At 66.1% G+C, this 56401-nt stretch carries 56 protein-coding genes and 1 riboswitch (1 of these 57 cut by a window edge); of the genes, 31 read left to right on the forward strand and 25 right to left on the reverse strand.

All coding sequences use genetic code 11. The features are described 5' to 3' along the window. The 5 genes from RCH15_RS11925 to RCH15_RS11945 all read right to left on the reverse strand — a co-directional run. On the reverse strand, nt 1-482 hold a 482-nt coding region (locus RCH15_RS11925; RefSeq protein WP_326960879.1), incomplete at its 3' end, for a DUF222 domain-containing protein. An 89-nt stretch (nt 483-571) separates the two neighbouring features. Then, the gene (locus tag RCH15_RS11930; protein ID WP_326960880.1) at nt 572-1450 is read right to left on the reverse strand and encodes an SDR family NAD(P)-dependent oxidoreductase; all 879 of its coding nucleotides are present in this window, start codon (nt 1448-1450) and stop codon (nt 572-574) included. Nucleotides 1451-1723: 273 nt separating this feature from the next. Then, nucleotides 1724-2254, reverse strand: a complete 531-nt coding sequence (locus tag RCH15_RS11935; protein WP_326960954.1) for a DUF2231 domain-containing protein — start codon at nt 2252-2254, stop codon at nt 1724-1726. Nucleotides 2255-2316: 62 nt separating this feature from the next. Further along, complete coding sequence (locus RCH15_RS11940; RefSeq protein ID WP_326960881.1) at nt 2317-2775, reverse strand: DUF2975 domain-containing protein; 459 nt, start codon at nt 2773-2775, stop codon at nt 2317-2319. Beyond that, nucleotides 2765-3751 carry a methyltransferase family protein gene (locus RCH15_RS11945; protein WP_326960955.1) on the reverse strand — a complete coding sequence of 329 codons (987 nt, stop codon included), beginning with the start codon at nt 3749-3751 and terminating at the stop codon, nt 2765-2767. Before RCH15_RS11945 ends, RCH15_RS11940 begins: the two co-directional genes overlap by 11 nt. 185 nt (nt 3752-3936) lie before the next feature. Between RCH15_RS11945 and RCH15_RS11950 the strand changes: the two genes are divergently transcribed. Then, on the forward strand, nt 3937-4278 hold the full coding sequence (locus RCH15_RS11950; RefSeq protein WP_326960882.1) for a hypothetical protein: 342 nt from the start codon (nt 3937-3939) through the stop codon (nt 4276-4278). 44 nt (nt 4279-4322) lie between these two features. Here the strand turns inward: RCH15_RS11950 and RCH15_RS11955 are convergent, their stop codons facing one another. Beyond that, on the reverse strand, nt 4323-6476 hold the full coding sequence (locus tag RCH15_RS11955; protein WP_326960883.1) for a transglycosylase domain-containing protein: 2154 nt from the start codon (nt 6474-6476) through the stop codon (nt 4323-4325). Between the two features lie 236 nt (nt 6477-6712). Here RCH15_RS11955 and ggt point away from each other — a divergent pair, with 236 nt between their 5' ends. The 4 genes from ggt (at nt 6713) to RCH15_RS11975 (ending at nt 10410) form a co-directional block, all read left to right on the forward strand. Beyond that, nucleotides 6713-8542: a gamma-glutamyltransferase gene (gene ggt / locus RCH15_RS11960; protein ID WP_326960884.1), complete on the forward strand. Its 1830-nt coding sequence runs from the start codon at nt 6713-6715 to the stop codon at nt 8540-8542. 70 nt (nt 8543-8612) lie between these two features. Next, entirely contained in the window at nt 8613-9125 is a 513-nt protein-coding gene (locus RCH15_RS11965) for a mycothiol transferase (protein ID WP_326960885.1), read from the forward strand. Nucleotides 9126-9251: 126 nt separating this feature from the next. Beyond that, nucleotides 9252-9710 carry a universal stress protein gene (locus RCH15_RS11970; protein ID WP_326960886.1) on the forward strand — a complete coding sequence of 153 codons (459 nt, stop codon included), beginning with the start codon at nt 9252-9254 and terminating at the stop codon, nt 9708-9710. Nucleotides 9711-9762: 52 nt separating this feature from the next. After that, nucleotides 9763-10410 (forward strand): DNA alkylation repair protein, encoded by a 648-nt coding sequence (locus RCH15_RS11975; protein ID WP_326960887.1) that lies wholly within the window; start codon nt 9763-9765, stop codon nt 10408-10410. A gap of 19 nt (nt 10411-10429) precedes the next feature. Here RCH15_RS11975 and RCH15_RS11980 read toward each other — a convergent pair whose 3' ends face one another. Beyond that, nucleotides 10430-10699 carry a hypothetical protein gene (locus RCH15_RS11980; RefSeq protein WP_326960888.1) on the reverse strand — a complete coding sequence of 90 codons (270 nt, stop codon included), beginning with the start codon at nt 10697-10699 and terminating at the stop codon, nt 10430-10432. A gap of 166 nt (nt 10700-10865) precedes the next feature. Next, a riboswitch (cyclic di-AMP (ydaO/yuaA leader) is annotated at nt 10866-11067 on the forward strand. 4 nt (nt 11068-11071) lie between these two features. On the opposite strand from RCH15_RS11980, the gene RCH15_RS11985 reads away from it, so the two are divergent. Then, a complete protein-coding gene (locus RCH15_RS11985; protein WP_326960889.1) occupies nt 11072-11839 on the forward strand; it encodes a hypothetical protein in 768 nt (255 codons plus the stop codon). Nucleotides 11840-11899: 60 nt separating this feature from the next. Here the strand turns inward: RCH15_RS11985 and RCH15_RS11990 are convergent, their stop codons facing one another. Continuing rightward, complete coding sequence (locus RCH15_RS11990) at nt 11900-12487, reverse strand: dihydrofolate reductase family protein (protein ID WP_326960890.1); 588 nt, start codon at nt 12485-12487, stop codon at nt 11900-11902. Nucleotides 12488-12772: 285 nt separating this feature from the next. Here RCH15_RS11990 and RCH15_RS11995 point away from each other — a divergent pair, with 285 nt between their 5' ends. After that, nucleotides 12773-13783 (forward strand): serine hydrolase, encoded by a 1011-nt coding sequence (locus tag RCH15_RS11995; protein WP_326960891.1) that lies wholly within the window; start codon nt 12773-12775, stop codon nt 13781-13783. Nucleotides 13784-13857: 74 nt separating this feature from the next. Here the strand turns inward: RCH15_RS11995 and RCH15_RS12000 are convergent, their stop codons facing one another. Next, nucleotides 13858-15315 carry a DUF5129 domain-containing protein gene (locus RCH15_RS12000; protein ID WP_326960892.1) on the reverse strand — a complete coding sequence of 486 codons (1458 nt, stop codon included), beginning with the start codon at nt 15313-15315 and terminating at the stop codon, nt 13858-13860. On the opposite strand from RCH15_RS12000, the gene RCH15_RS12005 reads away from it, so the two are divergent. Continuing rightward, nucleotides 15316-15957 carry a pentapeptide repeat-containing protein gene (locus tag RCH15_RS12005; protein WP_326960893.1) on the forward strand — a complete coding sequence of 214 codons (642 nt, stop codon included), beginning with the start codon at nt 15316-15318 and terminating at the stop codon, nt 15955-15957. A 103-nt stretch (nt 15958-16060) separates the two neighbouring features. Here RCH15_RS12005 and RCH15_RS12010 read toward each other — a convergent pair whose 3' ends face one another. Both RCH15_RS12010 and RCH15_RS12015 read right to left on the reverse strand, forming a co-directional pair. Then, nucleotides 16061-16399 (reverse strand): YnfA family protein, encoded by a 339-nt coding sequence (locus RCH15_RS12010; protein ID WP_326960894.1) that lies wholly within the window; start codon nt 16397-16399, stop codon nt 16061-16063. A gap of 116 nt (nt 16400-16515) precedes the next feature. Beyond that, nucleotides 16516-17220 (reverse strand): endonuclease/exonuclease/phosphatase family protein, encoded by a 705-nt coding sequence (locus RCH15_RS12015; protein ID WP_326960956.1) that lies wholly within the window; start codon nt 17218-17220, stop codon nt 16516-16518. A gap of 200 nt (nt 17221-17420) precedes the next feature. Here RCH15_RS12015 and RCH15_RS12020 point away from each other — a divergent pair, with 200 nt between their 5' ends. Further along, nucleotides 17421-17705, forward strand: coding sequence for a DUF427 domain-containing protein (locus RCH15_RS12020; protein ID WP_326960895.1), 285 nt, complete (start codon nt 17421-17423; stop codon nt 17703-17705). A 138-nt stretch (nt 17706-17843) separates the two neighbouring features. Continuing rightward, nucleotides 17844-18647 carry a thioesterase family protein gene (locus RCH15_RS12025; protein WP_326960896.1) on the forward strand — a complete coding sequence of 268 codons (804 nt, stop codon included), beginning with the start codon at nt 17844-17846 and terminating at the stop codon, nt 18645-18647. Between the two features lie 69 nt (nt 18648-18716). On the opposite strand, the gene RCH15_RS12030 is transcribed toward RCH15_RS12025, so the two are convergent. Continuing rightward, nucleotides 18717-19100 (reverse strand): DUF2177 family protein, encoded by a 384-nt coding sequence (locus tag RCH15_RS12030; RefSeq protein ID WP_326960897.1) that lies wholly within the window; start codon nt 19098-19100, stop codon nt 18717-18719. Between the two features lie 16 nt (nt 19101-19116). Between RCH15_RS12030 and RCH15_RS12035 the strand changes: the two genes are divergently transcribed. Further along, nucleotides 19117-19866 (forward strand): lipoate--protein ligase family protein, encoded by a 750-nt coding sequence (locus RCH15_RS12035; protein WP_326960957.1) that lies wholly within the window; start codon nt 19117-19119, stop codon nt 19864-19866. Nucleotides 19867-19956: 90 nt separating this feature from the next. Here the strand turns inward: RCH15_RS12035 and RCH15_RS12040 are convergent, their stop codons facing one another. The 3 genes from RCH15_RS12040 to RCH15_RS12050 all read right to left on the reverse strand — a co-directional run bounded on the left by RCH15_RS12040 (nt 19957) and on the right by RCH15_RS12050 (nt 22097). Further along, entirely contained in the window at nt 19957-20604 is a 648-nt protein-coding gene (locus RCH15_RS12040) for an MBL fold metallo-hydrolase (protein ID WP_326960898.1), read from the reverse strand. Further along, the gene (locus RCH15_RS12045) at nt 20601-21686 is read right to left on the reverse strand and encodes an S-(hydroxymethyl)mycothiol dehydrogenase (RefSeq protein ID WP_326960899.1); all 1086 of its coding nucleotides are present in this window, start codon (nt 21684-21686) and stop codon (nt 20601-20603) included. The genes RCH15_RS12040 and RCH15_RS12045 overlap by 4 nt, the downstream gene beginning before the upstream one ends. Before the next feature lie 153 nt (nt 21687-21839). After that, a complete protein-coding gene (locus RCH15_RS12050) occupies nt 21840-22097 on the reverse strand; it encodes a mycoredoxin (RefSeq protein ID WP_024367105.1) in 258 nt (85 codons plus the stop codon). Nucleotides 22098-22232: 135 nt separating this feature from the next. Between RCH15_RS12050 and RCH15_RS12055 the strand changes: the two genes are divergently transcribed. Both RCH15_RS12055 and RCH15_RS12060 read left to right on the forward strand, forming a co-directional pair. Then, nucleotides 22233-22979, forward strand: a complete 747-nt coding sequence (locus RCH15_RS12055) for an SOS response-associated peptidase (RefSeq protein WP_326960900.1) — start codon at nt 22233-22235, stop codon at nt 22977-22979. 116 nt (nt 22980-23095) lie between these two features. Beyond that, nucleotides 23096-23416, forward strand: coding sequence for a chorismate mutase (locus tag RCH15_RS12060; protein ID WP_326960901.1), 321 nt, complete (start codon nt 23096-23098; stop codon nt 23414-23416). On the opposite strand, the gene RCH15_RS12065 is transcribed toward RCH15_RS12060, so the two are convergent. After that, entirely contained in the window at nt 23413-23799 is a 387-nt protein-coding gene (locus RCH15_RS12065; RefSeq protein WP_326960902.1) for a hypothetical protein, read from the reverse strand. The genes RCH15_RS12060 and RCH15_RS12065 overlap by 4 nt on opposite strands. A 154-nt stretch (nt 23800-23953) precedes the next feature. Between RCH15_RS12065 and RCH15_RS12070 the strand changes: the two genes are divergently transcribed. From RCH15_RS12070 to pdxS, 6 genes are all read left to right on the forward strand, one after another. Continuing rightward, entirely contained in the window at nt 23954-24286 is a 333-nt protein-coding gene (locus RCH15_RS12070) for a DUF6504 family protein (RefSeq protein WP_326960903.1), read from the forward strand. Continuing rightward, on the forward strand, nt 24283-27783 hold the full coding sequence (locus RCH15_RS12075; RefSeq protein WP_326960904.1) for a DNA polymerase III subunit alpha: 3501 nt from the start codon (nt 24283-24285) through the stop codon (nt 27781-27783). Before RCH15_RS12070 ends, RCH15_RS12075 begins: the two co-directional genes overlap by 4 nt. Nucleotides 27784-27890: 107 nt before the next feature. Continuing rightward, complete coding sequence (gene thrS, locus RCH15_RS12080; protein WP_326960905.1) at nt 27891-29897, forward strand: threonine--tRNA ligase; 2007 nt, start codon at nt 27891-27893, stop codon at nt 29895-29897. Nucleotides 29898-29917: 20 nt separating this feature from the next. Further along, complete coding sequence (locus RCH15_RS12085) at nt 29918-30538, forward strand: HIT family protein (protein ID WP_326960906.1); 621 nt, start codon at nt 29918-29920, stop codon at nt 30536-30538. Beyond that, nucleotides 30528-31166 (forward strand): phosphatidylinositol phosphate synthase, encoded by a 639-nt coding sequence (gene pgsA, locus RCH15_RS12090; RefSeq protein ID WP_326960907.1) that lies wholly within the window; start codon nt 30528-30530, stop codon nt 31164-31166. Before RCH15_RS12085 ends, pgsA begins: the two co-directional genes overlap by 11 nt. Before the next feature lie 171 nt (nt 31167-31337). Further along, on the forward strand, nt 31338-32264 hold the full coding sequence (pdxS, locus tag RCH15_RS12095) for a pyridoxal 5'-phosphate synthase lyase subunit PdxS (RefSeq protein WP_326960908.1): 927 nt from the start codon (nt 31338-31340) through the stop codon (nt 32262-32264). 204 nt (nt 32265-32468) lie between these two features. Here pdxS and RCH15_RS12100 read toward each other — a convergent pair whose 3' ends face one another. Beyond that, nucleotides 32469-34481, reverse strand: coding sequence for a M3 family metallopeptidase (locus RCH15_RS12100; RefSeq protein WP_326960909.1), 2013 nt, complete (start codon nt 34479-34481; stop codon nt 32469-32471). Nucleotides 34482-34563: 82 nt separating this feature from the next. On the opposite strand from RCH15_RS12100, the gene RCH15_RS12105 reads away from it, so the two are divergent. Together RCH15_RS12105 and RCH15_RS12110 are read left to right on the forward strand one after the other, a co-directional pair. Further along, nucleotides 34564-35889, forward strand: coding sequence for a CapA family protein (locus RCH15_RS12105; protein WP_326960910.1), 1326 nt, complete (start codon nt 34564-34566; stop codon nt 35887-35889). Between the two features lie 29 nt (nt 35890-35918). Continuing rightward, nucleotides 35919-36755, forward strand: a complete 837-nt coding sequence (locus RCH15_RS12110; protein WP_326960911.1) for an alpha/beta fold hydrolase — start codon at nt 35919-35921, stop codon at nt 36753-36755. 12 nt (nt 36756-36767) lie between these two features. On the opposite strand, the gene RCH15_RS12115 is transcribed toward RCH15_RS12110, so the two are convergent. From RCH15_RS12115 to RCH15_RS12130, 4 genes are all read right to left on the reverse strand, one after another. After that, nucleotides 36768-37604, reverse strand: coding sequence for a class I SAM-dependent methyltransferase (locus RCH15_RS12115; protein ID WP_326960912.1), 837 nt, complete (start codon nt 37602-37604; stop codon nt 36768-36770). Continuing rightward, a complete protein-coding gene (locus RCH15_RS12120) occupies nt 37601-38701 on the reverse strand; it encodes a glycosyltransferase family 4 protein (protein ID WP_326960913.1) in 1101 nt (366 codons plus the stop codon). Before RCH15_RS12120 ends, RCH15_RS12115 begins: the two co-directional genes overlap by 4 nt. Before the next feature lie 96 nt (nt 38702-38797). Next, complete coding sequence (locus RCH15_RS12125) at nt 38798-39505, reverse strand: type 1 glutamine amidotransferase (RefSeq protein WP_326960958.1); 708 nt, start codon at nt 39503-39505, stop codon at nt 38798-38800. A gap of 86 nt (nt 39506-39591) precedes the next feature. Then, a complete protein-coding gene (locus RCH15_RS12130) occupies nt 39592-40911 on the reverse strand; it encodes a Mur ligase family protein (RefSeq protein WP_326960914.1) in 1320 nt (439 codons plus the stop codon). An 82-nt stretch (nt 40912-40993) separates the two neighbouring features. On the opposite strand from RCH15_RS12130, the gene pdxT reads away from it, so the two are divergent. From pdxT to RCH15_RS12175, 9 genes are all read left to right on the forward strand, one after another. Then, the gene (pdxT, locus tag RCH15_RS12135) at nt 40994-41695 is read left to right on the forward strand and encodes a pyridoxal 5'-phosphate synthase glutaminase subunit PdxT (protein WP_326960915.1); all 702 of its coding nucleotides are present in this window, start codon (nt 40994-40996) and stop codon (nt 41693-41695) included. Nucleotides 41696-41698: 3 nt separating this feature from the next. Beyond that, a complete protein-coding gene (locus tag RCH15_RS12140; RefSeq protein ID WP_326960916.1) occupies nt 41699-42454 on the forward strand; it encodes a YebC/PmpR family DNA-binding transcriptional regulator in 756 nt (251 codons plus the stop codon). Further along, nucleotides 42451-43029 carry a crossover junction endodeoxyribonuclease RuvC gene (gene ruvC, locus RCH15_RS12145; RefSeq protein WP_326960917.1) on the forward strand — a complete coding sequence of 193 codons (579 nt, stop codon included), beginning with the start codon at nt 42451-42453 and terminating at the stop codon, nt 43027-43029. The genes RCH15_RS12140 and ruvC overlap by 4 nt, the downstream gene beginning before the upstream one ends. A 106-nt stretch (nt 43030-43135) precedes the next feature. Further along, a complete protein-coding gene (gene ruvA / locus RCH15_RS12150) occupies nt 43136-43783 on the forward strand; it encodes a Holliday junction branch migration protein RuvA (protein ID WP_326960918.1) in 648 nt (215 codons plus the stop codon). Then, a complete protein-coding gene (gene ruvB, locus RCH15_RS12155; RefSeq protein ID WP_326960919.1) occupies nt 43776-44885 on the forward strand; it encodes a Holliday junction branch migration DNA helicase RuvB in 1110 nt (369 codons plus the stop codon). The genes ruvA and ruvB overlap by 8 nt, the downstream gene beginning before the upstream one ends. A 236-nt stretch (nt 44886-45121) precedes the next feature. Continuing rightward, nucleotides 45122-45529: a preprotein translocase subunit YajC gene (gene yajC, locus RCH15_RS12160; protein WP_326960959.1), complete on the forward strand. Its 408-nt coding sequence runs from the start codon at nt 45122-45124 to the stop codon at nt 45527-45529. Between the two features lie 106 nt (nt 45530-45635). Continuing rightward, entirely contained in the window at nt 45636-47411 is a 1776-nt protein-coding gene (secD, locus tag RCH15_RS12165) for a protein translocase subunit SecD (protein ID WP_326960920.1), read from the forward strand. Continuing rightward, the gene (gene secF, locus RCH15_RS12170; RefSeq protein WP_326960921.1) at nt 47412-48434 is read left to right on the forward strand and encodes a protein translocase subunit SecF; all 1023 of its coding nucleotides are present in this window, start codon (nt 47412-47414) and stop codon (nt 48432-48434) included. Nucleotides 48435-48608: 174 nt separating this feature from the next. Beyond that, a complete protein-coding gene (locus tag RCH15_RS12175; RefSeq protein ID WP_442784515.1) occupies nt 48609-51002 on the forward strand; it encodes a RelA/SpoT family protein in 2394 nt (797 codons plus the stop codon). Here the strand turns inward: RCH15_RS12175 and RCH15_RS12180 are convergent. The 3 genes from RCH15_RS12180 to RCH15_RS12190 form a co-directional block, all read right to left on the reverse strand. Next, nucleotides 50999-51625 carry a hypothetical protein gene (locus RCH15_RS12180; RefSeq protein ID WP_326960922.1) on the reverse strand — a complete coding sequence of 209 codons (627 nt, stop codon included), beginning with the start codon at nt 51623-51625 and terminating at the stop codon, nt 50999-51001. The genes RCH15_RS12175 and RCH15_RS12180 overlap by 4 nt on opposite strands. 108 nt (nt 51626-51733) lie before the next feature. Further along, nucleotides 51734-53386 (reverse strand): DUF349 domain-containing protein, encoded by a 1653-nt coding sequence (locus RCH15_RS12185; protein ID WP_326960923.1) that lies wholly within the window; start codon nt 53384-53386, stop codon nt 51734-51736. Nucleotides 53387-53447: 61 nt separating this feature from the next. Continuing rightward, a complete protein-coding gene (locus RCH15_RS12190; RefSeq protein ID WP_326960924.1) occupies nt 53448-54248 on the reverse strand; it encodes a peptidylprolyl isomerase in 801 nt (266 codons plus the stop codon). Between the two features lie 254 nt (nt 54249-54502). On the opposite strand from RCH15_RS12190, the gene hisS reads away from it, so the two are divergent. After that, nucleotides 54503-55849 carry a histidine--tRNA ligase gene (gene hisS / locus RCH15_RS12195; protein WP_326960925.1) on the forward strand — a complete coding sequence of 449 codons (1347 nt, stop codon included), beginning with the start codon at nt 54503-54505 and terminating at the stop codon, nt 55847-55849. Here the strand turns inward: hisS and RCH15_RS12200 are convergent. Continuing rightward, on the reverse strand, nt 55846-56401 hold the 3' end of the coding sequence (locus tag RCH15_RS12200) for an APC family permease (RefSeq protein ID WP_326960926.1). 737 nt of this gene lie beyond the right edge of the window; 556 of the gene's 1293 nt are visible here — the last part of the coding sequence; its start codon lies off the right edge, out of view; its stop codon occupies nt 55846-55848. The genes hisS and RCH15_RS12200 overlap by 4 nt on opposite strands.

A 56401-nucleotide genomic window follows, 5' to 3' on the forward strand; every position in this document is an offset into this window, starting at 1 on the left:
ACGATCCGGGCGTGCTGCCAGGAGATCGTGCCGGCCTGCAGCGCGGCCAGGGTCCGCGGCAGCGCCGTCGTCAACGCCTGCGATTCGGAGACCAGCGCCGCGGCGGTCCCTTCACTGACCGTCAGGGCGCACGCGATCTCGGCGATAACGGCCATCGCCTGGGCGCTGCGCTCCTGAGCGGACCGCCCCGGGGGCGCCAAGGCCCCGGCCGCATGCACGAACCCAGCAGTCAGCAGGACCTTCAACGCCGCGGCCCGGGCCTCAAACCGCGCCACCTCCGTCAGGGCGTCCAGGCACACATCGGCCACCTCAAACAACGGATCGGTGCTACCCGAAGGATCCGTGCTACCCGAAGGATCCGGGCCAAGCGGATTCCCATGCTCCGCTGCGGCGGCCACGGAGACAGCAAACGCAGCCGCGGACTCGGCCAGCGCTGCCAAAGAATCCCTGCTCTCCGCACTCCAAGCTGTTCTGCTTGTCATACGGAAAGCCTAGGGGCAGGCACCGACAATAAGACGAACAGCCTGCTGCCGACTGGGCTGCACTGCGGGGTAACGAAGGGGGAGCGCAGTCATTCCATGTGGTGATCTTTTATGCCGGGATCTTCCATGCTGTGATCGGCCAGGACCGTGATGTCCAGGGGCATGCGGTTGGCGCGGCGGAGGCGTCCGGCCAGGACGTTGCGGACCCCCCGCGTCACCATGGTCCTCTTGGTCAGGTACCGGAATGCAGCGGTGTCGGAAGTTACGAGGTCCAGCAAGGGGCGCGCGGCAGCATCAGGGCCCTGCCCCCACAGTCCAACGACAATCTGCAGTGCGCCCAGTCCGTGCTCGTATCCGGGCTGGGACGTGATGTGCCCCAACATGTCGGTCGTCACCAGGCCCGGGTTCATGCCATGCACCCGGACACCGGTGCTCCGGGTTTCCAGCCGCAGCGTCTCCGTGAACTGGCGGACCCACCGCTTGCTCGACGCATACGCATTTTGCAACGCGACCGGACCCTGATCGCCCTGGCCGTAAACGTTGACGAGATCGCCATGGCCTTGATCGAGGAACACCGGCAGCGCAACCCTGGACCCATGGAACGTGCCGAGAATGTTCGTGCGGACCACCCGGGTGAAGTCGTCCACCGGTGTTGACGCCGTAGGCCCGAAGACACCGGAGGTTCCGGCGTTGTTGACCCAGATGTCGAGCGTCCCAAGGCGCAGGGCCTCGTCGCGCAGAACTTCGACGTCGGCCAGCTCACCGGTGTCACACCGCCGTCCGGACGCCGTGATCCCGTCCGCGCGCAGCCGTTCGACGGCGGCCGCGACGTCGTCGTCGGACCTGGACGCCAGCAACACCGTCGCTCCCGCGTGCCCCAGCACCCGGGCCATGGCGAACCCCAGGCCCCGGCTGGAGCCGGTCACCACAGCCACACGCCCGCGGAGGACGCCATCTTGCGCAGTCATCCTTCTCTCATACGCGCCGCAGCCACATTGAGCAAGAGCCGGAGGGGAAGCAGGGGAGCCGGTGAGCAGGGGAGCAGGTGAGTAGGTGACCATGACGGCGGCCTCCGTTGAGAGCCCGCGTCCTGGTGCCCTTCCACATCTGGACGGAACGGGAGAGCTTCGACAACGCCAATCGAGGACGGCGCACCGGAAGCCAGCCAGCACCTGTGGCTGGACAGAATCGAGACTAAGCGTGGCCAGTTTGCTGGGCATGGCATCACGATAGCCGGGGAGCTAATCAGGAATAACGGCTCTCTTGGCGGTTCCGCGGTTAAGTGCCAAATGCCCGCCCAGGAAGCCCGCCCCTGCCGCGACGGCGTTTCCGGTGAGGCCCAGCCCCGTGCCCAGGGCATATCGGCCGCGTTTGCGTGCGATCAGGGAGCCGAGGAAAAGAAACACGGCGGCATCGGTTCCCAGCGCGTGAACGGCGCCGATCCGGCGATCGGCGCCCGTCATTCCGGCCCAGTCACTGGCACCTGCGAGCGCCGTTGGCCCGGCTGCCGCCAGTCCGGCTCCGACCAGGAGTGTGGCGCTGCGGCGCGCTTGGGATCCTCCCGCCACATCCAGGATGGTCGCGCTGATCCAGCATCCGAGTGTTAGGTCGGTGAGAACCGGATGCACGGAGTGGCCCAGGACGGCGGTGTGGAACGGGCTGCGCCCCGCCCAGCCGAGGATCGGCCCATACACAAGTTCTTGGGCGGCGGCCACCTGGTCCGCGAGGGAACTCCCGGCCACGATCTGCGCCCATCGCTGCGGAGGAGGCATGTTGCTCACGTTCATTTACGGTACGCCGACGCGGTGCGGCTGTATAGGCGCCGGGCTCCCGGTTAATGGTGCGGCATCCGCAGGACTGCGGGCCGGTCCCCAAGGACGAGAACAAGGCCGCCCGCCGCGATCAGCGCCACAAGCCCTCCAGCGATGAGTCCAAACATCACACCCGGGGTCGCGTACCCCAAGCCACTCAATGCAGCAACTGCGGACACGACCAACGCAATAAAAGCGAGCAGGCAACCAACGGCCACCCGGAGCCAGTCGTAGGACAACTTATCGAATCCGTGGTGGCGGGCACGGAGGACAAGCCACACGCCGATGCCGGCGGGTACCTGCCAGCAAGCGATCGCCAGGATTCCCCAGGCGATTGCGGGCACCGCCAGCGGTTTGACTTCCGGAAAGACGGCAACCACGCGCGCAACCGCGGCGGGAAGAACCCACGCCTGCGTGAGGGCGCCGCCGAGCAGCAACGCGACGAGTGCGGCCGTGATCAGCAACAAGGTTTTACGGCTCAACGCGTTCGCCCGCCGCCGCACAGTTGCCGGACATTGCCCGGGTGGTCCGCCGGGACGCCGGCAGCCGCGGTAGCCAGCAGCGCACCGTGCCGCGGTAGTGCTTGAATTCCACGCCGAACCGACCCTCAAGGTCGGTTTCCTCCAGCGGCCTGACGGCGTAGTTCCATACCAGCGAACCTGCCACAGCATAGGCGGCGACCAGCCGCGACTGCAGGATAAGGCCGACGGCGGCGCCCTGGGCGATGCCTGCAACCGCCATCGTATTGCGGATCCAGTGACACGGACCTGCGATGACCAGGTGGTTGGGCATTGCCGCCGGCAGGGGAGTGCCAGCTCCCAGCGTTGACATTACAACTGCCGACCAGATCCCGAGAGCGCTGGCGAGTACCAGAACCGCGCCCCCGATGGGGCCCGTCCATGATGGAAAGGGAAGCTCCACCGCCCAGCGCTGTTCCAGGACCGCTATGACGGCGGGCAGGACCACCAGGAAAAACCCCCAGAACAGGACGATCTGCCCCAAGGTCGAAGCCACGTTGGTCGCGGCAGTCCGGCGGTTGCCGGCTGGGCGGAAGGCGAACGGACCGCGAATGAGCCACTCGGTCGGTACCCGCCCCAGCAGGACCAGGCACAGCGCGATCAGCGATCCTGCCGTGGCCGCGGCCATACTCAGGACTCCCCAGCCCGCCTCGGCAGTGATCGTGGCGTAGACGGCGAGCGCGACGGCGACCCCGCCGGTCCATCCGGTGGTCACTACCGCCGCCGCCCTGACGCTTGACGCTGCCACGGCTGATGCCAGCACGAACAGGGGAATGTCAAAGACTGCCACCGTGGCCGGGTCGAGAGTGCCGAGGGTCGCCGCGCGCGTCTCCGGTGATACGAAAACCGCCAACCACCACAAAAATCCCCCGACGGCCTGAAAAGCGTAGTAAGCCAGACCCCACTGACGCCACCGCGTCGCCGGCCCTGAGCGAATCATCAATGACGGCACCCGCGTGCTCGGGACACCGGCGGTCCTTGTGCCATAAACATTCCGTACCCCCTCCTCGAAGCTGGCCCCATCCTAGCCCGCGGCCACACACGCTCGAAAAGCGCGATTCGGTGCCTTGGCCGCCGTAGGCTGTGACGCAACCACCACGAACATCACATAAAACAGGGGAACCCATGTCGAGCAGCCCGTACGAACCGGACGCCTTTCAAGATCAGGATCTGCAGCCAGTCACGAGGGGGCAGCTCGGCTGGTTCATGGAGGGCATGCGGCACGCACGGCTGGCCACAGTGTTCGGCCTGCTGTCGATCTTCAGCCTGGGCATCCTCTTCGGGCCACTGGCCATCGCCCAGGCCAAGAAAGCCCAGGCTTTCGGGGTGCCCGCATCGGAGGGGAAAGTGCTCGGCTGGGTGGGGATTGGTTTGTTCATCCTGTGGGTGGTGTTCGCCCTCATTTACGTGGCCTTGATCATCACCCTGATTGGGAACCTCCCGGACTCGGCCCGGACAGCCGCCTGACCGGACGGAGTATTTCCGTAATTCCTCTTTCCCGCCGCCGCCCGTCAATCACCGCGATCCGGCTTCTTAGTCATGGACTCGGGCGGCGGCGGAAATTCATTGGTGGGATAAAGCCCGGCCACCTCGAGCATGTAGTTTGCCCACTGCGGCCCGGCAAGCATGTAACCGTCGATGGCCTTGTAAAACTTGCCGTTGACGGTGATGTTCTGGCCGGGACGCTTTTGACCCTCCAAAGCGTCTCCAAAGAACGAGGCAGTGGAGACCCCGGAGGTGTACCCCACCACCCAGGTGGCGCCGTTGGTGTTCGACGTTCCGGTCTTGGCTGCGACAGGGAAACTGCCCTGAACTTTGGGCTTGATATAAACACCGGAGCCCTTTTTTAGGACGTCCTGCAGGACGGAGTTCACCCCGCGGGCAACGGTGGGCTTGATGGCGTCGCGGCAGGACGTCGTCTCGGCAGGAAATTTCTTTCCCGCCGCATCGCTCACCTCGACAATGGCAACCGGCGCGCAATACGTACCGTCATTGGCGAACGTTGCAAACGCGTTGGCCAGCACCAGAGGCGCAACACCAATCGCCCCTAGCAGGTTCCCCAGCTGATGCATATTCACTTGCGCGTTATCCAGGCCGCTGTGGATCCCCACCGCGTCCACTGTCTTCTGGATGCCGCAGAAGTCCAGCTGGGCGGCCTCCGCGAACGTGGCCGTGTTGATCGAGTTGTACAGTCCGTAGTCGACGGGCATGGAACGGTAGTACCCGGCGTCGTTGTTCTGCAGGTCATCTGCCGCGCCGCGGTTCCGCTCCTTCGTGTTGTAGGCGCCGAGAACCTTCCCGCAGCTGGATTTCCACTTGAAGTCGAGCGGATATGTCCGGCGGGAGGCATCCACCTTCTCCGCCATCGACTTGCCCTCCTTGAGCCATTCCGCGAAGGTGAAAGGCTTCATAGTGGACCCGGGCTGGAACCCGCCGGCGCCATTGAGGTCGTTGCCTTCGGCGTCCCTGGAATCGACGTTCAAGTTCAGCTGGGTATCGAACTTGCCCGGCTCGGGTAGGAACACGGTGTTCTGGGCCATGGCCAGGATCTTTCCCGTTCCTGGCCCGATTGAGACCAGCGAAGCGCCCCACTTATCCGGGTTGGCCCCGGCCGTGGCATCGACCTGTTGCTGGGCCGCCGCCTGCAGCCTGCTGTCCAGCGTGGTGGTGATGGTCAGCCCGCCGCGGTACAGCTTCTTCACGCGAGCGGGGAGGTCGACGCCATAGGCCGGGTTGTTGAGGATGAGGTGCGAGACGTAGTCACAGAAGTAAGGCGCCATCTCCGCGCCTGCGCAGCCCTGCTTCCCTGCAGTGATGTGCAGTTCCACCCCGGTGGCGACGGCGGCGTCGTAGTCGGCCTGGGAAATCCTGCCGAGGGTGAGCATGGCGTCGAGGACCTGGTTGCGCCGCTGCATGGCGTTGTCGGGGTAAACCTCGGGATTGTAGAAACTGGGGCTCTTCACCAGGCCGGCGAGGAGGGCGGCCTGCGGCAGGGTCAGATCTTTGGCGCCGGTGCTGAAGAAGTGGCGCGACGCCGCTTCGATGCCGTAGGCATCCCGGCTGAAGAACACAATGTTCAGGTAACCCGCCAGGATCTGGTCCTTGGTGTATTTCTTCTCCAACTCAATCGCGAGCCGCATTTCACGGAGTTTGTCGCCGATGGACTTCTGCCCGTTCAGGACAATCCGATCTCCCTTGTCCGCCGACATTAAAGACTCGTTGAGGACGTTGGTAACGTACTGCTGGGTGAGGGTGGAGGCGCCTTGCCGGCCGCCCTTGGTCAGGTTGGAGGCCAACGCCCGCAAAATGCCTTGTCCGTCAACACCGCCGTGCTCATAGAAGCGCCGGTCCTCGATGGCGACAATAGCGTCCTTCATGAACGGCGATATTTGGTCTAAACCGACGCGTACCCGGTTCTCCGCATAGAACGTGGCGATCGTCCTTCCGTCCGCCGTGAGGACTTTGGTGGACTGCGATGGCGTATCCACCGTCAATTCCGCCGGCAGATTGTTGAAAAAGATGATCGATTGCCTGGCAGCAATGCCGGCACTCGCGACGGCGGGCACCAGGAGGCTGGCGGCAAGCACGCCGCACGTCGCGCTCACGACGAAGTATCCGAAGATCCTCCAGAGGCCAGCGGCAAACTGGGAACCAGTCCGTGCCATGTGCTGACTGTAGCGGGGGACACGGTCCGCGCACTACCCAAGTGAATCGGCGCGAGTGAATCGGCGCGAGTGAATCGGCGCGGCTGGATCGGCTCCAAGTGAATCGGCGCGGCTGAATCGGTGCGGCTGCCACGCGGAGGTTTGTACGAGTCACCGCCGGACGTTGAGTGTCGGAGTCAGGAGGCGTAGCGTGACAATAGTTGTCAACACAACTGTGACGAAGCAGGCGAGAGATCATGGGACTTCTGACGCGGAGGCTGGCGGCCCTCACGGCGGCCGCGGCCCTGAGCGTGACAGGCGGCGCCGTCGCCGCCCCCGCCAACGCCGATCAGCGCGAGACGGTCAAAACCGCGACGGCCACCGGCTATGGGGGTGCTGTGAGCACCGTGGACCCGGAGGCATCCGCCGCGGCGATCGACGTCCTCCGCGACGGCGGCAACGCCGTTGACGCGGCCGTCGCAGCGGCCGCCACCCTTGGCGTGACCGAACCTTACAGCGCAGGGATTGGGGGCGGCGGCTACTTCGTCTTTTACGACGCGAAGACCGGCAAAGTGGGCACCATCGACGGCCGCGAGACGGCACCGGCGGGCATGCCGCGCGATGCGTTCATTGACCCCGCCACGGGTCAGCCGTACCGCTTCACGCCCGAGCTGGTCACCAGCGGCGTCTCCGTCGGTGTCCCCGGCACGCCGGCCACCTGGCAGCGCGCGCTCGACAGGTGGGGGACCGTCAGCCTTGCTGCGGCCCTCAAGCCCGCCATTGATGTGGCGGCCCGTGGCTTCCTGGTAGACGATACTTTCCGGCAGCAAACCCTGGATAACAAGCTTCGGTTCGAAGCATTTGCCTCGACGAGTACCCTCTTCCTCCCGGGTGGTGACGCGCCCGCCGTCGGAAGTGTCCTCCGGAACCCGGACCTCGCCGCGACCTACCGGCTCCTTGCACGTAACGGCACAGACAGCTTTTATGGCGGCCCGCTCGCGGCCGAAATTGCCGCGACCGTCCAGTCGCCGCCCAAGACGGCCACCACCACATTGCCCGTCCCTGCCGGCCATCTGACGACGTCGGATCTTGCCGCCTATCGGTCCCTGGACCAGGCGCCCACGCACGTGAACTACCGCGGTTTGGACGTGTACGGCATGGCGCCGTCCAGCAGCGGCGGCACCACGGTGGGGGAAGCGCTGAACATCCTGGGCCCGTCCAACCTCGCGGAGCAGCCAGCGGCCGGTGCCTTGCATCAATACCTTGAGGCGAGCGCGCTCGCCTTCGCGGACCGCGGTAAGTACGTGGGCGATCCGGCGTTCGGCGACGTCCCCACCGCCGCGCTCACCGATCCGCTGTTCGGCAAGGAGCGCGCCTGCCGGATCGATCCGCTCCAGGCCGCCGTGAAGCCCGTCGCCCCGGGGGATCTCTCAGCGTACGACGGCGTGTGCCCGGCGGCCGCCGCCGCGTCCGCCAACGAGCTGGATACCGAAAACATTTCGACGACCAACATGACCGTCGCGGATAAGTGGGGAAACGTTGTCGAGTACACGCTGACGATCGAACAGACCGGCGGATCCGGCATGGTGGTCCCCGGCCGCGGTTTCCTGCTCAACAACGAGCTCACAGATTTCTCCACCGTGTACGACGAGGTAGACCCGAACCGGATCGAGCCGGGCAAGCGCCCGCGCTCGTCCATGGCGCCGACCATCATCCTCGAGGAAGGCAAACCGTTCCTCGCGCTCGGTTCCCCCGGTGGATCGACGATCATCACCACCGTCCTGCAAACGATCCTGAACCGGGTGGACCTGGGCATGACCGTCTCTGAGGCCATTGCTGCGCCGCGCGCCTCGCAGCGGAACACGGCCAAGGTCACGGCCGAGCCGGAGTTCATTACGGCGTACGGAGACCTGTTGACGCCATACGGCCATCAGTTCACCCCGTCGGGCGACGCCTTCACCTCGGCTGCGGAAATCGGCGCCGCGACTGCCATCGAGTTCAGGCCCGACGGCGGCATGGTGGCGGCCGCCGAGCCTGTGCGGCGCGGGGGCGGATCCGCGATGGTCCTCTGCCCGTCGTCGGGATAGTGCCCTATCCGGCGGTGCGCTCTCCGTGTAAGCATGAGGATTCAGCGACGACGCACGGTGAGGGGACACGATGAAATCCAAGGAACTGCTGCTGGACGCCTTCGGCCGGATCCGCGAAGCAGTGGCCGCCACCCTCGACGGGGTGGACGGGGACGCCCTGCTCCGCCGGCCCGCCGGCAACGGCAATTCCCTGGCGTGGCTGGTCTGGCATCTCAGCCGGGTCGAGGACGCACAGATCGCCGGCGCCTCCGGCCTTGAACAGGTGTGGACCGCGCAGGGGTTCGTTGGCCGCTTCGATCTGCCCCTGCCCGAGCGCGACACCGGCTACGGCCATTCGTCCGAGGAGGTGGACGCCGTCAAGGTCCCGGCGGAGCTCCTGCTGGAATACTACGACGCCGTGCACCGCCAGACCGTGGCGTTCCTCGAATCCCTCGGCGACGAGGATATGGATCGGGTCATCGATACGCGCTGGAACCCGCCCGTCACCCTCGCAGTGCGGCTGGTCAGCACCATCGCCGACTGCCTCCAGCACGCGGGGCAGGCAGCCTACGCGAAGGGCTTGGATCCGGCCCGCACCCTCTAGGAGGCGCCCGCTGCGCCACCCGGGTGGGAGCGGTGAAATTGGGTCGTGCGCACCTTGACACTGACTTTCGCGCCCGCAGACACTGAAGAGTCCACGCTGCTCACGAGATGCAAGGGAACGGAACACATGACCAGCACAGGTTCGTTCGTGATTGTTGTCGGGTTTGACGGTTCCGGGAATTCCCACAATGCCCTCAGGTGGGCCGTTGACGAAGCAAAACAGCGGAACGGCGAAATCCGTCTTCTCACAGCCTGGGCGAAGTCCCCGCTCGCCTGGTACCCGGCGCTGCTGGAAACGGCCGCGGGCGAGGTCGTAACGCAAGATTCCCCCCACCAAGCAGCAGAGACCATGCAGGCTGCTGCCCTGACGTTCGTTGAGAAAGCGGGGGTGTCCGCCACCGGCCTGGTCGTCCAGAATGATTCGGCGGCCTCTGCACTCCTGGAAGCCGCCCACGACGCTGATCTGGTGGTGGTTGGCTCCCGGGGGCACGGCGGCTTTTCCGGCCTGCATGTGGGGTCGGTGGCAACACAAATCATCAATCATGCACCGTGCCCTGTCCTGGTGGTCCGGCCCAAGACTTCCTGAGGGCGACCGCCGGTGCACCGGATCCGGATCCGGGGTGCGGAAGAATGTCCCCATGAGCGAAGCCGGCGATTTCATTGACAGGGCGCTTCAACGCGAGTCATCGTGGAGCCGTGCCGAGGAAGCGGAAGGACGGTTCGGCAGCGGTCACCGATACTACGGCTCGTCCGTCGGAGCTGTGCGTGGGACGGTCCGCGACACCCTGCGCCGGCATCAGGATCTGACGCACGATGACATCACCGCGTTGAGCTCCGAGTTGTGGGAGGTGCCCGTCTTCGAACGCCGCCTCGCCGCCGTCGTGCTCCTGCAGTCAAAGGTCCGCGTGCTGACCAACACCGACCTGACCCGGATCGAGGGCTTCGTGCGCACGGCCCGGGTGGACGCGCTGGTGGATCCGCTGGCGCTCGACGTCGTCGGACCGCTGGTCGGCGGACTCGACGTCGTAGGGAGGGTCCGCGCCGACAGCGTCCTGGACCGCTGGGTGCGGGACCCCGATGCCTGGCTTCGCCGCGCGGCTGTGCTGTCTCCGCTGCCGGAGTTGCGCGCCGGTGCGGGAGACTGGTCCCGGTTCGTCCGACACGCCCGCTCGGTGCTGACGGAGCCACCGGAACGGCGGGACGGCGACGCGGATGCCGCGGGGGCCGTCACCCTGGTGCTCGCCGAGATGGCCAAGCACCGGCCGGAGCTGAATTTCCAGGAGTAAACTCCGCCCCGGCGTTTTCTTAGCCTGCCGGGCGGCGCTCCACCACCGCGTAGGCCTTTTCGTCCAGGAACACCCAATCGGTGACCACCATGAATCCGAGGGCGTCCACGCGGTCATTCAGCACGTGGATGTCGAAGCCCCCATCGCGTGGTTCCGCATCCCAGGTCGAGACGTGGACCTCCCCGTTCTCCAGGACCAGCAGCTCGGTGTTGACGTTGAAATCTTCAGCTGGCTGCGTGCTGAGCTGGCAAATCGCCACACTGTGTCGTGGGACGTTGATGGTGTTCATAGTGGGCCCTCCGCGTCGAGGATACGGTGATGGCATCACCTTACGCCCCGGGCTGAAACGGGAGCCACGCTGCTGGACGGACCATCCCCGCGGCCACCTCGATGTGACAGGCTGTGATCGTTCCGTTACCGTTGATGGGTGCCTGTTGTTTCCGAGACGGGCTCTCCCCAGCCGATTGCCTAACTCTGTCGCGGCCCGGGGACAACTCGCAGCAACGTCCGGCAGAGACGGGGAAACCACATTTTGACCCGCTTTTTTCAGGGGTCTTGGGGTGAAGCCGCACAGCCCGTTACGATCGGGCCCGCGTGCGGCCGGGTGACTCCCATCCGAATCCGACAGCTCACCTCGCAGGCATTGGGAGAGGCTCCTTTAATGACTTTTAGCAATACCCGTGCGCCCAAACGCGTTTCCGCCGGCACCATCGGCCGCCAGGCCGCAGTTCTCGTCGCCACATCAGGGATGGTGCTCAGCGGCGCCATGGCCGCAAATGCAGCCGAGGCTCCCGCCCAGCGCGACTCCGCACCGGCGTCGTCCGTTGACGTCCAGGGCGCGGTGTCCGCGCCGGTTATGGCCGACTCCGCAGTACAGATCACCTTCGAGCGTCCGGCCGTAGTGACCACCCCGGCTCCGGTCGTTGAGGCGCCCAAGCCCGTTGAGGCGCCCAAGCCTGTGGCAGCTCCGAAGGCGGCTGTCGCAGCAGCGGCGCCGGTCCGTGCCGCGTCAGTGGCCCCGGCCGCGGCACCCGCCGCAGCCAAGGCCACCGTCAAGGTTCAGGCTGCCCCCGCCCCGGCCGCGGCACCCGCTCCGGCCGCGGCAGCAGGCGGCGTCAACGCCACGCTGCTGGCCGTAGCCTACGGCCAGATCGGCATCACCCAGGACTGCACCGCCATGGTGGAGAAGGCCCTGAACGCTGCCGGCATCCCGGTCGGTGACATCGGACCGCGGGCTTTCCTGAACTACGGCACGGTCGTCGGCACCCCTCAGCCCGGCGACATCATTGTCCAGTCCGGCCACGTTGCCATCTACGCCGGCAACGGCCAGGCTATCAGCGGCGGCATGAACGGCGTCAACGCCACGATGGCCCACCCGCTGTCCTGGCTGACCGCCACGGGCCCCGTAACGTTCGTCCGCGCCGGCTAGCACCACCGCTTAGCTCTGCGTACAGCAGGCCGGTTGATCGGTTGCCTTGGGGGCAGCTGATCACCGGCCTTCTGCGTCCCCGGCGCCGGGGTCAACGTCGTACCGCAGCAGCACCACGCCGTTGCCGAAGGCACGGGTGTCCAGCAGCTGCAGCGAGGTTGTGTCATCGGCAGCCTGGAACAGCGGCTTGCCCCGTCCCACGAGAACCGGGTGGACGTAGACCCGGTACTCATCAATCAGGCCCAAGTGACGGAAAGTCGCCGCGAGGTCCGAACCGCTTAAGGCGAGGTCACCGCCGGGCTGCTCCTTGAGCGTCATCACCTCATCCACGACGACGTCGCGCACCACCCGGGCGTTCCACTCGGCTTTATCCAGGGTCCTGGAGTAGACAATCTTGGGCATGTCCCGCCAGATCTGTGCGAACTCGACCATCGGGGGAGTGCTTAACGGGTCCTGGTCCGCCGTCGGCCAGAAAGCGGCCATCAGCTCATACATGACACGCCCGTCCAGGAAAGCGCCCATGCTCCGGAGCTCGCTGTTGAAGTGCCGGTGCAGCTCATCATCCACCCGATGCCAGCCCAGGTCCCGCTCCGGACCCTCGATGAAGCCATCGAGGGATACCTGCATCATCAATACCACCTTGCGCATGGCGTTCTCCTTTGCGGCGCTGCGGACTCTTGGCGGACGGGGAGTTTCAGCGTACTCCGGGAACCCCTGCCGGGGCAGGGGAGCATGGAGCGGCCTTCAGCACTGATGGACGGGTCCAAGATTTCTACAAGGTCCGGGCTTGCATTGACGCACGGTTGGGAGAAAGATGTGGGGAAGTTTGGACCATCCACGGACCTACGTTTTCGGAGGTAGAGCATGCCTGCGAGCCCGCCCGTGGCAGTAGACACCGGCTCACACCCGACCCTGTTCCGGGGATGAGAACCTATGCAGTCATGGGGTCCCGGCCGGCACTTCAGCAGCGGCCGACACACGTCCACGTCGGCCCGCCGGACCGGCCGGCGCCTGCCCGGAACTCCTGACCGGTTCCGCCCGCACCTCCTGGTGGTACTGGTGGCCGTCCTCGCCTTAATCTCGGCCGCCACCATTTACGCCACCATCCAGGCCCGGGATCCCGTTTTCGCCGAACCGCCGGCTCCCGCCGCAACGTCAGCGACTGCCGCCGGCGCCGCCCCGACCGTGCCGTCGCCCCCGCCCCCGGCGCCGGTCCCGACGCCGTCCGCCACCGCCGTCGTTCCTCCCACGCCCGCGATTGGTCCGGCGCTGGATGAGGAGATCAACAACGTCATCCAATCCAACAGCGCCTACCGGGTGGGCGTGGCCCTCGTGGATGTGGCGGACGGAGCAGTCCACGAGTATGGGGCGAAGAACAAGTTCGTTGCTGCCAGTACCGCTAAAATTCTGGCCGCGGCGTCGTATTACCATCTGGTGGAAACCGGCAAAGCCTCTTTGGGGGCACGGATGGGCGCGTCCACCTCCGGACAGCAGATCCGGCAAATGGTCCAGCAAAGCAACAACGATTCGTGGGCCTTGATCATGGCCGCGATTGGTGCCCGCGCCCTGACGAACTATGCCGCCACCCTGGACATCCCCTACGACCGGTCGGTCAACAGCCTCACGCCCGCGGAGATGGCGAAAACTCTGACCGAGCTGTACAGCGGCAGGCTGCTCAACGCCGAGAACACCCGGCAGCTGCTGTCCTACATGCAGAAAACCAACTTCGAAACCCTGATTCCGGCCGCCGTGCCCCCTGGGGTCACCGTGTTCCACAAATACGGCCTGCTGAACGGATACCTGCACGACTCGAGCATTCTCGTGAGGGGGGACAAGGCTTACGTCTTTGTGGTGTACACCCAGGGCAGGGGCCTATCGGACATGGCTGCCCGGACGCGAATTATCCACCAGCTCACCACGACGGTCGCCGCCGGGCTCTTCTGACGAAAAAATCCCCGTCCCGGACACCGCCGTGGCTCCCTGACGGCGGGTCCGCCGTCGAACGCTGGAGAGGCGCGCTAGAAGCTCGACGAACTTCCCGACCCGGAGAAGCTGCCGCCGCTGCCGCCGTAGCCGGTGGTGCTGCCGCCGCCGCCGCGGGCACTGCCGACACTGCTCACCCCGGTGTTGAAACCGGAGTTGAAGGTGGGCACCGAGAAGAAGTAGTACGCGGGGTATACGGTGCCCAAAATACTGGGCTCGTAGGTGCGCCCGTATTTGGCCTTGCTGCCGGCCTGTGCGCTCTCCATGTCATCGCGCATGAGGCTGGCCTCCTTCTCGTTCTTGGCAAAAGCTGCAATGACGGTGTCGGAGTGGTTTTTGAGCAGCTCGGACAGATGGGTGCGGGCATCGCGCAGCCGGTCGAGGGCAGTCTCCGGAGTGATGATGCCCTCCGCGAGTTCAGAGGTCCACCGTTCGAGTTCGCGGTGGCTTTCATCCCGGAAGGAACGCAGCGCTGCCGCGGTTGCGGAGTCGGATTGGGCGTGGCGCTTGCTGAGCATCTGTTCGATGGCCGCCAGATCCGCGCGGAAAGGGGCCAGTTGCCGGTCCCAGGCCGGCGCCCACGCGGACCCGCGGTTGAGCAGGGCGTTGGTGTCCGCGATGACGTCGTCGAGGGCATCCAGTTCAGCGGCGGCATCGGCATAGCTGCGGATCAGCTTCAAGTTGGGGCGTTTACCCAGGTCCCGGGACGACATGGCGTGGACCTGGTTCGAGAGGCCGGTGGCCGTGTTGTATTTTGCGAGGAAGGTCCTGTGTTTTTCCAGAACGGTGCTGCCGTAGCGGGACGCTTCCGGGATGGTCTCAGCGTTAAGTTCGGTGACCTGCAGGTCCATGCTGACGTTGGAATAGCTGGCGTCGCCGCGGGCCAGTTCCTTCCGGCTGCCGACCCTGGTCCGCCACCGCACCATCAGCCATGTCCCCGCGCCGGCGACGGCGGCTGCCACGGTGGTCCAGGCGGTGACGAGGAAGGCAGTGGACCGGTACCACGGCTGGTTAATCAGCTCCGCGCCGCGGGTGATCCCGGCGATGGTGCCGTCCGTCCACTGGGCATCGCGATAGAGGTCCTTTGAGGCGTTCTGAATGTCGTCCCGCTGGTCCAGCGAGACTTTGCGGTCCTCGCCCATGTACGTCCCAACATGCCGGCCCACCGGGTCCAGGGCGAAGATGAAAAGCCCGTTCGCCCACTTCTGCCCGTCCTCGCTGATCCACTCCGGATGCTCGGCACGGGCAAACCGCAGGACTTCCTCGTTCAGGTTGTCCGCCGAGGATCCGTTGTACGTATAGATGGCCACTTTGGTGGGCTGGTAGAAATCAATCGCCCGCACCGCCGGCAGTAGGGTGTTCTGGTCCAGCACCCCCGCCTGGTCGGCCACGACGACGTCGACCGGTGTGACGGCCACCGCCGCCGGCCCCGCACTGGTCAGCCCGATCAGAACGAGAGCGAGGACGCCCATGATTTTCCGCACGATTCCCATTTGCCGAGCGTAGTGCCTGCCAGCGGCGGCGTCGATCTCACCGGCGTCGATCTCTCCGGCGTCGATCTCTCCGGCGTCGATCTCTCCGGCGTCGCGGCCGCGCCGGTGGGACGGCGGAGTGAACTAAACGGGTGCCCGGCGCTCTGGCGGCGGCCCTCCGGTGAACCTAGGCTTTTTGTATCGAACAACCAGCACTTGAAAGGGTTCCCAATGAGACTGAGTCACCTCCCCTTGCGCTTGACCACCGGGGCGTTCATTTTGAATTCAGGGCTGAACAAGCGCCGCTTGGACGCAGAGGGTGCTGCCGGTTTGCAGGCCATGGCGGCGAGGGTTTATCCACCAGCCAGCAGCATGAAACCGGAGCTGTTTGGGAAGATGCTCAGCTACGCCGAAATGTCCCTGGGGGCCGCACTTCTTGCGCCGTTCGTGCCCAGCCGCCTCGCCGGGGTAGGGCTCGCGTTCTTCTCGGGGTCGCTGTTCACCATATATCTGAAGACCCCGGGGATGACCTTGGCCGACGGAATCCGCCCCAGCCAGCAAGGCACGGTCCTGGCCAAGGATGTCTGGATGCTGGGCATCGCCGGCGCACTCATCCTGGACCGGAAGGGTGCCGTCAAACGTTCCGGCGGCGCGCCTTCCTGACGTCAGGAACCCCGTCGATGCCGGATATCGGCTGCACCCGACCCACCCCCTTTTAGCCGGCAGTGCGCTCTAGCCGGCAATGCGCTCTAGCCGGCAATGCGCTCTAGCCGGCAGTGCGGGGGGCGAACATGATGATGGAAACGCCAACAAGGCAGATGATGGAGCCAACCACGTCCCAGCGGTCCGGGCGGAAGCCGTCAAAGACCATGCCCCAGGCCAGGGACCCCGCAACGAAGACTCCGCCGTAGGCTGCGAGAATCCGCCCGAAGGTGGCATCGGGCTGCAGGGTCGCAATGAACCCGTAGATCCCCAGCGCGACGACGCCCAGACCGGCCCACCACCACTCGCGGCCCTCGCGGATCGCCTGCCACACCAGCCAGGCGCCGCCGATTTCGGCCGCGGCGGCCAGGACAAAAAGCAATACCGACTTTGCGATGTTCATGGGGTGGCCCTACCGGTCAGGCGTCGGACCCAGAGGTTCATGCCGTGGCTTTCCCGCGCGGATGCCTTGGCGCGAGGACAGCCGGCGCTACGTCGGTCCGGGTCAGTAGTCCTGGACTATGCCGCAGGTGACGCGGCACTGTCGGGGGCGTCCTGGCCGTACTCCGCCGAGATGAGGATGGGGAGATGGTCGGAGGCCCCGTGGGGGAGTGTTTCCACGCTTTCGATATTAAGGCCCTGTGATGTGGCGAAATCAAAGTGGCCCTTAAAGACCTTGTAGCGCGTATAAGTGCGGCGGTCGCTGAGGGTCAGGTCGTAGCCGGCCCCCTTCATTTCCTCCGTGAGGTACTTCGTGAAGAACGGGTAATTGAAGTCCCCCACCATCAGGGACATGAGGCCGCCGCCCATGCTGAGCAACTCCGCGTGCGCCGCGTGGATCTGGTTTCGACGCAGCGAGTTCGACGCCGTGAGGGGAGCCGCGTGGAAGGAGGCGAGGACGAGGTCGTGATCCGTTTCGTTGTCGACCATCCGGGTGCCGATAAGCCGTTCGTGCGCGGGTGACAGCACGCGGTCATGCAGCGACTTCTTCAGGGCAAAAGCCTTGGTTTCGTAGGCCTTGAACCGGTCCCTGCGGTAGTAGATTGCCAGGCCCAGCCGGTTGCCCTTGGTGGAATCCGCCAGGTGCAGGTCCCCGATGGTGTCCGGGAGGTCGTTGGTATCGCATTCCTGGAGGCACAGGGCATCGATCTCAAAAGTGCGGGCCAGATCAACCAGCTCACCGATCGCATGGTGCTTACGCAGGTTGTAGCTGATGACTCGAATCAGGGGAGCACCTCTTCGGTGGATAGTCGCGGAAAATCTCCTTTCGAGTCTACCCAGTCCAACGGACCGGGGCAGATTTCAGTGCGCGATCCTGCGGGCGGACGGAATCAATCCATGGCGCCGGTCGTTGAGCGAGTGGCGGGCGGACACTGGAACGTCCCGGTCAGAGCAGTTCACGGCTACGAGCAGGAGACCCCATCATGGCAAAGGCGATCTGGAACGACGCGGTCATCGCAGAGAGTGACAACACGGTCATGGTGGAGGGAAACCATTACTTCCCGTTGACCGCCGTGAAGTCCGAATACCTCGAAGACAGCAACTACAGCACCGTCTGCCCCTGGAAAGGCACGGCCAGCTATTACAGCCTGGTGGTCGATGGCCAGAAGAACCAGGATGCCGCGTGGTACTACGGCGACCCGAAGTCCGGCGCCCGGCAGATCAAGGACCATGTGGCCTTCTGGCGGGGTGTGCGGGTAGAAGCCTAGATGTCTTGACCCGGGAGGTTGGTGACACGCGGGTTAGTACACCTGGACCTCCGCGACCCGGCGCTCTGCGTGCGCCACGGCACCGGCAGACAGGCGATAGTGTGTTCTGGGATTACCAGCCACGCGAAAGGTTCCACCTTGTCTGTTGAACTACCGGTGCTTGCCGACGGCGACTTCTACTACGAGGCCCTGGGCGGCGGGCGGTACCGTTCCACCATCCACGCCCAGGGAGCCTGGAATGTGCACGAACAGCACATGGCCCCCGCCTCCGGCATCATGGCCGATTGCTTGGCCCGGCACGAGCCGCGCGAGGACATGCGGATGGCCCGGCTGAGCTACGAAATCCTGGGCCTGATTCCCGGCGGTGAGTTCGAGGTGGTGACCACCACGCTTCGCCCGGGCCGGACCATTGAACTGCTGCAGGCCGAGCTGACCGCCGGCGGCCGTACCGCGATCCGCGCCACTGCCTGGCGGATGATCACGTCCGACACCTCGTCGATCGCGGCCTTCGAAGATCCCAGGATCCCCGCGCCGGAGGACTGCGCACCGTACGATGCCGCCACCGTCTGGCCGGGCGGCTACATCGCATCGCTGCAGATGCGGATTGCCGACGGGCACCGGGCCGGATCAGGGACCGTCTGGCTCCGCACCCAACACCCGCTCACCGACAAAAAGGACAGCAGCGACCTCGCCCGGCTGATCGGCCTGGTCGATACTGCCAACGGGATTGCTGCCCGCGTTCCCCCGGGCAAGGGCAGCTACGCCTTCCCCAACCTGGATCTGCAGATCCATATGTACCGGGGGCCGGAAGGTGAGTGGCTGGGACTGGACAACGAAGTCACGTTCGGCACGGACGGCATCGGCCTGACCTCCACGGTGCTGCATGACCTTCAGGGCCCCTTTGGCCGCGCCGAGCAGATCCTGACGCTGCGGAAGTCCTAGGACTTCCGCAGGCCCGGCGGTCTGGCAGACGCGAGGGGCGGGGCTGGCTGCCCGGGCAGGGGAACAGCCTCAGTGGAAGAACAGCCAGCCAACCACCGTCGCCAGACCGGTCAGGACGGCGCCCCAGGCAATGTCAGCCACCACGATGACGAGCGGCCAGTTCTTCAGGGTCGCGGCGTTGGTGAGGTCATAGGTGGCGTAGGCGAAGGTTCCCAGTGCGGCGCCGTACCCCAGCGCTGAGAGCCAACTGCCGCCGTCGAGCGCGGGCTGAAGCGCGAAGAAAACGATCCCGGCGATGTACAGGACGTAGAAGACAACGGCGTACCCTAGATGGGGTTTGTCAGCCATGAGGTGCCCCAGGTGGCCCCGGTAGAACCTGCTCATCGACTTGAGCCAGACGGAGTCGATGAGGGCGAACGCGGCGGCTACGACGAGGAACTGCAAAATGAGCATAAGGGAGCATAACAAGATGCCGGAGGCCTCAGGTGCAGCGCGGGCGCTGACCATTTTCCGGCAGGAACACTCCCTTGGCGCCGCCGCTGACCTGGACCTCGCCCTGGAGCTGCTGGGCCGGGTTAAGACCGGCGCGGCGGGCCCCATGCTCCGCCTGTACCGGCCGGCGCCCACCGTGGCGTTCGGGCAGCGGGATACGCACCTGCCCGGCTTCGACGCCGCGGCGCAGGCCTGCCGTGAGCTGGGCTTCGAGCCGCTGATCCGGAAAGCCGGGGGACGCGCCGCTGCGTACCACCAGGGGACGCTGGTAATTGATCATTTGGAGCCGGCCGCAGATGCGATCGCCGGGGCCAAGGGGCGCTTTTCGTTCTTCGGGGAACTGCTGGCCTCCGCGCTGCGGAGCGCCGGCGTCGACGCTGCGGTGGGGGAAATCCCCGGCGAGTACTGCCCGGGCGAATTCAGCGTCCACGGACAGGATCCGCAGTGTCCGCAGCACCAGCTCAAACTCATCGGTACTGCCCAGCGGGTGGTGGCCGGCGGCTGGCTGTTCAGCTCAGTCATCGTGGTGGAGAACTCCGCCCCGATCCGTGCGGTGCTGGAGGCCAGTTACTCAGCCCTCGGACTGGACTGGGATCCGGCCACAGCCGGCGCCGTCAATGACCTCGTTCCGCATCTGGATGTCGACGCCATCGAGGCCGCCGTGATCGAAACGTACGCCCGCTACGCGGCCCTGGACGAGGGCGACTTCAGCGCACTGCTGCGCTGATCCCGTCCCGCGCTTCACCGCGGCACGCAACGGACCTCGCAGCAGGGGCCGTTTTCGTCGCTCACCACGGCCCCTGCTGCGTCTGGAGCCCTAGTGGCCCCGGGTGATCCATTCCCCGAGGTGCGGCGCCTCGGCGCCAACCGTCGTCGGATCCCCGTGCCCGGTCCGCACCACGGTGTCCGCCGGCAGAGTCAGCAGCCGGCCCTTGATGGACTCGATGATGGTGGGGAAGTCGCTATAGGACCTGCCGGTGGCCCCCGGCCCGCCCTGAAAGAGGGTGTCGCCGCTAAAGACGGTGCCCTCGCTCTCCAGCAGGAAGCACATGGACCCGGGGGAATGGCCGGGTGTGTGCAAAGCCACGAGCCGCACGCCTGCCACGTCGAAGCTGTCACCGTCCCCGATTGCATGGTCCGGTTCGGTTCCGGGGAACACGGCCTCCCAAAGCATCCAGTCCGCCCGGTTGAGGTACACCGGGGCGTTGACGCGGCCGCGGAACCCGCCGACGGCGGCGATGTGGTCATCGTGGCCGTGGGTCAGCAGGATCGCGGTGACCTTTCGGCCCGAGACGGCGGTCTCGACGGCGGCGGCGTCGTGCGCCGGGTCGATCACGATGCACTCCGCATCGTCGCCCACGATCCAGACGTTGTTCTCGACGTCCCACGTGCCGCCGTCGAGCGAGAAGGTGCCCGAGGTGACCAGCCGGTCGATCCGGAGCCCGCCGGCAGAGCCGGCGCTCACAGTTCCACCACGGAACGGAGTACCGAACCGGAGTGCATCTTCTCGAACGCTTCCTCGATCTGGTCGATGGTGATCCGTTCCGTCACGAACGCATCCAGGTTCAGCTTGCCCTGCTGGTACAGGTCGATCAGCATGGGGAAGTCGCGCGAGGGCAGGCAGTCGCCGTACCAGGAGGACTTCAGCGAACCGCCCCGGCCAAAGATGTCCAGCAGCGGCAGTTCCAGGGTCATCTCGGGGCTGGGCACGCCCACGAGGACCACGGTGCCGGCGAGGTCGCGGGCGTAGAACGCCTGCTTGTAGGTCTCCGGACGTCCGACGGCGTCAATCACTACATCGGCGCCGAAACCGCCGGTCAGGTCGCGGATTGCCTCGACGGGGTCGACGCCGGAGGAATCCACGGTGTGGGTGGCGCCGAGTTCTTTGGCACGATCGAGCTTCTTCGGGTCGATGTCGACGGCGATCACGGTGGTGGCCCCGGCGAGCGCGGCGCCGGCAACGGCGGCCACGCCGACACCACCGCAGCCGATGACGGCAACGGTGTCGCCGCGCTGGACGTTTCCGGTGTTGATTGCCGCGCCGATTCCTGCCATGACGCCGCAGCCGAGCAGCCCGATGGCGGCCGGGTCGGCTTCGGGGTCCACCTTGGTGCACTGACCGGCTGCGACGAGGGTCTTTTCGGCGAACGCGCCGATACCCAGCGCAGCGGTGAGCTCGGTGCCGTCTTCTAGGGTCATCTTCTGGGTGGCGTTGTGGGTGTTGAAGCAATACTGCGGCTCGCCGCGGCGGCAGGCCCGGCATTCTCCGCAGACGGCGCGCCAGTTGAGCACCACCCGGTCGCCGGGGGCAACCTCAGTGACGTCGGGACCCACGGCGCTGACGACGCCGGTGGCCTCATGGCCGAGCAGGAACGGGAAGTCGTCGTTGATCGCCCCCTGCTTGTAATGCAGGTCGGTGTGGCAAACGCCGCAGGTCAGGATGTCGACGAGGGCCTCGCCCGGTCCGGGATCCGGGACCAGGATGGTCTCCAGAGTGACGGGGGCCCCCTTGGAACGGGCTATGACGCCTTTGACTTTATGGACCATGGAATAGCTCCTCTGCTTGTACTGCGGGTGTAGTCGCAAGCCCATTGTCGCAAGGCTTTGGCCGCGCAACGAGTGTGGCGCAACACGAGACGGCGCGGCCTTGGAGGCCACGCCGTCGTTGTTATCGGTTTATCCGGGTGGAAGGGACGGCCTTCAGGCCGCCAGGCGGCTCTTGACTTCGGCCGCGGAGGGGTTCGTGGCGGCGGTGCCGTCCGGGAACAGCACGGTGGGGACGGTCCGGTTGCCTCCGTTGAGCTTCTCCACGAGGTCCGCCGTGCCTTCGACTTCTTCGATGTTGATCTCGGTGTAGCCGATGCCCTGGGCGTCCAATTGCTTCTTCAGGCGGTTGCAGTAACCGCACCAAGTGGTCGAAAACATGGTGATGGTGCCGGATTCGGGGGTGAAGTCCACGAAGTTCTCCTCAAAGCTGGTTGACGGCGCTGGGTGGCAGCGCCCGTAGCCGACGTAAGTCGGGCGCCACCGTCAATAACCGTAACCCTCAGCCCGCTATTCCCGCGCAGCGTCGCACGGTGGCATGCTGGTGCCATGTGTGGACGCTACGTGATGGCCCGGGCCGTCGGAGACCTGCTGGCCGAGTTCGACGCCGGAGTAGAGGACGAGGTGGCCCTACCGCCGTCGTGGAACGTAGCCCCGACGGCAGACGTTCCGATTCTGCTCGAACGCCTGGTGGACGGCGAACCGGTCCGGCAGCTGCACGTTGCGCGCTGGGGGCTCGTGCCGTCCTGGGCCAAGGACCCCAGGATCGGGTCGAAAATGATCAACGCGCGCAGCGAGAGCGTGCTGGAGAAGCCGGCCTTCCGGAAAGCCACCCGCGCCCGGCGCTGCGCCGTTCCGGCTGACGGGTACTACGAATGGAAGGGCGAGGGCCGCGGCAAACAGCCCTACTATGTGCACCCGAAGGACGGCCATCCGATTGCCTTTGCCGGGCTTTATGAATGGTGGAAGGACCCCTCCAAGACCGAGGATGACCCGGAGCGCTGGCTACTCTCGACCTCGATCATCACCACCGACTCCCCGCCGGAGGGCTACGCCGGCGGAATGCTGGCTGAGCTCACCGCCTTGCACGACCGCGTACCGCTGCCGATGGACCGGGAAACCCTGCAGGCGTGGCTGGACCCCCAGGCCGAGGACGCGGCCGGACTGGTCGACCTGGTCCGCGCCGGCGCCCACGACGTCGCGGAGGGCTGGCGAATCGACGCGGTGGGCACCGCCGTCGGGAATGTGAAAAATGATTCCCCGGAACTGATCAGGCCGGTAGGGAGCCTCTTCTAGCGGAGCACTGCGTTCGTTCCCGCGGAGCACCGCGCCGTGGAAGCCCCCGACGCTGCTGCAGACATCCAAAGAAAATAAGTCGACTCGCAGCTCTTTCTTTGGATACTGTCGTGGACATGCCCACAAATCACCAGGACGACAAAGCTGCCAAGGCCGACCGGGAGCAGCTCGCCGCCGTGCGTGTGGCGGTTGACGAGGTGGACGAGCAAATTGTGTCCCTGATTGGCCGCCGCGAGCGCTTGATCAGGATCGCCGGAACGCTCAAGTCCGACAGCGCAGAGGTTCGGGCCCCCGGCCGGGTGGAGCGGGTTATCGAGCACGTCCGCGCCACCGCGGAGAAGAAGGACATCGACGTCGACCTCGTGGAGAAGACCTACCGGGCCATGGTCGATGCCTTCATCACCCTTGAATTGGAAGTGTACAAAGCCAGTTCCTAGAGAGCTTCCTTCACCGGGACGTTTGCCTGGAAATCGCGGCCGTCACAGTCGCTGAATGCGGTCATGAGGTGGCCCTTGCCCAGGCCCATGACAGTGCTGAGGGGAAAATACCCGGTAATGGTGTTTCCGGAGTGCTCCACGCCTTTGAGGTCAAAGTTCTCCTCCGTTCCGTCGTGGCTGAAGCAGTAGAAGGACACCGCCTCCCCGTTCATGAACTCGATTCCCATGCGTCGCTGGTGGGAATGGTCAGGGGTTGCTGCCACCAACCCCACCACGTAGGCGCCCTGGCCGGGGATGTTCCCCTCGATATCGAACGTCGCCACCAAGGACGAGTCCTCGGCGGCGATGCTTACGTGCTTCAGGAGTGCGTTGTGGGAGCTCATGGCTCAATCCTGCTACCTGGCCTTGCGTCCGTCCACCCCTGATCTAGGTTTTGCGGCGGCACCGTCGTAGACTGACGTTGTTCGAATATATATTCGAATATTGCCGCTTACTTAGATGCAGCTGGCTTTTCAAGGGTGTGGTCCGGGAGGCGCGATGGGCATGTTCAGTGAGTCGGTGGACGTTGCCTGCACCCCCGCAGGCCAGCCCCTGCGGCTCGCCTGGAACGGCAGGGACTACACCGTCTGCGCCGAACCGGTCCGCTGGTATGAGCGCCGCCAATGGTGGGCGGAAGAACAGCGCGCACCCCTGGGAAGCGGGCCGGGACTGGTTGACCATGAGATCTGGCGGGTGCAGGTACGCCCTGCCGCTTCAAGGGACACGGAAAGCCTCACCCTTGACCTGTCCCGGCATGTGGGCAGCGGACGCTGGCGCCTGGTGCGGATCCATGACGCCCTGCTTTCCTTCCGGAAGCCCGAATCGGCGTGAGCTTCACCCATCTTCATGTTTCCACCGCCTTCAGCGCCCACTACGGAGTGTCGTGGCCCGAGGAGCTGGCAGCCGCCGCCGCGGCGGACGGGGCGACAGCACTTGCCTGCACGGACCGGGACGGTCTCTACGGAACCATCAAGCACCTGAAGGCCTGCATGGCAGCGGGTCTGGACCCGATTGTCGGGGTGGACCTGGCAGTCTTTGACGACGACGGCGACCACCGCACCCAGGTGGGCGGGCGCGTCGTGGTGCTGGCCCATGGGCACAACAACGGCGCCGGCTACCGGGCACTGTGCCGGCTGATCTCCGACGCGCATGCCCGCACCACGGGTAAAGCCGGGGGAGCCGTGCCCGTGGCCGTGACACGCGCCGAACTGGCTTCCCGCACCCTGCACCCGGAATCCCTCCAGCCGGTGCTGACGGTGCTGATCGGCCCCGACTCCGACGTCGGGCGCTCCATGGGCGGCAGGCGCTACCTGCGCCCCCGCACCCTTTTCAAACGCTGGCTCGATGCCATGCCGCCGGGAACGATTTCCGCGGAGGTGGTCAGCCAGCTCAGCCCGCCGGGGGAGCCGCTCAGCACCGCCCATGCGGTACGGATGCTTAAACTCGCCGCCGAACACAACGTTCCCGCCGTTCTGAGCAACGCCGTGCGGTATGTCGCCGAGGACGGGGCAGCAACCGCTGACGTCTTGGACTCCGCCCGCACCCTGAAATCGCTCCCCGAACTTAACGCCGCCCCGCTGCTCCAGCCGAACGGGCAGGGCTGGCTTAAATCCTCGGCGCAGATGCTCCAGCTGGGCAAGGAGGTCATGCACGCCGCCGGATACGGCGCCGCGGATCTCAAACACCTCATGGCGCAAACCGCGGCGCTCGCGGACCGCTGCCGAATGGACCCGGTAGCGGACATGGGATGGAAACAACCGGTGGTCCCGGAAGCCGCCGTCATCGGTATCACCGGGGATCCCCTCGCCGAACTCACCCAGCGCTGCGACGCCGGCATCAGCAGGCGGTTCCCGGGGATCACCGGCAAACCTGCCGAGGAACTGCGCGGGCGGCTGGACCACGAACTGCGGATCATCGACAGCCTGGGCTTCGCCGCCTACTTCCTGACCGTGGCCGAAGTCTCCCGGATGATCCAGGACATGGGGGTCCGCGCCGCGGCCCGGGGGTCGGGGGCCTCGAGCCTGGTCAACTACCTGATCGACGTCAGCCAGGTGAACCCGCTGCAGCACGACCTCATTTTCGAACGGTTCCTCTCCCGCGACCGTGCCACGCTGCCGGACATCGACATCGACGTCGAAAGCGCCGAACGGCACAACGTGTACCGGAAGATTTTTGAGCGCTTCGGCTCCGAACGCGTCACGCTCATGAGCATGCAGAACGGCTACCGCGCTCGCGGTGCCGTGCGCGACGCCGGCCTGGCCCTGGGCATGGAGGAAGGCGAGATCGGGGATATCGCCAAACAGCTGTGGCGTTTCTCGGCCCGGAACTTCCGTGAAGCACTCGAGGAGAAGCCCGAACTGAAGGAATTCGCCGGCCGGGTGGAGCAGCGGGACTTCGCCGAAAACCAGCAGCTGGATCTGCTGGTGGACCTCACCGAACGCCTGGACCGGCTGCCGCGCCATATCTCGATGCATCCCTGCGGAGTGATCCTGGGGGATGCCACCTTGCTGGACCGTACGCCCGTCCAACCCAGCGGCGTGGGCCTGCCGATGAGCCAGTTCGACAAACACGACATGGACCCGATGGGCATGCTCAAACTCGATGTCCTGGGTGTCCGGATGCAAAGCGCCATGGCCTTCGCGGTCCGTGAGGTGATCCGGCTGCATCCCTCCAAAGCCCAGGTAGTGGCTGCCGGAGCCCACCCGGCAGGACCGGACGGCACAGGACCTGACTACATCGCCGAGGACGGACAGATAGACCTCAACGCCGTGCCCCTCGACGACGAACCCACATATGAGCTGATCCGGAGCACCCACACCCTGGGCTGCTTCCAGATCGAATCCCCCGGGCAGCGGGAGCTGATTGGCAAACTGGCGCCCCGGGAATTCAACGACCTCATCATCGATATCTCGCTGTTCCGGCCCGGCCCGATGAAGTCAGACATGGTCCGGCCCTTCCTGGAACACCGGCACGGCTTTGCCCCCGAGGTTTATCCGCACCCGGACCTCAAACCCGTGCTGGAGGAGACGCACGGTGTCACTGTCTTCCATGAGCAGATCCTCAAGACCTTCCACGTGATGACCCATTGCGGGCTGGCGCGGGCCGATGAATTCCGCCGGGCCCTCGGCAACGACAAGCTTGAAGGCCAGGTGGAGGAGTTTTTCCGGAAGGAAGCCAGGTCACGGGGATACAGCCCGGCAGTGGTGGATAAAGTCTGGGGAACGCTGAAGGCCTTCGGCAGCTTCGGATTCTGCAAAGCCCACGGCGCCGCCTTTGCCGTGCCCACCTACCAGTCAGCGTGGCTCAAGACCCACCATCCGGAGGCTTTCCTCGCCGGCCTGTGGGAACACGACCCCGGGATGTATCCCAAGCGGCTCCTGGTCGCTGAGGCCCGGCGGCTCGGCATCCCCATCCTGCCCCTGGACATCAACCGCAGCCATGGCGAATACCGGGTGGAACGGGTGGACACCGGCCCGGACCGCGGAAAACTGGGGATCCGGTTAAGCCTGAACGGCATTTACGGGCTCTCCGCTGCGGAGCTGAAACGGATCGTGGCGGGACAGCCCTTTGACTCGCTGGCAGACCTGCGGGCCAGGTCCCGGCTGAGCAAACCCAGTATCCAGCGGCTGGCGCAGCTCGGGGCCTTCGATTCCCTGCACCGGGCCTCCGGTGTAACCGCCAACCGTGCCGACCTGGTCCATCACCTGCAAACCCTGCAGAGCCGACCGCAGCGCAAGGGCATCGATGTGATCGAGGGGCAGTTGTCGCTGCCGCTGGGGGATGTGGAGCTCAAGAATCTCAAGGGCGGGCTGCCTGCACCCACGCTGGTCGATACGGTCCGCGCAGAGCTGGACTTGATGGCCGTGGATGTCAGCGACCACCTCATGGCCAGTCACAAGCCTTTGCTGGACCGGCTCGGCGTCACCACCGCGGACAAGTTGTTGAAATTGCGCAACGGCACCGAAGTGCTGGTCGCAGGCGTCAGGGTGGCCACCCAGACTCCGCCTATGCGCGGAGGCCGCCGCGTGGTGTTCATCAGCATCGACGACGGCACGGGCTGTGTTGACTCGGTCTTCTTCCATGAGGCCCAGGAACAGGCCGGTCCGTTGCTGTTCAGCACCCGGCTGCTGCTGATCCGGGGCACCACCCGCCGGACCGGCCCGCGGGGGATCAGCATCAGCGCCACCATGGCCTGGGATCTGAGCCGCACCGATACCCTGCCGTTCCCGGTACCGGCCTCAGGAACCCCGGCCCACCAGGAACCTCAGCCGCCCGGAGCGTTGGACGGGATCAGGCGAAACCTCGCCATTACCGGGTTTGGTGGCTGAGCGGCGCGTTGGTTGGCCACTTCAGAAACCGATAGCATGGACGAGGCTGGCTGTGGTCCCCGTACGCCACAAGCTACGAAGCCTAAAACTTTGAATAGGAGACACCCGTGTCAGATGCCCAGCAGATCACCCTTCTCGTCGATGGCGAAGAGACCAAGGTGGCTACCGGGACCACCGGCGCGGAACTCTTTTTTGAGCGCCGGGACGTCGTGGTGGCCCGCGTCAACGGAGAGCTCAAGGACCTGGACCAGCCGCTTCCTGAGGACGCCACCGTCGAGGGCGTGACCATCGACTCCCCGGACGGCCTGAACGTTTTGCGCCACTCCACCGCGCACGTCATGGCCCAGGCCGTGCAGCAACTGCGTCCCGACGCCAAGCTCGGCATCGGCCCGTACATCACCGACGGTTTCTACTTCGACTTCGATGTCGAGGAGCCGTTCACGCCTGAAGACCTGAAGGCGCTCGAAAAGATGATGCAGAAGATCATCAACCAGAACCAGAAGTTCGTCCGCCGGGTCGTCTCCGAGGACGAGGCCCGCGAGGCGATGAAGGATGAGCCGTACAAGCTCGAACTGATCGGCCTCAAGGGCGCCGGCTCCGACGCCGACGGCTCCAGTGTCGAGGTGGGCGGCGGCGAGCTAAGCATCTACGACAACGTGGAGCGCAAGGAAGGCACGGCCGTCTGGTGCGACCTGTGCCGCGGCCCGCACCTGCCCAACACCAAGCTGATCTCCAACGCCTTCGCGCTTACCCGCTCCTCCGCGGCGTACTGGCGCGGCAGTGAGAAGAACAAGCAGCTGCAGCGCATCTACGGCACCGCCTGGCCCACCAAGGAAGCACTCAAGGCCTACCAGGAGCGGATTGCCGAGGCCGAGCGCCGCGACCACCGCAAGCTTGGCGCGGAACTGGACCTGTTCTCCTTCCCGGACGAGCTGGGCTCCGGGCTGCCGGTGTTCCACCCCAAGGGCGGCATCATCCGCAAGGCGATGGAGGACTACTCCCGCCAGCGGCACGTCGACGCCGGCTACGAGTTCGTCTACACCCCGCACATCACCAAGGGCCACCTCTACGAGGTCTCCGGCCACCTGGACTGGTACCGGGAGGGCATGTTCCCCCCGATGCACATCGATGCGGAACTCAACGAGGACGGCACCGTCCGCAAGCCCGGCCAGGACTATTACCTGAAGCCGATGAACTGCCCCATGCACAACCTGATCTTCCGCTCACGCGGCCGGTCCTACCGCGAACTGCCGCTGCGACTCTTCGAGTTCGGCTCGGTCTACCGGTACGAAAAGTCCGGCGTTGTCCACGGCCTCACCCGGGTGCGCGGCATGACCCAGGACGACGCCCACATCTACTGCACCCGCGAGCAGATGAAGGACGAGCTCACCAAGACGCTCAACTTTGTGCTCGCGCTGCTCAAGGACTACGGCCTGAACGACTTCTACCTGGAGCTCTCCACCAAGGACCCGGAAAAGTCCGTGGGCTCGGACGAGATCTGGGCGGAAGCCACCCAGACCCTCGCCGAGGTCGCGGAGGAATCCGGCCTGGATCTGGTCCCGGATCCGGGCGGAGCCGCGTTCTACGGTCCGAAGATCTCGGTGCAGGCGCGCGACGCGATCGGCCGGACCTGGCAGATGTCCACCATCCAGCTCGACTTCAACCTGCCCGAGCGCTTCGAACTTGAGTTCCAGGCCGCCGACGGGACCCGCCAGCGGCCGGTCATGATCCACCGCGCCCTGTTCGGATCGATCGAACGCTTCATGGGCGTCCTGACCGAGCACTACGCCGGCGCTTTCCCGGCCTGGCTGGCCCCCGTGCAGGTGGTCGGCATTCCGGTGGCGGAGGCGTTCAACGACTACATGTTCGACGTCGTCGGCCAGCTGAAGGCCGCGGGCATCCGGGCGGAGGTGGACATCTCCTCGGACCGTTTCCCGAAGAAGATCCGCACCGCCTCCAAGGACAAGATCCCCTTCGTGCTGATTGCCGGGGGCGATGACGCCGAAGCCGGCGCCGTGTCCTTCCGCTTTCGTGACGGCAGCCAGGACAACGGCGTGCCGGTGGCCGAGGCCGTCCAGAGGATCGTCGACGCCGTCCGCAACCGGACCAGCTAGCGGACAGGACAGTACCGGGCATGCAAGAAAACCCAGGAGCCGCTCCGGAGTATCCGGGGGACGACGGCGTGAGAGACGACTTTGGCCTGGCCGGGGTGCCGGACGCCTTCCAGCGGCTGTGGACTCCGCACCGCATGGCCTACATCAAGGGCGGGCAAAACCAGTTCGACGCCGGGGACTGCCCGTTCTGCGTGGCACCGGACCGCGGGGATGACGATTCGTTGATCGTCTACCGCGGACGGACCAGCTACGTGGTGCTCAATCTCTTTCCGTACAACCCGGGCCACCTGCTGGTCTGCCCCTACCGGCACATCCCTGACTACACCGACCTGACAGTGGACGAGACAGCGGAGTTTGCCGAGCTCACCCAGACAGCCATGCGCGTGCTGCGCAAGGTCGCCAACCCCACCGGTTTCAACCTTGGCATGAACCAGGGGGTGACCGGCGGCGCTGGGATTGCGGGGCACCTGCACCAGCACGTGGTGCCGCGCTGGGGTGGCGACGGGAACTTCTTCCCGATCATCGCCCAGACCAAGGCCATCACCCAGACGCTGGGCGAGGTACGTCAGCAGGTGGCGGAAGCCTGGCCGCAGGCCAACGACGCGGGGCAGGCGACCGCCGGGGAGACGGATGCTGAATAGGCACGCACGTGGATTCTTCACCGCGCTGTTCTCGCCGCTGGCGCGGTGGCTGCTTCGGATCGGTGTCTCCCCGGACGCCGTAACCATCGTTGGAACGCTCGGCGTCGTGGTCGGCGCCCTGGTGTTCTACCCTCTGGGCCAGCTTTGGTGGGGCACCCTCTTCATCACCGCGTTCATCTTCTCCGACGTCCTCGACGGCATCATGGCGCGGATGCAGAAGACCGGCGGGCGCTGGGGAAACTTCCTGGACTCCACCCTGGACCGGGTCGCCGACGGCGCGCTGTTCGCCGGCGTCGCTGTCTGGTTCTTCACCGGAGGAGCGAATACTCCCATCGCGATCGCCGCCATCGTCTGCCTGGTGCTGGGCATGGTGGTCTCCTACGCCCGCGCCAAAGCAGAGGCCCTGGGATTCTCCGCCAATGTGGGCATCGCCGAGCGTGCCGAACGGCTGGTATCGGTCCTGGTGGTCACCGGCTTCACCGGGCTGGGCCTGCCCTCCGTGGTGCTCCTGGTGACGCTGTGCCTCCTGGCCGCCGCGAGCCTCGTGACGGTCATCCAGCGGATCATCGCGGTGCACCGCCAGTCCCTCGAGGAGCCCGAAGGCTCCGCCACGGAACAGGCCGCCTGAACGCGCAGTTTGCGGCAGGCCGCACGGGTGTAACCGGAATTCTGCCGGGCACATCGGGGGACTAGTATTAGCACTACCGGCCAATGGATCCGGTAATCCGGTGCGTGCGAAGCGGCCTTTGTGTGCCGTCCGCGTCCCGGCGAGGTCATCTATCTACCCATAGGGGTTTTTGTGTCTACACCTGATGTAAGCAGCGAAGCCGGCGCATCCGCCCAGAGCGTTACGGGCAGCAACCGCGTCAAACGCGGCATGGCGGAGATGCTCAAGGGCGGCGTCATCATGGACGTCGTCAACGTCGAGCAGGCCCTCATCGCCGAGGACGCCGGTGCCGTGGCAGTCATGGCGCTCGAACGCGTCCCCGCCGACATCCGCGCCCAGGGCGGCGTGTCCCGCATGTCCGACCCGGACATGATCGAGGCGATCATCGCTGCCGTGTCCATCCCGGTCATGGCCAAGGTCCGGATCGGGCACTTTGTCGAGGCGCAGGTCATCCAGACCCTCGGGGTGGACTACATCGACGAGTCCGAGGTCCTGACCCCGGCCGACTACGCCAACCACATCGACAAGTGGAACTTCACGATTCCCTTCGTCTGCGGTGCCACGAACCTCGGTGAGGCCCTGCGCCGCATCAACGAGGGCGCGGCGATGATCCGCTCCAAGGGTGAGGCCGGCACAGGCGATGTCTCCAACGCCACCACGCACATGCGCCAGATCCGCTCCGAGATCAAAAGGCTGGCGGGAATGGCAGAGGACGAACTCTACGTCGCCGCCAAGGAACTGCAGGCCCCGTACGAACTGGTCAAGGAAGTTGCCGCCACCGGCAAGCTCCCGGTGGTGCTGTTCACCGCCGGCGGCATCGCCACCCCGGCCGACGCCGCGATGATGATGCAGCTCGGCGCCGACGGCGTCTTCGTCGGCTCCGGTATCTTCAAGTCCGGTAACCCGGCCCAGCGGGCAGCCGCCGTCGTGAAGGCCACCACCTTCTTCGATGATCCGGAAGAGATCGCCAAGGCCTCCCGCGGCTTGGGTGAGGCCATGGTCGGCATCAACGTGGACGAAATCCCGCAGCCCCACCGCCTCGCCGAGCGCGGCTGGTAATTCGGGCCTTTGAGGGCGCCGGACGGCGCTGATCCTCTGCGTGCTATTCCCCGCGCCTTGTTGGCAGCTAAGAGGCTGCTCGGGGCGAGGGGCCCCTTTTACGCACTCTGCCGGATCACACCGCCCTTCGCCGTGTGCTCCTGATCGATCGACGACGGCGGGTTACCTTTCTGAGGTGACCCGCCGTCGTCGTTTGCTTTTTAATCAGTTAAGGCCGCGGCGTTTCAGGAGCGGTTCCAGCTCGGCGTCGCGGCCGCGGAACGCGCGGAAGGAATCCAGGGGGTCGCGGCTGTTGCCCCGGGAGAGCAGCTCGGCGCGGAAGAACTCGCCGTTGGCCCGGGTGAGTCCGCCGTTCTCCTTGAACCACTCCACCGTCTCGGCGTCGAGTACTTCGCTCCAGATGTAGGAGTAGTAGCCTGCGGCGTAACCGGCACCGGCAAAGATGTGCTGGAAGTAGCCGGTGCGGTAGCGCGGCGGGATGAGGTGGTGGGCCACCCCGGCGGCGGCCAGCGCCTTCGCCTCGAACTCAAGGACATCCGCGGGGACCTCGGTGCCGTCAAGCACGTGCCAGGCAAGGTCCAGCAGGGCCGCGCCCAGGTACTCGGTGGTCCCGAACCCTTCGCCCCACAGCTGCGCGGCGTCAAGCTTGTCCACGACCGTCTGCGGCAATGCCTCGCCGGTGGCGTGGTGTCGGGCGTAGTTGGCCAGGACTTCCGGCCACATGATCCACATTTCGTTGACCTGCGAGGGGTATTCCACGAAGTCCCGCGGCACTGACGTTCCGGCGAACCGCGGGTACGTGACGGAGGAGAACAACCCGTGGAGGGCGTGGCCAAACTCATGAAAGGTGGTGCGGAGCTCATCGAGGGTCAACAACGTGGGTTCGCCGGCGGGCGGTTTGGAGATGTTCAGGTTGTTGATCACCACCGGACGGGTGTTAAGCAGCCCGGATTGTTCCACGAGGGAGTTCATCCAGGCCCCGCCGCGCTTGGACTCCCGGGTGTAGTAATCGCCCAGGAACAGCCCGAGTTCGGTGCCGTCCGCATTGCGGACCTCCCAGACGCGGACATCGGGGTGGTAGCCGGCGAGGTCGCTGCGTTCGGAAAAGGTGACGCCGTACAGCGTGTTGGCGGCGAAAAACACGCCGTCCTTGAGCACCCGGTCCAGCTCAAAGTATGGGCGCAGTGCCTGCTCGTCCACGGCGTAGCGTTCGCGCTTGACCTTCGCGGAGTAGTAAGCCCAGTCCCAGGCTTCGAGCGGATGCCCGGCGACCCCGGCCAGGGCCTCCGCCTCGGCATCGGCGTTGCGGACCGCAGCCGGAGCGAGCCGGTTCATCATGGTCTGCACGGCCGCGAAGTCCGGGGCGGTCTGCTGGTCCACCACGAGTTCGGCGTAATTGGTGAAGCCCAGCAGGGAGGCCTTCTCGGCGCGGAGCCGCACCGTCTCCAGGACCAGGTCCCGGACATCGAGGGCGCCGCCACTGCTGCCGCGGCCGATGGAGGCCTCGTAAAGCCGCCGGCGGACCTCCCGGTTAGCCAGGGCGGCCAGGGCGGGCTGGTTGCTGGGCTGGATCAGGGTCAGCAGATACTTGCCCTCGTGCCCGGCGACGCGGGCAGCTTCCGCGGCGCTGGCGACGTCGTCGGCAGGGAGTCCCGCCAGCTCGGCGGCGTCGTCCAGGAGCAGCGCGGCGGACTTCATGGCTTCCTTCACCCGCTGGCCGAAATCCGTGCCGAGGCGGGACAGCTCGGCGTTGACGGCCCTCAGCCGGTCCTGGCCTGCGGCGTCGAGCTGTATGCCGGATTGGCGGAATTCCTTCAGGTATTCGTCCACGAGGCGCGCCGATTCGGCATCGAGCTGGTCCACGTTAATGGCTGAGAACCGTTCGAACAGACCCCGGTTGAGGTACACGGCGTCCTGGTGGGCAGAGAAGCGTGGCGACAGCGTGGTCTCGAGGTCTCGGATCGCGTCGGTGGCGTCGGCTGACACGAGAGTGAAGAACGACGCCGCGGCGCGTTGCAGAAGCTGCCCGGACCGCTCCATGGCCAAGGCCGTGTTTTCAAACGTCGCAGGTTCGGCGGTGTCCACGATGGCTTGGATTTCCTCGAGCTGACCCGCGAGGCCCGCTTCCACGGCTTCGGCATAGTGATCGTCGGTGATGTCCGCAAACGGCGGCAGACCGAAGGGCAGGGGACTAGGACTCATCAGGGGATTGGTCATGAAATAACTCTTTCATGTAATGGGAGCAGTCTCAACGGTTTACCAGGCGTGTTCGAGCCGTTGCCCCCGTAGGATGGGCGCCATGCGGACCATCACACCCCGGAGACGCGGCCGGCTGCTCACCGCAGCCGCAGCCGTGTCCCTCATGGCTTCTGTGGCCTCCTGCGGCATCGGTGTCCAGTCAGGCGGTGGCGGGGCAAGCTCCCCGGCAGCCGGCGGAAGCAGTCCCGGTTCGCCAGCGGCGGCGACGGCGGCCCCGCCACCGGGGAGCCCGCCGGGAAGCGATCCGGCCGCGTTCCCGTCGGGCACACCGTCGTCGGGCACGCCGACGCCGTCGGTCACGCCGACGCCGGGTAAGGGGCTAGCCTGCACGGCCGTCCGTTGCACCTCGGTGCTGGTCACCGGCGACATGCTGGTTAACGCCCAACTCTGGGAACAGGCGCGCGCCGACGCCCTGGCGAACGGCGCCAAAGGCCTCGATTTCGGGCCGATCCTCGAGGGCCAGCGCCCGTACATCGAGAAGAGCGACCTCGCCCTCTGCCACCTCGAAACACCCGTGGCAGGCCCCACAGGACCCTTCTCCGCGTATCCCTCGTTCAACGTTCCGCCGCAGATCATTCCGGCGGCCCAGCAGGTGGGGTACCAGGCCTGCACCACCGCGAGCAATCACACCGTGGACCGCGGCACCGCCGGTCTGGTCCGCACGCTGGATGCCCTCGACGCGGCCGGGCTGCAGCACACCGGTTCCTACCGGAGCGAGGCCGACTCGCAGGGCATCCTGATCCTGCAGACCGCCGCAGCCAGGATCGCCGTGATCGATGCGACGTACGGCCTGAATGGTCAAGTCCCCGAGGCCGCCTGGCAAGTGGACATGCTCGACCCCGACGTGATGATCGCCAAAGCGAAGAAGGCCCGCGACCTGGGCGCCGACATCGTGCTGGGCGCCCTGCACGCCGGTGAGGAGTATTCAAGTGTGCCCAACGCCGAACAGCGTACTGTCGCCCATGCCCTGGCGGACAGCGGCGAGTTCACTTTGATCTATGGCCACCACACGCACTCAGTTCTCCCCATCGAGCAGTACAAGGGAACGTGGATTGCCTACGGCCTGGGCAACGCCATCACCGAACTCTCGCCGAACTATGCGGTGAACAATGAGGGCCTCCTGGTCCGGGCGCAGTTCAGCCAGGATGCTGCCGGTAAATGGACCGCCTCCGATCTTGCGTGGGCGCCGTCGGTGATGGTCCGTGGACCTTACCGCTGGTGCTCTGCCGCCTCCGACGCCCCGCAAGGATCCTGCAATGGTGCTGCGGCGGACGCGGCCACCCACCGGCGGACCCAGACCGTCGTCGAATCGATGGGAGCAGCGGCTGCCGGTGCCCACGAACTGCTCATCAGCAAGGAACCCTAGGACCCGGCGGAACGGAACAGGAGGCTTTCGTGGGCAGAACAGCGGTGGCGGGCAAGGGAACCCGGAACGGAACCTTTTCCAACGGGATGGAATATCTGAGCCTGGGCAGCGGGATGAAGACCCTCCTCTTCATCCCGGGCGGGCCGGGCAGCACCGTGCCGCAGGGGATCCTGCGCCGGGCCATCCGCCGGCAGTTTGAGCCTCTTTGTTCGGCCGGATACACGGTCTGGATCGTCACCCGCCGCCGGGGCATGCCACCGGAGCACACAGTCGCGGACATGGCGGACGATTACGCAGAGCTTATCGCCGGGGAGTTCGGCGGGCGCGTGGACATTGTCGTGGCGGAGTCATTCGGCGGAATGATCGCCCAGTACCTGGCGGCGCGGCACCCCGACTCGTTCGGCCACCTGGCCATGGTGGTGGCCGCTGCGGAGTTGAGCGACTGGGGCAAGGACGTGGATTCGCGGATGGCGCAGGCCCTGGCCACGGGAGATACGGGCCGTGCGGGAACTGTCCTCGCCGAATACCTGCTTCCGGGCCGGGGCATGATGTGGCTCCGGCGCCTCATGGGACCGGCTATCAGGCGCTGGCTCCTCAGCGGACGGGACTATCCCTCCCAGGATGTCCTCACCGAGGTCCAGGGCGAAGTGTCCTTCGACTCCCGGGACGTCCTGCCGTTGATCCGGCGGCCAGTGCTGCTGATCTGCGGCGGGTCGGACCAGTTCTTTCCCCGCGAAATTGCCCGGGAAACAGCCGGGCTCATTCCGGACTGCACCCTCATCTGGTACGAGGGCAAGGGCCATGTCCGGGCAGCCTCAAGCAGCCGCATAGCCCGGGACGTCCTCGCGTTCATAGGTCCTGGCTGAACGGCGCTAAGGCTAGGGCGTGGCGAAAATGTCGGTGTGGCCGATCATGGCCTGGCCCGGCTCCCGGCGGGCGGCCAGCCAGCCGTCGGCTTCTTCCGGTGTCAGCTCCTGTGTCTCCACAGCGGCTGCGGCGATGCCGGTGGCGAGTTCGTGCCGGAGATCCGGATCGTCCGGTCCGAGCAGCCAGGGCGAGCCGGCGGTGTGCACGGCGTAACCGCGCGCCTCGAGCAGCCCGGACAGCACAGCCGCGGCGCGCGGGCCGGTAGCAGGACCGAAGCCTTTGTCCCACTGCTGGTGGCCGTTGAACGCGCGAAGCACACGCCCGTCCTGCTGGTGGGGTGGCTGCCATTCCTGCCGGCCGTCGTAGCTCAGGACAGTGTAGAGCGGCAGCCCGGCCGCGCCGAGGGCGGCCGTGAACAGCTCCAGCCACGGCTCCGAAACCAGGTCGAACAGTGCCGCGGCCGTGACCAGATCAGGCGCCGGCGTCAGCATTTGCGCCAGCTCACGGGTGAGGTCAGCCTCGACGAAGCTCACGTTGACGTGCTTATGGTCCTTGCGCAGCCGGAGGAGGGTGCCCTCGGTCCGGCTCTCGTCAGCCCACTCGACCAGGCGGTGCCGGGCCAAAGCCAGCAGCTGCGCGTCGTAGTCCACCAGCCGCCAGGACTGGTGGTCCGGCAGGAACTTCGCGGTGCCCCGCAGATTGGACCCGGAACCGCAGCCCAGATCCACCACGCTGACGTGAGTGCATGCCGCGAAGTGGGCAGCCATCCGCTGTTCCAGATTCGCGTCCCGGGCCTGGTGGTCGGCCGGTTCGCGCAGAGCCAGCCACTCCGGGCTGAAGCCGCTCATGCCGCGTGCTCCGGGAGCAATCGGGCTACGGCGCGCACGGCGTCAGCGACCCTGCCGGCGGTGTCGGACCAGGCCGGAAGAGTCCGCCCTGCCGTCCAGGACCGCTCCCCAAGGCCGGCGAGTTGCTGCGGACTGGTCAAAAGCTGACGGACGGCGGTGCCGAGGGCGAGCGGGTCACCGGGCGGAACCTTGACGGCCGCTTCGTCCGGCACGGTCTCGGCGGCGGCTCCGCCGGTGGTGCAGATAATCGGCAGGCCGTGGGACATGGCCTCGGCCAATGCCATGCCGTAGCCCTCATAGAGGGAGGGCATCAGGAAGAGGTCGCTGGAATGGTAGGCGGCGTCGAGCTCATCTGCCGTCAGGACACCGGCAAAAGTGACCCGCCCGGCAAGGCCGTGGGTCCCGACGAGGGCTGCTACGCGGGTGTGCTCGACCGGGTCCCGGTGCGTCTCACCGGCGATGGTGAGGTGCCAGTCCAGATCAGTCAGCTGGGAAAGTGCCACAGCAAGGACGCCATAGGCCTTGCGCGGGGAGACTGATCCGACGCAGAACAGTTCCGCCCCGCGTGTGCGGCCGGAACCTTCAGCGCGGCGCGCTGGCAGCGTCCCCGGACGGGCGACCGTGATCTTTCCGGCCGGGACGCCGTAGTCGCGGGTCAGCGTCCGGGCTGTCATCGCGCTGGTGGCAATCACGTGCGCTGCCCATGCCAGGGCGTGGCGCTCGGTTGTCTCAAGCAACCGGCGTTCGTCCTCCTGGAGCCCGGATTCCAGTGCCAGCGGGTGGTGGACGAGGGCCACGATCCGATGGCCGGTCCCCTGTCCCAACCTCTCGAGCAGCGTATCCGGGAACGCACCGAACGCCAGACCGTCCACCAGGACGGTGGCCCGGTGGTGAAGCGACCCGAGGAGGCCACTGGTGCGTTCAACGTCAGCTGCCGTGGGAGTCGGCCACGAGCCCGGGAGCTGAAGGTGCTGCACCCGGATGCCGGAGCCAGGCAGGTGCGCCAGGAGGCTGCGATCGTAGGCGTAGCCGCCGGTGGGCGCTGAGAGGTCGCCCGGGATGGCGAAAACCAGTTCCGGATCTGGATCGGCAACCAAGGCGGACTCCATTTCGAGCGACGGTTATGCGACAGACCGCGGGGGGCGGCGCGCGAGACCCATGCTACCCGGATACCCCGCACCGCGCCTTGGCCGTCAGCGCGGGCGGCGGGCGGCGTGATCCCGGGCGAGGGCCGCGTAAGAGTCATCCGGGGCACCCGGGGAAAAGCTGCCGTACTTGCGTTCGACGGCGGTCCGGATGAGGAAGTCCGCCAGGGCAGGGTTTTTCGGAAGAAGGGAACCGTGCAGGTAGCTCGCCACAATGTTCCGGTAGCGGGCACCCTCCTGGCCGTCACTGCTGTTGTTGCCGGTGCCCTTGGCGGTGGACCCCAGGGGTGCGAGGCCCGCCCCGAGGGTGGTCTGCCCGCTGTGGTTCTCGTACCCCAGAACGGTGCCGAACTCGGGGGAGGACACCGCGACGTTGCCAATGAGCCGTTCGTCAGTGCCGTGGGTTTCCACGTCCAGGACGCCGATCCCCGGAATGACGGAGCCCGTCCGGGTTTTGAAGAACTTTCCGAACAGCTGGTAGAGCCCGCAGATCACCAGCATCGGTGTGCCGTCCTCGGCCAGTTCCTTGAGCACGGGCCCGCGCGAGAGCAGGTCATCCTGGATGACGAGTTGGCCGCTGTCCTGTCCGCCGCCGCCAACGATCAGGTCGATGTCCGCCGGGAACTCGTCGCCGACGTTGTATTCGAGCAGTTCCGGGGTGTAGCCGTGCCAGCGCAGCCGCTGTGCCAGCACCAGGGCGTTGCCCCAGTCGCCGTAGATGTTCATATCGCGCGGGTACAGCTGCAGGACCCGGATCGCGCCCTTGCCCGGTGCCGGGGCTTCCTCGGGCGGGAGCTCGTGGCCGAAGGATAACTGCGGTTCGCCGGCGGGGGACTGGGGGGTCAAGAGACCACCTCCACTGTGGTGATTTTGGACAGTTCACGGCGGATTGCCAGCATCGCTGTGTAGGTGCAGAAAATCCGCTTGGGCTTGTCGTTGGCGCCGCTGATGAAGGCGGCCAGCGCCGGTGCGATCTCGGTGTCCACGGCGCGGATCGGGACGTCGTCGTACTGCAGGCGGAGGGCCATGTCGTAGGCGCGGGAGCCGCTCAGCTGCTCTACGCCGACTGCGCGGAGGGTGTCGAACTCCACGTCCCAGAGCCAGGACATGTCCCGGCCGTCGGCGTAGTTGTCATTGATGGCGATCATGGTGGCGTAGCCCTCGGCCGGAAAGGACTTCAGCCCGAGGCGGAAGCCGCTGGGGTTCTTAACCAGCACAAGATCCAGTGGCAAGCCGTCGACCACCAGGCTTTCGCCGCGGCCGAAGGCCGGCGCCACCTGGGACAGTGCCTTCAGCAGTCCCGCATTGTCCGCGGCAGCCGTTTCCCCTGGGACTGTGTCCTTCACTGCAATGGCCCGCGCCAACGTGAGCGCTGCAGCCGCATTGAAGATGTTGTAGACGCCGCGGAGCTTCATCGCCGTGGTAGCCGTGACGCCGTCGTACTCGAAGTCCGCGTCCGCTGCACCAACCCGGCGGAGCACGACGTCGGCGTGCGGCTTGGCGGGAGCCAGCGGCACCGGGCTGCCGGGAGCCGCCCGCATCTCGTCGTCGTTCGGGAACGTGCTCAGCAGCGAATCGTCCAGACCGAAGTAGAGGACGCCGGGACGTGTGAGGGCGGCTGTTTTGAGCGATTCCGCGATTCGGGCGACGCGCGGGTCCTCCCGGTTCAACACCACAGTGCCGGTGGTTTTGGCGGCGATGTGCTGGAGCAGCTGCGCGGTCTTGTCGATCTCGCCAAAGCGGTCCAGCTGGTCGCGCAGGACATTGAGCAGCAGGCTGTAGCGTGGCGGCACCTGGTTGACGAAGTGCACCGCGTGGGCCTCGTCCAGTTCCAGGACCGCGACGTCGGCGTCGAGCCTGCCCCGCCAGTCCACCTCGCCGATCAGCGCAGCGGCCACACCACGGGTGAAATTGCTGCCGGTGCGGTTGGTGAAAACCTTCAGGCCCTGGCTCTCCAGCAGTTCCACCACCATCTTGGTGGTGGTCGTCTTGCCGTTCGTGCCGCTCACGACGGCCACACCGTGCGGCACGGTGGACAGCGTCCTGCGCATGAACCCGGGATCGATTCTTTCGACGACGAGCCCGGGGAGGGCTGAGCCTCCGCCCCTGAGCCGGGAGACCCGGCGGACGAGCTTGCCGAGCGGAACGCTGAAGTAAAACATGCTTTGTAATATATCCCAGCGACGGCAGGGAAGCGGCGCAGGGCCGCGGCGCGGGGGGCTTTCCGGCCACTATGCTGTTCGGATGACCAACCCCACTTCTGTGCCCCCTTCCCGCGCGGGAACAGGCCTGCGAATTGGCGTTCTGGCACTTCAGGGCGATTTCCGCGAACACCTGCACGCGATGGAAGACGCAGGCGCCACGGGCATCGGTGTCCGCCGGCCCGCTGAGCTCGACGGCCTCGACGGCCTCGTGATCCCCGGCGGCGAATCCACCACCATCGATAAACTGTCCCGGGCCTTCGGGCTTCGCGAACCGCTGCGCAGGCATATCCAGGACGGGCTGCCGGTCTTCGGCTCCTGCGCCGGGATGATTCTCCTTGCCGAGGAAATCGCCGACCCCGCGAAAGACCTCGCCGGCAACCCGCAACAAACGTTCGGCGGTCTGGACATCACCGTGCGCCGGAACGCCTTCGGCCGGCAGCGCGAGTCCTTCGAGACCGATCTTGACTTCCGCGGACTCGACTTCAGTGCCACCGCGAACGGGGTGGCCCCGGTGCACGCCGTCTTCATCCGCGGGCCATGGGTGGAACGCGTCGGCGACGGGGTGGAGGTGCTCGCCAAAGTGGAGCCCGCCAGGGTCTCCCACCCCGGGGCGCTGGAAGGGACGGCTAGAATTGTTGCAGTGCGTTCCGGCAAGCTGCTGGCCACCTCCTTCCACCCGGAAGTGACGGGGGAGAAGCGCGTGCACGAATTGTTTATTCGAATGATCAGAGGAGAAGCGTAAAGCATGTCAGGCCACTCCAAATGGGCGACGACCAAGCATAAGAAGGCCATCCTCGACAGCCGCAGGGCCAAGTCGTTCGCCAAGCTGATCAAAAACATCGAAGTCGCTGCACGCATGGGCGGCCCGGACCTCGCCGGCAACCCCGGCCTGGAACTCGCCGTCACCAAAGCCAAGAAGACCTCGGTCCCCGCGGACAACATTGACCGTGCCATTAAGCGCGGCGCCGGCCTCACCGGCGAAGTGGTGGACTACACCGAGATCATGTACGAATGCCGGGGCCCGCAGGGCTCCGCGCTGTTGATCGAGTGCCTTACGGACAATAAGAACCGTGCCGCCTCCGAGGTCCGGCTCGCCATCTCCCGCAACGGCGGGACCATCGCCGACCCCGGGTCGGTCAGCTACCTCTTCTCCCGCAAGGGCGTTGTCTCGCTGCAGAAAAACGGCCTGGGTGAGGACGACATCCTCATGGCCGTCCTCGACGCCGGGGCCGAAGAAGTCAAGGACAACGGCGAGACCTTTGAGATCCACTCCGAACCGACGGACCTGCAGGCCATCCGGGATGCGCTCAAGGAAGCCGGAATTGAGTACGACACCGATGAGGCCGAATTCGTGCCCTCCATGCAGGTGCCGCTGGACCTCGAGGCGGCCAAGAAATTCCTGAAGCTTGTCGATGCCCTTGAAGAGCTCGATGACGTCCAGAACGTGTACAGCAACGCCGACCTCAGTGACGAAGTGCAGGCCGCACTGGAAGCCGAGTGACCCTTCGCGTCCTCGGCGTCGACCCGGGCCTCACCCGCTGCGGGATCGGCGTTGTGGATGTCGAGAAGAACCGCCGCGCCACCATGGTGGCGTTCGGCGTCGTCGGAACCTCTCCGCAGGAGAGCCTGGACCAGCGCCTGCTCGTGATCGCCACTTCCATTGACGAGTGGCTGGACCAGTACGAACCGCACGTGCTCGCCGTCGAGCGGGTGTTCTCCCAACTCAATGTCAGCACCGTCATGGGCGTGGCGCAGGCGTCCGGCGTCGTGATCGCCGCCGCCGCGCGGCGCGGCATCCCGGTAGCGCTGCACACCCCGTCCGAGGTCAAAGCCGCCGTGACCGGCAGCGGAACGTCGAACAAGGACGCGGTCACCAAGCTGGTTACCAAGATTCTTCGCCTCGATGCTCCGCCCCGCCCCGCCGACGCCGCCGACGCCCTGGCGCTGGCGATTACCCACGCGTGGCGGGCCGGGAGCGGCGCGTCGGTGGCTACCACCGGGCCGGGCAGTCTGTCGCTCACCCCGGCCCAGCGGGCCTGGGCGGACGCTGAGGCTAAGGCGCGCCGCGCACGCTGAATGTCCGGCCGTGCCGCCGCAGAACTTGCTAGGGTATTCGTAGATATGTTCGGATAGCCGGGTGTTCCCGGTTTCCCTTTTCAGCTGAATTTTCAGGAGCCCGGCTTTGATCAGTTTTCTCCGCGGAACCGTAGCGCACGTCGGCCTGGCTTCCGCCGTGATCGACCTCAACGGCGCCGGCATGAGCGTGAACGCCACCCCGCAGACCCTCAGCAGGCTGCGCGCCGGCGAGGAGGGAAAGCTCTTTACCTCCCTGATCGTGCGCGAGGACTCCCTCACGTTGTTCGGATTCGGCTCCGACGACGAACGCGAGGTCTTTGACATCCTTCTCAGCGTCAGCGGTGTCGGACCCCGGCTGGCCCTCGCCGTCCTGGCCGTGCACGAGCCCGAGGCAATCCGCGTCGCCGCGCACTCCGGGGACGGCAAAGCCTTCACCAAGGTGCCAGGTATCGGGCCCAAGGTGGCCGGGCGGATCGTCCTTGAACTGGCGGGAAAGCTGGTGCCGCACGGCACGGCCGCCAGTTCCACGGCGCCGCTGGCGTCGTCGGAGTCGGTCTGGAAGCCGCAGGTCGTCGCGGCCATGACAAGCCTGGGCTGGTCCGAGAAGGATGCGACATCCAGCATCGAGAAGTCCCTCGCCGATTACCCGGAGCTGGCCGAGAAGGGCAATGTTGCCGAGATCCTGCGCGCCACCTTGCGCTGGCTGGGCCAGGACGGCGCCCGCGCCGGGAACAGGGCCGGCGCCCGTGGCTGAGCCGTCAGTCGTCGCCGGGGGAGAGGAACCGGAGGAGCGTGTCATCGAAGCCGCCCTTCGGCCCAAGAACCTGCACGACTTCGTGGGCCAGCACCGGGTCCGCAAACAGCTCTCGCTGGTTTTGGAGGCCTCCCGCATGCGGGGCCGCAGCGCCGACCACGTCCTGCTCTCCGGCCCTCCCGGACTGGGCAAGACCACGCTGTCCATGATCATTGCTGCTGAGATGAACGCCCCGCTGCGGATCAGCAGCGGCCCCGCCATCCAGCACGCCGGCGACCTTGCCGCCATTTTGTCCTCGTTGTCCGAGGGGGAAGTCCTTTTCCTTGACGAGATCCATCGGATGTCCCGGCCGGCCGAGGAAATGCTCTACATGGCGATGGAGGACTTCCGGGTCGACATCGTGGTCGGCAAGGGCGCCGGCGCTACCGCCATTCCGCTGGAACTTCCGCCGTTCACCCTGGTGGGCGCCACCACCCGCGCCGGCCTGCTGCCCGGGCCGCTCCGGGACCGCTTCGGCTTCACCGGGCACCTCGAGTTCTACTCAGTTGCCGAACTCGAACTCGTGCTCCGGCGCTCCGCGGGCCTCCTGGACCTGAAGGTCAATTCCGCCGGGTTCAGTGAAATCGCGGGACGGTCCCGCGGGACGCCCCGTATCGCCAACCGCCTCCTGCGCCGGGTCCGCGACTGGGCCCTGGTGCACGGGATTGAGCAAATCGATGCCCGGGCCGCGTCCGCGGCGCTGGACATGTACGAAGTGGACAAACGTGGCCTGGACCGGCTGGACCGCGCCGTCCTCGAAGCCCTCATCACCAAATTCGGCGGCGGACCCGTGGGCCTGTCCACGCTGGCCATCGCCGTCGGCGAGGAAACAGAGACGGTGGAAACCGTCGCCGAGCCGTACCTCGTCCGCGAGGGCCTGCTGGGACGCACCCCGCGGGGGCGGATCGCCCTCGCCCCGGCCTGGACACACCTCGGGTTCGCCGTGCCGCCAGGCATCTTCGCGCAGGACCCGTTGGAGCTCTTCACCGTCGGCGACGACGCAGAGTCGGCGGACGTGGCTGGCGGCGACGCTGATCCGGAATGGATCCGTAACAGTCAATAGACCGCGCCGTAACCTTTTCCCTTTAGACTGGTATGACGCTCGGCACGTTCGGGTCTTCGTTCTGTGCGCGGTCAGTACCCGGCCGCGGTCGGCTCGGCATGATTGCCCGCCAGCCATCCTGGAGCGAAGCGGACGTTGCTGGAAAACCAGCTACGCAAGTACAGAACGGAACTATTCCTGTGTTCGGACTTATCTCTGCCCAGACCCAGCCGCAGGCCGGCGGCGGCATCGACATCATGACTATTCTGTTGTTCGCCATGCTCGGCGTCTTCGTCTTCATGATGTTCCGCCGCAACAAGAAGACCCAGCAGCAGCAGGCCAAGCTGCAGTCGACGTTTGCCCCCGGCGTCGAGGTCATGACCAGCTTCGGCCTGTACGGTCGGATCGTTGAGATTGACGAGGAAGAGAACAAGGTCCTGCTCGAACTCTCCCCGGGCAACACCGCCACAGTGCACCGCCAGGCCGTCACGAAAGTCGTTGAGCCGGTTGCCGCCGCCGAGGAGCCCACTGTCGTCCCGGACGACGCGTCCTCGCTGACCATCGACAAAACGCAGAGCACCGCGCCCGTCAATGATGCCCCGCGGGTGGAGACATCGGAAGAAACCCTGCGCCGCCTCAACGACGAAGGCAAGAAAGACAGCTAGTCTGCCTGTTTGAGCTGTCCCGCGAAGTAACGGCTGCGGGGCCACCGCCGGTGCGGCCTCTCAGGTCCGCACGGCGGTTTTCCCGTAAACAATAGAAAGATCGACAATGGCACGAACTGGCCCCAAAAACTCAGCCCTCAGGGTGCTGGTCTGGCTCGGCGTTATCCTCGCCGTCCTGACCGCGGTCCTGGCCGGCGGCACGATGGCCGGCCAGGCGAGCTGGGCTCCCAAGCTCGCCCTGGACCTTGAAGGCGGCACCCAGATGATCCTGGCGCCCAAGGTTGAAGGCGGTTCGGACATCAACGAAGAACAGCTCAACCAGGCCGTGGCGATTATCCGTCAGCGCGTGGACGGATCAGGTGTTGCGGAAGCGGAAATCAGCACCCAGTCCGGACGCAACGTCGTCGTCAGCTTGCCGGGAACACCCTCCAAGGAAACCCGTGCGCTGATCCAGGCGTCCGCCGACATGAACTTCCGGCCCGTCCTCCAGGCCGGCCCGGGCGCAGTTGTCCCCACCGAGTCGCTGACTCCGGAGGACCAGCTGCCCAAGCCCACGGCGGAACCCACCAACGGCAGCGACGTCAACTGGGTTACCCCCGAGATTTACAAGAAGTTTGAGACGCTCGACTGCGACAACCCCTCGCAGGACAAGCAGGAACGCTCCGACCCGGCCAAGCCGCTGGTCACCTGCGAACCTGCAGCCGACGGCCGGCCCGCGGTGAAGTACATCCTCGGCCCGGTCGAGGTCAAGGGATCGGACATCGCGGGTTCGTCCTTCCAGCTCCAGCGCGGCGCCCAGGGTGCCGTCACCAACGAGTGGGCTGTGAACATCCAGTTCAACGAAGAGGGCACCGCCAAGTTCAAGACGGTCACCGAGCGGCTGAACGAGTTCTATGTCGCCGCCGGCGGCGCCAGCGGCTCTGATCCCAAGGCGCAGTTCGCCATTGTCCTGGACGACCAGGTCATTTCGGCCCCGCGGTCCCAGGCTGTCATCACCGACGGCCGCCCGCAGATCACCGGCGGATTCACGGAGCAGAGCGCCAAGGCCCTTTCGGACCAGCTCCGCTTCGGCGCCCTGCCAATCAGCTTCGAAATCCAAAGCGAACAGCAGATCTCGGCAACTCTCGGCGGGGAACAACTCCGGATGGGCATGCTGGCGGGTCTGATCGGTCTGCTGCTGGTGGTCGTGTATTCCCTGTTCCAGTACCGCGCCCTGGGCTTTGTCACGGTCGCTTCGCTCGTCGTCGCCGGTGCCCTGACCTACCTTGCTATTGCCATCCTCGGCTGGACCGAGAATTACCGGCTGTCCCTCGCCGGCGTCGCGGGCATCATCGTGGCCATCGGCCAGACGGCGGACTCCTTCATCGTTTACTTCGAACGTATCCGTGACGAACTCCGTGAAGGCCGCGGCCTCGTGTCGGCCGTCGAGAACGGCTGGAAGCGCGCCAAGCGTACCGTCCTGGCCTCCAAGGCCGTCAACCTGCTGGCCGCCCTGGTGCTGTACTTCGTGGCCGTGGGCAACGTCCGCGGTTTCGCGTTCACCCTCGGCCTGACCGCAATCGCCGACCTCATCGTCGTCTTCATGTTCACCCATCCCACCCTGCAGCTGCTGGCCCGCACCAAGTTCTTCGGGGAAGGCCACAAATTCTCGGGCCTGGACCCGAAGCGCCTTGGTGCGGCGCCCCTCTACCGGGGCGCCGGACGGATCCGCACGCCGGAGGACAAGCCGGCCACGGCCCCCCGGGGCAAGAACACCGGCGCCACAGCTGAGGCCCAACGCCGGATGACCATTGCAGAACGACGCCTCGCGGAACGCCAGGGCCAGGATCAACAAGGACAACTTGCCGGCTCCTCCAAGAGCACATCCAAGGAGGGCAACTAAATGGCCGTCAGTTTCGCCAATTTCGGCAATGAGCTCTACACAGGCAAGCGCTCCTACGACTTCGTCGACTCCAAGAAGATCTGGTTCCTGATCGCAGGCGTCCTGGTGGCGCTCTCGATCCTGCTTCCGGTGGTCAAGGGCGGCTTCAACCTCGGCATCGAGTTCCGGGGCGGTTCGGAATTCACCGTCTCCAACGTCAAAACCACCGACGCGACCGTCGGTGAGAAGGCTGTCACGGACGTCGTTCCCGGCAGCATCCCGCGGGTGGCGAACGTCGCCGGCAGCACAATGCGCATCCAGACGGACAAGCTGACCGAGGATGAGACGCTCCAGATCAAGGCGGGCCTGACCCAGGCGTACGGCGTGACGGACAACGAGGTGACATCGAACTTCGTCGGCCCCACCTGGGGTGCTGACGTCACCAAGCAGGCGCTGCTCGGCCTGGCGATCTTCGTTGCCCTCGCCGCGGTGCTCATGGCGCTCTACTTCCGGACCTGGAAGATGTCGCTCTCGGCCCTGGTAGGCATGCTTGTGACAATGTTCATCACGGCCGGCGTCTACGCCCTCAGTGATTTCGAGGTCACGCCTTCGGCCATCATCGGCTTCCTCACCGTCCTGAGCTACTCCCTGTATGACACCGTGGTGGTCTTTGACAAGATCCGGGAGAACACCGCGGACCTGCAGGCATCCACCCGCCGGACCTTCGGTGAGGAGGTCAACCTGGCCGTCAACCAGACCCTGGTCCGCTCCATCAACACCATGATGGTTGCGATTCTTCCGGTCGGGGCCATCCTCTTCATCGGCGCGGGCCTGCTGGGTGCCGGCACCCTCCGGGACCTGTCGCTGGCCCTGTTTGTGGGCATTTTGATCGGCACGGCCGCGACGATCTTCATCGCGGCGCCGCTCTATGCCTGGCTGCGCCAGGGCGAACCGGAGCTGGTCAAGCAGGCCGCGCGCGTGCACCAGCGCCGCGCCCATGCTGCTGCGAAGTCCGACTCCGCGGCATCGCCCGCCACGGCCTAGCCGCAGCGGCCCCCTGCGGGGCCGGCCACCGGCCCGGTTCATCCGGGTTCGCCGACGGGCCGGAGAGCGTCCTTCGTGACGCTCTCCGGCCCGTCGCCGTATCGGCGCCGGTTATCGATGTATCCTGCCGCGGAATAGACTGGAAGAATTAAACGGGTTTGGAGAGGTGTTCCATTGGAAGAACGTTCGACGCCGGTGCCGTCAGCTCCGGCGGATATGGCTCCCGGCCAGGGCTCGCAGACTGGTGTGGAGGCTCCCGGACGCGCGGATCCGCCCGTCCCGGTCGACAGCTCCGGCGCCCGCCCCACCTTCCCCGGCCGCCGCGAACGGACCCGATCCCGTCTTGCGCGCCTGACCGGCCGCGGCGCGCCCGCGTACTCGCCCATCCTTGAGCCGCTGCTGCGCACCGTGCGGGCCAACAATCCCAAAGAAGATTTCGACCTCATCCAACGTGCCTTCGTCGTGGCGGAGAGCTGCCACCGCGGACAGAAGCGTAAAAGTGGTGACCCGTACATCACCCACCCCGTCGCGGTGGCTACCATCCTCGCCGAGCTGGGACTCAGCGGGACCACCCTGGCGGCGGCGCTCCTGCACGACACGGTCGAGGACACTTCCTACACCCTGGAGGATCTCAAGGGCGAATTCGGGCCTGAGGTCGCCATGCTGGTGGACGGTGTCACCAAGCTTGACAAGGTCAGCTTCGGCGAGGCTGCCCAGTCAGAGACAGTGCGCAAAATGGTCGTGGCCATGGCCAAGGACATCCGGGTCCTGATGATCAAGCTGGCCGACCGGCTGCACAACGCCAGGACCTGGCGCTTCGTCTCGGCTGAATCCTCGGCGCGCAAGGCCCGGGAAACCTTGGAAATCTTCGCCCCGCTGGCGCACCGGCTCGGCATGAACACCATTAAGTGGGAACTGGAAGATCTCTCGTTTGCGGCCCTGTACCCGAAGGTTTACGAGGAAATCGTGCGAATGGTGGGGGACCGGACCCCCGAGCGTGAGAAGAACCTCTCCGTGATTCGGAACCAGATCACCGAGGACCTGCGCGCGGCCAAGATCAAGGCCACCATCACGGGCCGTCCGAAGCACTACTACTCGATCTACCAGAAGATGATCGTCCGGGACAAGGACTTCGACGACATCAACGATCTCATGGGCGTCCGCGTCCTGGTCGACTCCGTCCGGGATTGCTACGCAGCACTGGGCGCCATGCACTCCCGCTGGAACCCCCTTCCCGGGAGGTTCAAGGACTACATCGCGATGCCCAAATTCAATATGTACCAGTCGCTGCACACCACGGTGATCGGCCCGGGCGGCAAGCCGGTGGAAATCCAGATCCGCACCCACGAAATGCACCGCCGCGCCGAATATGGCGTCGCCGCGCACTGGAAGTACAAGGACCAGCCGAACCGTGCGGCGGCCGGGCCGGGAAGCCCCCGCGACGGCGACATGGGCTGGCTGCGGTCGCTGGTGGACTGGCAGCAGGAAACCTCCGACCCCGGTGAGTTCCTTGATTCCCTGCGCTTTGAAATCAATGCCCGGGAAGTCTTTGTTTTCACCCCGAAGGGTGAGGTCATGGCTTTGCCGGCCGGTTCCACGCCGGTGGACTTCGCCTACGCCGTCCATACCGAGGTGGGCCACCGGACCATTGGCGCCCGGGTCAACGGCAAACTTGTCCCGCTCAACAGCGAATTGAACCACGGCGACTGGGTGGAGATCTTCACTTCCAAAGCCGAAGGGGCGGGCCCCAGCCAGGATTGGCAGCATTTCGTCAAGAGCGCGCGGGCGCGCAACAAGATCCGGCAGTGGTTCAGTAAGGAACGCCGCGAAGAGTCGATAGATCGCGGCAAGGAACTGCTGACAAAGGCGATGCGGAAGCAGAACCTGCCGTTGCAGCGCCTGATGACCCACGATGCCCTCGCAGCGATCGCCGAGGACTTCAAGTACGTCGACATATCTGGTCTCTACGCCGGGGTGGGCGACGGCCACACGTCCGCCCAGTCCGTCATGGAACGCCTCGTCGAAAGCCTGGGCGGCAACGACACTCCCGAGGATGACCTCACTGAGGTCTCGATTCCCACGCAGGTCTCCAAGGCCCGGTACTCCGATTCGGGCGTCGTGGTCCGCGGAGTGGATGACGTGTGGGTCAAGCTCGCCCGCTGCTGCACTCCGGTTCCACCCGACCCGATCCTGGGTTTCGTGACCCGCGGTTCCGGCGTCTCAGTGCACCGGACGGACTGCACCAACGTCAGTGGCCTTTTGGAACAACCGGACCGGATCGTGGAGGTGGAGTGGGCTCCAACTCAGTCGAGCGTCTTCCTGGTCGAAATCCAGGTCGAAGCACTCGACCGCAAGTCGCTGCTCTCGGACGTGACCCGGATCCTGTCCGAGAACCACGTCAACATTCTGGCCGCCAGCGTGCACACGTCCACGGACCGGGTGGCCATCTCCAAGTTTGCTTTCGAGATGGGCGACCCCAAGTACCTGAGCCATGTGTTGAGCGCCGTCCGCCGCATCGACGGAGTCTTCGACGTGTACCGGACCACCGGCAACCGGAGGCGCAACTAGCCTGGAGGCGCCGGGCCGGCCTGCAACGACTCAAGTTTCGCCAGGGCGAGCTTCTTGTGCGGCACCCTGGGCGTCGCTTCGACGGCACGGATAAGCAGCCGCAGACTCAGCCCCAGTTCGGGGGTGTCCAACAGCGTCCGCAGGGCCGGTACAGCGCGGGCAGAGTCCACGTGCAGCGCCAGGTCCACGGAGGTCCGCAGCGGGCTCGTGACCAGCAGCCCGCCCAGACTGACGACGTCGAACGGCCCCAGGCGCACCTCGTGGAAGGTGCAGCCGCGGGTGGAGCGCAAGCTGGAGATCCGCCGGTTGGCGTCCACGAGGAGGGCGAGCCGGTCCGGTTCGGCGGCGCATCCGTAAATCCACGCGGCAGTCATCCTGCCCGCGACCACCCGCTGGCGGATGGCCGGACTGACGAGGATGGCGGCGGCGCGGGCCCGGAGCCGCGGAGTGGGGCTGGTGCCCGGCGGCAGGTAGCCGCGCTGGTAGAGCTGAACCAGGACGCCGTCGAGCGCCATCGCCTGAAGTTCGGGCCAGGAGAAGAGCTCCCCGGGGGAATACAGCTCAGGCGGACCCTGCGGGAACGCCGGCGGGTAGGGTACCTGCGGGCCGGAAACAATGACCATTCAGCCATCCTGTCCGGTCCCCGAAAAAGCGGACAGGCCCCGTCCCGGTCATGTGGATAACCGGGATGGGGCCTGCGGCCAACATCGTGTTACGTGGACGATCCGTGGCTAGGAGAGCTCGCTGGCTGACTTTTCGAGCTGCTCCAGCCACGCCTCGCGTGCCTTGAGGGCTTCCTTGGCGGCCTTGATCTTGCGCTCGTCGCCGGCTTTCTCTGCCTTGGCCAGGTCATCCCGGAGTCCGGCAATGGCAGATTCCAGCTGCGACAGTGCGCTGTTGGTGCGTGCCTTCGTTTCCGGATTAGACCGCTTCCAGTTCTCGTCCTCGGCGTGGCGAACGGCGTCTTCGACCTTCCGCAGCCCGGCCTCGACGCGACCCATGTCGGCGCGCGGAACCTTGCCGGCTTCCTCCCACCGGTCACGGATGGACTGGAGTGCCTTCTTGGTGGCGCTGAGGTCCTTGATGGGAAGCAGCTCGCTGGCTTCCACCAGCAGGGCCTCCTTCACTGTGAGGTTCGCCCCGTACTCCTGATCGATTTCCTCATTAGCGGCCTGCCGGTTGGTGAAGAAGACGTCCTGCGCGGCGCGGAACCGGGCCCAGAGTGCGTCGTCGTCCTTGCGGCTGGCGCGCGGTGAGGCCTTCCAGTCATCCATCAGCCGGCGGTACTCACCGGCGGCGAAACCCCAGTCAGTGGAGGCCGAGAGAGCCTCCGCTTCGGTGATCAGCTTTTCCTTGGCAGCCTTGGCTGCCGAGTTGGTGCTGTCCAGCTGGGAGAAGTATGCGCGGCGGTGCCGGTCGAAGACCGTACGGGCGGCGCGGAACCGCTTCCACAGGGAGTCCTCATTGCTGCGGCCGAGCCGGACACCGCTCTTCTGTGCGGTCTTCCAGCTCTCGAACAATTCATTCATCCGGGCGCTGGAGGTCTTCCACTGGATCTGGGCCGGGTCGTGCCCCGCGATCTCTTCAGCTTCGGTGACGATCGCTTCGCGGGCGGCCAGTTCGGCGGCGCGTACGGCGTCGTGTTCGGCCCGCTCCGCCTTTTCAAGGTCGGTCATCTGCCCGGCCAGCGTGTCGAGGCGGGCCTCGGCGGCGCGGAGATCGCCCACCATGTTGTGGCCCGCGAGCTGCTCGCGCAGGTGGGTCACCGTCTTCTGCATGTCTGCGGCGGGCGCTTTGGAGCCCACGCGCTGTTCCAGCAGGACGATCTGCGCCACGACGTCGTCGTACTTCCGGGCGAAGTAGCCCAAGGCCTCGTCATTGCTGACCCCCGGGTATTGGCCCACGGGGTGCTCTTCGCCGTCGACGGTCAGGAACACCTGGCCGTCGCCTTCAACGCGGCCCCAGCGTGCGGCCTCAGCCAGCGACGCAGCCGAAGACACCGACGCCGGCGCGGCGGCCGGAGCCGCCGGGGAAAGCTTGGCCTTGGGCCGGGCGGCGAACGCAGCCGGTGAGGGCGCGGGACGGGCAGCGGCGGGCGCAGGAGCAGCGGCAGGGGCCTCAGGAGCAGCGGGCGGCGCCTCAGCCGGATTCTCCGGCGTGCCGGTGGACTCTGCATCGGCGGCGTCGGCTGTAACGGCCCCGGTCGAAGGCTCCGCCTCCGGCGCGTCCGGCACGGGCCCGGTTGCTGTTTCCGGCTCCGCCTCCGGTGCCGCGGCCGTGGGTGTGGGTGTGTCGGTTGCCTCGGTTATTACCGTAGCCTCGGCTTCGGTCTCGTGGGCAGCTGCTGCTGACACTGTTTCGTCGGATTTCTGACTGTCTGTCACCGCTAGAAGTCTTTCGCTTGGAGGGAAATACCGGGGCCGCTGCCGCAAGGGCGACGGCTGGTTACTTCAGAGAGAACGAGTCTATCGTGACTGGTTCGGCGGGGGCGCCGTCTGTGGCGTTATCGCCCGGTTTGAGTCCGGCTGCCGCGATGTTGGTCACGACCTCCAGGCCCGAGGTCACCTTGCCTACCACGGTGTAGCCGCCCGCGGCGTCGGCCGGAATGACGGTGTCCTTGTAGACGATGAAGAACTGGGTTCCGTTGCCGTAGGCATTTCCGCCGCTTCTGGCGACCGCGATGGTTCCGGCCGGGTAGGTGTTGTCCGCGGGGGTGTTCTCCAGCGGACCCCAGTTGTAGCTCGGATCGGTACTCCCGTCACCGGCCTTGGAACCGCATTGCAACACCCCGAACGTCTCGGCAGTGGTGAGCCGGTGGCACGTCAACCCTGCATAAAAGTTCTGGTCCGCGAGGGATTTGAAGACGGCGGCGGCCTGGGGCGCCGTGGTGCCGTCCAGTTCGACACCGAGGGTGCCCGTGTTGAGCTTAAGTTCACCGGTGAACGTCTGGCCCGCCGCAGTCTCCGGTTTCGGGATGTTTTCCGCGTTGCTGGGGGAAGCCGACGGCGTGGCGGAGGGCGGGTTCAGCCCGGCTTGGGCGGCGGCGAATTCTTCCTCGGTGGGATTGGCGGAGAAGACGGTCAGCTGCAGCACGAGTGCGAGAACAAGCGCCGCCGTTCCTGCGCCGACGGCAAGGATGGTGTCGCGCTTTCGGCGCGTGTCCTGCTCCTTGCGCAGCTCGCGCTTCGCCTCCATTTGCTGGACGCGCCGCTTGGCTTCGCGGGCGCTCCGTGAACTGGCCGCCAAAAGTCCTCCTGGGGTAGGGCCGAACCCGGGCGGCGCGGGGCGCCGTCGCAGGTTCAGCGGAAAAGCTGCCGGCGAGCCGGCCGTGCCGGCCGCATTGGAAGTTGCGGGCGTGGAAAGCATAAACTGACTGCCGCACACAGTTTATGCACGACCGGCCTTTCTGCCGCACGTCTGTTCCCCGTTTCGGACGCTCCGTTCAACTCCAAGGCCGCGAAGGGAACTCGGGCCGGTTTTACCTGAGGAGAAAACCCACCATGGCACGCACCGCCTCCCTGTCCGGATTCCCCGAGTGGCTTCCCGAGGAGCGGCTGGTGGAGCTGCATGTGCTGGACACGCTGCGCCGGGTTTTCGAACTGCATGGATTTTCCTCCATCGAAACCCGCGCCGTGGAAACGGTGGGCCAGCTGCTGCGCAAAGGCGAGATCGACAAAGAGGTGTACGGGCTGAGCCGGCTGCAGGAGGACGACGGCGCAGAGCCCGGGTCGCAGAAGGGTGATCCGCATGCCTTGGCCCTGCACTTCGACCTCACCGTACCCTTTGCCCGGTATGTCGTGGAAAACGCCGGCTACCTCGCCTTCCCGTTCCGCCGATACCAGATCCAGAAGGTCTGGCGCGGTGAGCGTCCGCAGGAAGGCCGCGCCCGCGAGTTCACCCAGGCGGACATCGATATTGTGGGCGACGGAGATCTGCCGTTCCGTTACGACGTCGAGATCGCGCTGGTCATTGCCGAGGCCCTCAGCGCCCTGCCGATCCCGGATTTCCTGCTTCGGATCAACAACCGCAAACTGGCCGAGGGTTTCTACAACGGCATCGGCCTCACTGACACCGCCGGCGTGCTGCGCAGCATCGACAAGCTGGAAAAAATTGGTGCCGCCAAGGTGGCAGAGCTACTCAAGTCCGAGCTTGGCGCCACCGACGAGCAGGCCCGGTCCGCCCTCAAGCTGGCCTCGATCCGCACCGGGGACACCTCCTTCGTGGCGCAGGTCCGGGCCTTCGGGGTCAGCAACGAGTTGCTGGAGGAGGGCCTGACCGAACTGGAGCAGGTCATCGCGGCCGCCGTCCAGCGGGCGCCGGGCAAGGTGGTCGCCGACCTCAGCATTGCCCGCGGACTGGACTACTACACCGGCACCGTCGTGGAAACCGTTCTGGTGGGCCATGAACAGCTTGGTTCGATCTGCTCCGGCGGACGTTACGACGCCCTCGCCAGCAAGGGAAACCGTAAGTTCCCCGGCGTCGGGCTCTCCATCGGCGTCACCCGGCTGGTGTCCAGGATCCTCAGCCAGGAGCTCGCCACGGCAACCCGGTCCGTGCCGACCGCCGTGCTGGTGGCGCTCAGCAGTGATGACAGCTGGGGTGCGGCGCAGGACGTCGCCGCGGAGCTCCGCAGCCGGGGTATCGCCACCGAGGTGGCGGCCAAGGCGGAGAAGTTCGGCAAGCAGATCAAGTTCGCTGACCGCCGCGGTATCCCGTTCGTCTGGTTCACGGACGAGGAGGGCAAGCACCAGGTCAAGGACATCCGCTCCGGGGAACAGGTCGACGCCGATCCGGCCGCCTGGGCGCCGGCCGCCGAGGACCTGCACGTCAGGGTACTGAAAGCCTAGGCGGTTCGCCGGAGCCGGCGCCTCAGCACCAGGTAGCGCCCCGCCACGCCCGTGGCCAGCACCGCTGCCATCCCCAGCGCGGAGGCCGGCGGCAGGGTTGCGGCCAGGAGCAGGCAACCGACGAAGCCCAGGACATTCAGCCAGCGCGGCGCGTGCCGGGGACGCTCGGACAGGGTGAAGGCGGCAGCGTTCGTCACCGAGTAGTAGACCAGCACGCCGAAGCTGGAGAAACCCACCACGGTCAGCACGTTGGTGGTCAGCAGCAGCACCAGCACGGCGGCCGCGACGGCCAGCTCGGCCAGGTACGGAACCGGGTGCGTGCCGCCCACCCGGGCGAGCGGTGCCGGCAGGTCATGCTCCCGCGCCATGGCCAGGGTGGTCCGGCCCACTCCGGTGATCAGCGCCAGGAGCGCGCCAAGGCACGCGGCGGCCGCCCCCGCCTGGACTACCGGGGCGCCGGCGCTGAGCTGTGAGCTGGTGACGGCGTCCAGCAGCGGTGCCGAGGAGCCTGCGAGTTGTTCTGCCGGCAGATGCCACTGCAACAGCAGCGCC

Origin of the sequence: Arthrobacter sp. MP_M4 (genome assembly GCF_035984855.1) — a bacterium.
Lineage (GTDB): Bacteria > Actinomycetota > Actinomycetes > Actinomycetales > Micrococcaceae > Arthrobacter.

Bases quoted from the DNA above. Each gene is read 5' to 3' on its own strand.
- RCH15_RS11930 (WP_326960880.1), bottom strand. From the start codon at position 1,450: ATGACTGCGCAAGATGGCGTCCTCCGCGGGCGTGTGGCTGTGGTGACC.
- RCH15_RS11935 (WP_326960954.1), bottom strand. From the start codon at position 2,254: ATGCCTCCTCCGCAGCGATGGGCGCAGATCGTGGCCGGGAGTTCCCTC.
- RCH15_RS11945 (WP_326960955.1), bottom strand. From the start codon at position 3,751: ATGATTCGCTCAGGGCCGGCGACGCGGTGGCGTCAGTGGGGTCTGGCT.
- RCH15_RS11950 (WP_326960882.1), top strand. From the start codon at position 3,937: ATGTCGAGCAGCCCGTACGAACCGGACGCCTTTCAAGATCAGGATCTG.
- RCH15_RS11955 (WP_326960883.1), bottom strand. From the start codon at position 6,476: ATGGCACGGACTGGTTCCCAGTTTGCCGCTGGCCTCTGGAGGATCTTC.
- ggt (WP_326960884.1), top strand. From the start codon at position 6,713: ATGGGACTTCTGACGCGGAGGCTGGCGGCCCTCACGGCGGCCGCGGCC.
- RCH15_RS11965 (WP_326960885.1), top strand. From the start codon at position 8,613: ATGAAATCCAAGGAACTGCTGCTGGACGCCTTCGGCCGGATCCGCGAA.
- RCH15_RS11970 (WP_326960886.1), top strand. From the start codon at position 9,252: ATGACCAGCACAGGTTCGTTCGTGATTGTTGTCGGGTTTGACGGTTCC.
- RCH15_RS11975 (WP_326960887.1), top strand. From the start codon at position 9,763: ATGAGCGAAGCCGGCGATTTCATTGACAGGGCGCTTCAACGCGAGTCA.
- RCH15_RS11980 (WP_326960888.1), bottom strand. From the start codon at position 10,699: ATGAACACCATCAACGTCCCACGACACAGTGTGGCGATTTGCCAGCTC.
- RCH15_RS11985 (WP_326960889.1), top strand. From the start codon at position 11,072: ATGACTTTTAGCAATACCCGTGCGCCCAAACGCGTTTCCGCCGGCACC.
- RCH15_RS11990 (WP_326960890.1), bottom strand. From the start codon at position 12,487: ATGCGCAAGGTGGTATTGATGATGCAGGTATCCCTCGATGGCTTCATC.
- RCH15_RS11995 (WP_326960891.1), top strand. From the start codon at position 12,773: ATGCAGTCATGGGGTCCCGGCCGGCACTTCAGCAGCGGCCGACACACG.
- RCH15_RS12000 (WP_326960892.1), bottom strand. From the start codon at position 15,315: ATGGGAATCGTGCGGAAAATCATGGGCGTCCTCGCTCTCGTTCTGATC.
- RCH15_RS12010 (WP_326960894.1), bottom strand. From the start codon at position 16,399: ATGAACATCGCAAAGTCGGTATTGCTTTTTGTCCTGGCCGCCGCGGCC.
- RCH15_RS12020 (WP_326960895.1), top strand. From the start codon at position 17,421: ATGGCAAAGGCGATCTGGAACGACGCGGTCATCGCAGAGAGTGACAAC.
- RCH15_RS12030 (WP_326960897.1), bottom strand. From the start codon at position 19,100: ATGCTCATTTTGCAGTTCCTCGTCGTAGCCGCCGCGTTCGCCCTCATC.
- RCH15_RS12035 (WP_326960957.1), top strand. From the start codon at position 19,117: ATGCCGGAGGCCTCAGGTGCAGCGCGGGCGCTGACCATTTTCCGGCAG.
- RCH15_RS12045 (WP_326960899.1), bottom strand. From the start codon at position 21,686: ATGGTCCATAAAGTCAAAGGCGTCATAGCCCGTTCCAAGGGGGCCCCC.
- RCH15_RS12055 (WP_326960900.1), top strand. From the start codon at position 22,233: ATGTGTGGACGCTACGTGATGGCCCGGGCCGTCGGAGACCTGCTGGCC.
- RCH15_RS12060 (WP_326960901.1), top strand. From the start codon at position 23,096: ATGCCCACAAATCACCAGGACGACAAAGCTGCCAAGGCCGACCGGGAG.
- RCH15_RS12065 (WP_326960902.1), bottom strand. From the start codon at position 23,799: ATGAGCTCCCACAACGCACTCCTGAAGCACGTAAGCATCGCCGCCGAG.
- RCH15_RS12070 (WP_326960903.1), top strand. From the start codon at position 23,954: ATGGGCATGTTCAGTGAGTCGGTGGACGTTGCCTGCACCCCCGCAGGC.
- RCH15_RS12085 (WP_326960906.1), top strand. From the start codon at position 29,918: ATGCAAGAAAACCCAGGAGCCGCTCCGGAGTATCCGGGGGACGACGGC.
- pgsA (WP_326960907.1), top strand. From the start codon at position 30,528: ATGCTGAATAGGCACGCACGTGGATTCTTCACCGCGCTGTTCTCGCCG.
- RCH15_RS12100 (WP_326960909.1), bottom strand. From the start codon at position 34,481: ATGACCAATCCCCTGATGAGTCCTAGTCCCCTGCCCTTCGGTCTGCCG.
- RCH15_RS12105 (WP_326960910.1), top strand. From the start codon at position 34,564: ATGCGGACCATCACACCCCGGAGACGCGGCCGGCTGCTCACCGCAGCC.
- RCH15_RS12115 (WP_326960912.1), bottom strand. From the start codon at position 37,604: ATGAGCGGCTTCAGCCCGGAGTGGCTGGCTCTGCGCGAACCGGCCGAC.
- RCH15_RS12130 (WP_326960914.1), bottom strand. From the start codon at position 40,911: ATGTTTTACTTCAGCGTTCCGCTCGGCAAGCTCGTCCGCCGGGTCTCC.
- pdxT (WP_326960915.1), top strand. From the start codon at position 40,994: ATGACCAACCCCACTTCTGTGCCCCCTTCCCGCGCGGGAACAGGCCTG.
- RCH15_RS12140 (WP_326960916.1), top strand. From the start codon at position 41,699: ATGTCAGGCCACTCCAAATGGGCGACGACCAAGCATAAGAAGGCCATC.
- yajC (WP_326960959.1), top strand. From the start codon at position 45,122: ATGACTATTCTGTTGTTCGCCATGCTCGGCGTCTTCGTCTTCATGATG.
- secD (WP_326960920.1), top strand. From the start codon at position 45,636: ATGGCACGAACTGGCCCCAAAAACTCAGCCCTCAGGGTGCTGGTCTGG.
- secF (WP_326960921.1), top strand. From the start codon at position 47,412: ATGGCCGTCAGTTTCGCCAATTTCGGCAATGAGCTCTACACAGGCAAG.
- RCH15_RS12180 (WP_326960922.1), bottom strand. From the start codon at position 51,625: ATGGTCATTGTTTCCGGCCCGCAGGTACCCTACCCGCCGGCGTTCCCG.
- hisS (WP_326960925.1), top strand. From the start codon at position 54,503: ATGGCACGCACCGCCTCCCTGTCCGGATTCCCCGAGTGGCTTCCCGAG.